General features: G+C 58.3%; 45 protein-coding genes and 1 tRNA gene (2 of these 46 only partly in view). 23 read left to right on the forward strand and 23 right to left on the reverse strand.

The annotated features are described in order from the left end of the window. The 4 genes in view from ACW5W7_RS00485 to ACW5W7_RS00500 are tightly spaced (each overlapping or abutting the next) and all read left to right on the forward strand, a layout consistent with a single transcriptional unit that may run on beyond the window. Positions 1–949: the 3' portion of a TolC family protein gene (locus tag ACW5W7_RS00485; RefSeq protein WP_456500393.1), read on the forward strand. 578 nt of this gene lie to the left of the window's left edge; 949 of the gene's 1,527 nt are visible here — the last part of the coding sequence; the start codon falls outside the window, past its left edge; the stop codon is at positions 947–949. Continuing rightward, positions 933–1,703: an efflux RND transporter periplasmic adaptor subunit gene (locus ACW5W7_RS00490; RefSeq protein WP_456500394.1), complete on the forward strand. Its 771-nt coding sequence runs from the start codon at positions 933–935 to the stop codon at positions 1,701–1,703. The genes ACW5W7_RS00485 and ACW5W7_RS00490 overlap by 17 nt, the downstream gene beginning before the upstream one ends. Beyond that, complete coding sequence (locus ACW5W7_RS00495; protein ID WP_456500395.1) at positions 1,696–3,036, forward strand: efflux RND transporter periplasmic adaptor subunit; 1,341 nt, start codon at positions 1,696–1,698, stop codon at positions 3,034–3,036. Before ACW5W7_RS00490 ends, ACW5W7_RS00495 begins: the two co-directional genes overlap by 8 nt. Further along, complete coding sequence (locus tag ACW5W7_RS00500) at positions 3,036–5,135, forward strand: HlyD family efflux transporter periplasmic adaptor subunit (protein ID WP_456500396.1); 2,100 nt, start codon at positions 3,036–3,038, stop codon at positions 5,133–5,135. The genes ACW5W7_RS00495 and ACW5W7_RS00500 overlap by 1 nt, the downstream gene beginning before the upstream one ends. A 196-nt stretch (positions 5,136–5,331) precedes the next feature. On the opposite strand, the gene glk is transcribed toward ACW5W7_RS00500, so the two are convergent. After that, complete coding sequence (gene glk / locus ACW5W7_RS00505) at positions 5,332–6,300, reverse strand: glucokinase (RefSeq protein WP_456500397.1); 969 nt, start codon at positions 6,298–6,300, stop codon at positions 5,332–5,334. Between the two features lie 348 nt (positions 6,301–6,648). On the opposite strand from glk, the gene ACW5W7_RS00510 reads away from it, so the two are divergent. Together ACW5W7_RS00510 and pyk are read left to right on the forward strand one after the other, a co-directional pair. Beyond that, entirely contained in the window at positions 6,649–7,503 is an 855-nt protein-coding gene (locus ACW5W7_RS00510; RefSeq protein ID WP_349918565.1) for a MurR/RpiR family transcriptional regulator, read from the forward strand. 163 nt (positions 7,504–7,666) lie between these two features. Beyond that, the gene (gene pyk / locus ACW5W7_RS00515) at positions 7,667–9,106 is read left to right on the forward strand and encodes a pyruvate kinase (protein WP_456500398.1); all 1,440 of its coding nucleotides are present in this window, start codon (positions 7,667–7,669) and stop codon (positions 9,104–9,106) included. 65 nt (positions 9,107–9,171) lie between these two features. On the opposite strand, the gene ACW5W7_RS00520 is transcribed toward pyk, so the two are convergent. From ACW5W7_RS00520 to ACW5W7_RS00535, 4 genes are all read right to left on the reverse strand, one after another. Next, positions 9,172–10,206 carry an efflux RND transporter periplasmic adaptor subunit gene (locus ACW5W7_RS00520; RefSeq protein ID WP_456500399.1) on the reverse strand — a complete coding sequence of 345 codons (1,035 nt, stop codon included), beginning with the start codon at positions 10,204–10,206 and terminating at the stop codon, positions 9,172–9,174. 14 nt (positions 10,207–10,220) lie between these two features. Continuing rightward, complete coding sequence (locus ACW5W7_RS00525) at positions 10,221–13,283, reverse strand: efflux RND transporter permease subunit (protein WP_456500400.1); 3,063 nt, start codon at positions 13,281–13,283, stop codon at positions 10,221–10,223. Positions 13,284–13,445: 162 nt separating this feature from the next. Then, positions 13,446–15,770: an acyl-CoA dehydrogenase gene (locus ACW5W7_RS00530; RefSeq protein ID WP_349918569.1), complete on the reverse strand. Its 2,325-nt coding sequence runs from the start codon at positions 15,768–15,770 to the stop codon at positions 13,446–13,448. 47 nt (positions 15,771–15,817) lie between these two features. Then, complete coding sequence (locus ACW5W7_RS00535; RefSeq protein WP_349918571.1) at positions 15,818–16,471, reverse strand: TetR/AcrR family transcriptional regulator; 654 nt, start codon at positions 16,469–16,471, stop codon at positions 15,818–15,820. Positions 16,472–16,939: 468 nt separating this feature from the next. Here ACW5W7_RS00535 and ACW5W7_RS00540 point away from each other — a divergent pair, with 468 nt between their 5' ends. From ACW5W7_RS00540 to ACW5W7_RS00560, 5 genes are all read left to right on the forward strand, one after another. Next, positions 16,940–17,680, forward strand: coding sequence for a PHP domain-containing protein (locus ACW5W7_RS00540; protein ID WP_456500401.1), 741 nt, complete (start codon positions 16,940–16,942; stop codon positions 17,678–17,680). Between the two features lie 82 nt (positions 17,681–17,762). Next, positions 17,763–17,838: transfer RNA gene (locus ACW5W7_RS00545), tRNA-Thr, on the forward strand. Between the two features lie 254 nt (positions 17,839–18,092). Beyond that, a complete protein-coding gene (locus tag ACW5W7_RS00550; RefSeq protein ID WP_456500402.1) occupies positions 18,093–19,043 on the forward strand; it encodes a DUF932 domain-containing protein in 951 nt (316 codons plus the stop codon). Between the two features lie 94 nt (positions 19,044–19,137). After that, positions 19,138–20,127 (forward strand): YqaJ viral recombinase family nuclease, encoded by a 990-nt coding sequence (locus ACW5W7_RS00555; RefSeq protein WP_456500403.1) that lies wholly within the window; start codon positions 19,138–19,140, stop codon positions 20,125–20,127. Next, complete coding sequence (locus ACW5W7_RS00560; RefSeq protein ID WP_456500404.1) at positions 20,124–21,104, forward strand: recombination directionality factor; 981 nt, start codon at positions 20,124–20,126, stop codon at positions 21,102–21,104. Before ACW5W7_RS00555 ends, ACW5W7_RS00560 begins: the two co-directional genes overlap by 4 nt. Before the next feature lie 11 nt (positions 21,105–21,115). Here ACW5W7_RS00560 and ACW5W7_RS00565 read toward each other — a convergent pair whose 3' ends face one another. Continuing rightward, on the reverse strand, positions 21,116–21,466 hold the full coding sequence (locus tag ACW5W7_RS00565; protein ID WP_456500405.1) for a helix-turn-helix domain-containing protein: 351 nt from the start codon (positions 21,464–21,466) through the stop codon (positions 21,116–21,118). Positions 21,467–21,627: 161 nt separating this feature from the next. Here ACW5W7_RS00565 and ACW5W7_RS00570 point away from each other — a divergent pair, with 161 nt between their 5' ends. From ACW5W7_RS00570 to ACW5W7_RS00600, 7 genes are all read left to right on the forward strand, one after another. After that, complete coding sequence (locus tag ACW5W7_RS00570) at positions 21,628–22,461, forward strand: hypothetical protein (RefSeq protein WP_456500406.1); 834 nt, start codon at positions 21,628–21,630, stop codon at positions 22,459–22,461. A gap of 3 nt (positions 22,462–22,464) precedes the next feature. Next, positions 22,465–22,920, forward strand: a complete 456-nt coding sequence (locus tag ACW5W7_RS00575; RefSeq protein ID WP_456500407.1) for an IrmA family protein — start codon at positions 22,465–22,467, stop codon at positions 22,918–22,920. Between the two features lie 87 nt (positions 22,921–23,007). After that, the gene (locus ACW5W7_RS00580) at positions 23,008–23,586 is read left to right on the forward strand and encodes a hypothetical protein (RefSeq protein ID WP_456500408.1); all 579 of its coding nucleotides are present in this window, start codon (positions 23,008–23,010) and stop codon (positions 23,584–23,586) included. Between the two features lie 61 nt (positions 23,587–23,647). Then, the gene (locus ACW5W7_RS00585) at positions 23,648–24,073 is read left to right on the forward strand and encodes a DUF2787 domain-containing protein (protein ID WP_456500409.1); all 426 of its coding nucleotides are present in this window, start codon (positions 23,648–23,650) and stop codon (positions 24,071–24,073) included. 9 nt (positions 24,074–24,082) lie between these two features. Next, positions 24,083–24,493, forward strand: a complete 411-nt coding sequence (locus tag ACW5W7_RS00590; RefSeq protein ID WP_456500410.1) for a hypothetical protein — start codon at positions 24,083–24,085, stop codon at positions 24,491–24,493. A gap of 712 nt (positions 24,494–25,205) precedes the next feature. Next, complete coding sequence (locus ACW5W7_RS00595; protein WP_456500411.1) at positions 25,206–26,990, forward strand: ATP-dependent nuclease; 1,785 nt, start codon at positions 25,206–25,208, stop codon at positions 26,988–26,990. Continuing rightward, on the forward strand, positions 26,977–28,794 hold the full coding sequence (locus ACW5W7_RS00600; protein WP_456500412.1) for an ATP-dependent helicase: 1,818 nt from the start codon (positions 26,977–26,979) through the stop codon (positions 28,792–28,794). The genes ACW5W7_RS00595 and ACW5W7_RS00600 overlap by 14 nt, the downstream gene beginning before the upstream one ends. A gap of 219 nt (positions 28,795–29,013) precedes the next feature. Here ACW5W7_RS00600 and ACW5W7_RS00605 read toward each other — a convergent pair whose 3' ends face one another. The 5 genes from ACW5W7_RS00605 to ACW5W7_RS00625 form a co-directional block, all read right to left on the reverse strand. Next, complete coding sequence (locus ACW5W7_RS00605) at positions 29,014–31,989, reverse strand: AAA family ATPase (protein WP_456500413.1); 2,976 nt, start codon at positions 31,987–31,989, stop codon at positions 29,014–29,016. Next, a complete protein-coding gene (locus ACW5W7_RS00610; RefSeq protein WP_456500414.1) occupies positions 31,986–32,573 on the reverse strand; it encodes an ABC-three component system middle component 1 in 588 nt (195 codons plus the stop codon). Before ACW5W7_RS00610 ends, ACW5W7_RS00605 begins: the two co-directional genes overlap by 4 nt. A gap of 2 nt (positions 32,574–32,575) precedes the next feature. After that, positions 32,576–34,567, reverse strand: coding sequence for an ABC-three component system protein (locus ACW5W7_RS00615; RefSeq protein WP_456500415.1), 1,992 nt, complete (start codon positions 34,565–34,567; stop codon positions 32,576–32,578). 650 nt (positions 34,568–35,217) lie between these two features. Beyond that, positions 35,218–35,886, reverse strand: coding sequence for an inovirus Gp2 family protein (locus ACW5W7_RS00620; protein WP_456500416.1), 669 nt, complete (start codon positions 35,884–35,886; stop codon positions 35,218–35,220). A gap of 427 nt (positions 35,887–36,313) precedes the next feature. Then, positions 36,314–36,490, reverse strand: coding sequence for a helix-turn-helix transcriptional regulator (locus tag ACW5W7_RS00625; RefSeq protein ID WP_456500417.1), 177 nt, complete (start codon positions 36,488–36,490; stop codon positions 36,314–36,316). Positions 36,491–37,095: 605 nt separating this feature from the next. Between ACW5W7_RS00625 and ACW5W7_RS00630 the strand changes: the two genes are divergently transcribed. Beyond that, a complete protein-coding gene (locus tag ACW5W7_RS00630; protein WP_456500418.1) occupies positions 37,096–37,932 on the forward strand; it encodes a hypothetical protein in 837 nt (278 codons plus the stop codon). A 406-nt stretch (positions 37,933–38,338) separates the two neighbouring features. Here the strand turns inward: ACW5W7_RS00630 and ACW5W7_RS00635 are convergent, their stop codons facing one another. The 5 genes from ACW5W7_RS00635 to ACW5W7_RS00655 form a co-directional block, all read right to left on the reverse strand. After that, positions 38,339–39,655 carry a tyrosine-type recombinase/integrase gene (locus ACW5W7_RS00635; RefSeq protein ID WP_456500419.1) on the reverse strand — a complete coding sequence of 439 codons (1,317 nt, stop codon included), beginning with the start codon at positions 39,653–39,655 and terminating at the stop codon, positions 38,339–38,341. 448 nt (positions 39,656–40,103) lie between these two features. Next, entirely contained in the window at positions 40,104–41,099 is a 996-nt protein-coding gene (locus ACW5W7_RS00640; protein ID WP_456500420.1) for a sulfate ABC transporter substrate-binding protein, read from the reverse strand. A gap of 334 nt (positions 41,100–41,433) precedes the next feature. Then, positions 41,434–42,849, reverse strand: coding sequence for an efflux transporter outer membrane subunit (locus ACW5W7_RS00645; protein WP_456500421.1), 1,416 nt, complete (start codon positions 42,847–42,849; stop codon positions 41,434–41,436). Then, entirely contained in the window at positions 42,842–45,991 is a 3,150-nt protein-coding gene (locus ACW5W7_RS00650; RefSeq protein WP_456500422.1) for an efflux RND transporter permease subunit, read from the reverse strand. Before ACW5W7_RS00650 ends, ACW5W7_RS00645 begins: the two co-directional genes overlap by 8 nt. 20 nt (positions 45,992–46,011) lie before the next feature. Next, positions 46,012–47,202, reverse strand: coding sequence for an efflux RND transporter periplasmic adaptor subunit (locus tag ACW5W7_RS00655; RefSeq protein ID WP_349918619.1), 1,191 nt, complete (start codon positions 47,200–47,202; stop codon positions 46,012–46,014). Positions 47,203–47,351: 149 nt separating this feature from the next. Between ACW5W7_RS00655 and ACW5W7_RS00660 the strand changes: the two genes are divergently transcribed. From ACW5W7_RS00660 to ACW5W7_RS00670, 3 genes are all read left to right on the forward strand, one after another. Continuing rightward, the gene (locus tag ACW5W7_RS00660) at positions 47,352–47,993 is read left to right on the forward strand and encodes a TetR family transcriptional regulator (protein WP_456500423.1); all 642 of its coding nucleotides are present in this window, start codon (positions 47,352–47,354) and stop codon (positions 47,991–47,993) included. A 127-nt stretch (positions 47,994–48,120) separates the two neighbouring features. Next, positions 48,121–48,750, forward strand: coding sequence for a class I SAM-dependent methyltransferase (locus tag ACW5W7_RS00665; protein ID WP_456500424.1), 630 nt, complete (start codon positions 48,121–48,123; stop codon positions 48,748–48,750). A 117-nt stretch (positions 48,751–48,867) separates the two neighbouring features. Then, positions 48,868–50,043, forward strand: a complete 1,176-nt coding sequence (locus ACW5W7_RS00670) for a dicarboxylate/amino acid:cation symporter (RefSeq protein ID WP_456500425.1) — start codon at positions 48,868–48,870, stop codon at positions 50,041–50,043. A gap of 49 nt (positions 50,044–50,092) precedes the next feature. Here the strand turns inward: ACW5W7_RS00670 and ACW5W7_RS00675 are convergent, their stop codons facing one another. The 7 genes from ACW5W7_RS00675 to rnm all read right to left on the reverse strand — a co-directional run bounded on the left by ACW5W7_RS00675 (position 50,093) and on the right by rnm (position 55,722). Continuing rightward, positions 50,093–50,464, reverse strand: a complete 372-nt coding sequence (locus ACW5W7_RS00675) for a glyoxalase superfamily protein (protein ID WP_456500426.1) — start codon at positions 50,462–50,464, stop codon at positions 50,093–50,095. A gap of 28 nt (positions 50,465–50,492) precedes the next feature. Beyond that, on the reverse strand, positions 50,493–51,365 hold the full coding sequence (tesB, locus tag ACW5W7_RS00680) for an acyl-CoA thioesterase II (protein ID WP_349918630.1): 873 nt from the start codon (positions 51,363–51,365) through the stop codon (positions 50,493–50,495). Between the two features lie 247 nt (positions 51,366–51,612). Then, the gene (gene rluB / locus ACW5W7_RS00685; protein ID WP_349918632.1) at positions 51,613–52,536 is read right to left on the reverse strand and encodes a 23S rRNA pseudouridine(2605) synthase RluB; all 924 of its coding nucleotides are present in this window, start codon (positions 52,534–52,536) and stop codon (positions 51,613–51,615) included. Between the two features lie 102 nt (positions 52,537–52,638). Then, the gene (scpB, locus tag ACW5W7_RS00690; protein ID WP_456500427.1) at positions 52,639–53,223 is read right to left on the reverse strand and encodes an SMC-Scp complex subunit ScpB; all 585 of its coding nucleotides are present in this window, start codon (positions 53,221–53,223) and stop codon (positions 52,639–52,641) included. Continuing rightward, positions 53,207–54,085 carry a segregation and condensation protein A gene (locus ACW5W7_RS00695; RefSeq protein WP_456500428.1) on the reverse strand — a complete coding sequence of 293 codons (879 nt, stop codon included), beginning with the start codon at positions 54,083–54,085 and terminating at the stop codon, positions 53,207–53,209. Before ACW5W7_RS00695 ends, scpB begins: the two co-directional genes overlap by 17 nt. Next, entirely contained in the window at positions 54,078–54,698 is a 621-nt protein-coding gene (locus ACW5W7_RS00700; RefSeq protein WP_438548834.1) for an L-threonylcarbamoyladenylate synthase, read from the reverse strand. The genes ACW5W7_RS00695 and ACW5W7_RS00700 overlap by 8 nt, the downstream gene beginning before the upstream one ends. A gap of 142 nt (positions 54,699–54,840) precedes the next feature. After that, positions 54,841–55,722 (reverse strand): RNase RNM, encoded by an 882-nt coding sequence (gene rnm, locus ACW5W7_RS00705; protein ID WP_456500429.1) that lies wholly within the window; start codon positions 55,720–55,722, stop codon positions 54,841–54,843. A gap of 425 nt (positions 55,723–56,147) precedes the next feature. Between rnm and ACW5W7_RS00710 the strand changes: the two genes are divergently transcribed. Further along, positions 56,148–57,671 carry the 5' portion of an anthranilate synthase component 1 gene (locus ACW5W7_RS00710; protein ID WP_456500430.1) on the forward strand. The gene runs 138 nt beyond the window's last position, so the window shows 1,524 of its 1,662 coding nt (coding positions 1–1,524); its start codon is at positions 56,148–56,150; its stop codon lies off the right edge, out of view.

The following is a 57,671-nucleotide window of genomic DNA, read 5'->3' on the forward strand; positions in this document are numbered from 1 at the left end:
GCCAGAGGTCAACAAGCTGATGACCAGAACCCAGATGGCCCTGGATTCGGCCCGCCAGGCCGAGACGCAGGGGCTGATGCCTCGCCAGCAGGCCCTCGCCTACCAACGGGCCCTGATAGACGCTGTCTCCCTGCTCAATCAACGGCGACAGGATCTCGAGTTCGCCCGTGCCGAGCTGGCCGCCCTCATGTCGCTCCCCTCCGGCAGCAAGATGGAACTGGCCGATACCCCCGAGCCCAAGCTGCCCATCCTGGCGCAGACCATCGACAACATGGAGTTGATGGCGCTCGAAAATCGCCCCGAGATCATGGAGGAGTGGTATCGCAAGCGTGCCAACCAGCAGGACATCAAGATAGCCAAGGCGGAACTCTGGCCAAACGTCAGCCTGAACTGGGGTTACAACTACGACTCCAACCAGTATCTCTACAACAACCACTGGTCCGAGACCGGGCTGCAAGTCTCGATCAACCTGCTCAAGTTCTTGCGCATCCCCGCCATCCAGAATACCGAGGTCTCCCAGAAGGTCACCGACGATGCCCGCCGGGTCGCCCTCTCCATGGCGGTGCTGACCCAGGTCAGGGTCGGGGCGCTGCGTTATAACCTAGCAGCCCAGGAGGTCGCCTTCGCCGACGAGAGTCTGCGGGTCGACAAGAGTCTGCTGAACTACGCCCAGGCGGCTCGTACCAGCGATCAGGGCTCAGAGCTCGAGGTGATCCGCTCGGAGGGGCGCTACCTGCTCTCCCGCTACCAGCGTGAAGCGGCTTACTCACAGGCGCAGGCGGCCTGGGGGCGGCTCTACAACTCCATCGGCCTGGACGTGCAACCCGAGGCCATTGCCCAGCACGACATCACCACCCTGGCCAACGCCATCGAGCAGACCATCAAGAAACAGGAGAACCAGGCCTTGCTGACCTCCAATAGCGGGGTACCCTATGCCCTCGTCGACTAACCTCTGCCTCCCGTGCCTGCTGCTGTTGCCGCTCAGTCTCCAGGCCGCGCCCGCGCCGCAGAGCGATCAGCAGCACTGGCAGGATGACCCCAATGCCATCCGTATCCTGCTGGCAGCCAATCTGGAGACCACCCTCTCCAGCCAGATGAGCGGTACCTTGGGGGAACTCCAAGCCCGTCTGGGCCAGCGAGTCCCCAAGGGCACGCTGCTGGCCCGTTTCGATTGCCGTGAAGGGGAGGCTCAGGCCAGCGTCGCCCGGGCTGAATTGCAGATGGCGCGCCAGGATCTCGCCGCCAAACGTAATTTGCGCAAACTCGATGCGGTGGGGGATCTCGAGGTCGCCATCGCCGCCACCGGAGTGCAGAAGGCCGAGGGCGCCGATGCCTTGGCTCGGGCCCGCAGCAGCTACTGCGATGTCAGGGCCCCCTTTGCCGGGCGCATCGCCCAGGTGCAGGCCAAACCCTACCAGACCATGAATGCCGGCACCCCGCTGTTCGATCTGGTGAGCGACGGTCCCCTCAAGGTACGGCTCAACGTCCCCTCGCGCCTGCTGTCCGGGCTCAAGGAGGGGCAACCCATCGAGATCAACGTGCTCGAAACCGGCAAGCCCTATCAGGCCAAGATCAGCCAGATCAATGCCAGGGTCGATGCCGTGGCCCAGACCGTCGAACTGGAAGCCCGCTTGGATGCCCCCTACCCCGAGCTGGTGGCCGGCATGAGTGGCGTAGCTCGACTCATGGAGTCCCATGACTGAACGCCTCCCTCCGCCTCAGCTACTGCTTGCACTCCATGCCCTGCGCGACCGGGCCATGGCCGCCCGAAGTCTCAACACCCTCGCCTTCTCCATGGCCAACGACCTGTATCAGCTGCTGCCATTCCATCAGGCGCTGGTGTTCAAAAGCCACGGTCAGGCACAGGAGCTGCTCTGTGTCTCGGGCCTGGCCAAACCCAGCGAAGATTCTCCCTACCTCATCTGGCTCGACGGCATGAGCCGCTGGCTCGATGCACAGGTCAGCGGCAACCAGCCCGTCTGGCTGGCACGAGATGCCCTGGCCCTGCCCGATCACCTGGCCGATGGCTGGGCCGAATGGTGGCCGGAGGGGGTATTCTGCGTTCCCATCCAGCATGAGGAGGGAGAGCGCCTCGGTCTGTTCTGCCTGCTGCGCGAAGCCGAACCTCCCGCCCCCCTGCTCCCCCTGCTGCCAGGCCTCTGGCAGACCTGGGCCTATTGCTGGCACAGCCTGACCCATCAACCCAGGCTATTCAGCTGGCGGCCAAGCCGACGCCAGCTCCTCCTGCTGGCCGCTGCGGCAGGCATCATGCTGCTCATCCCCATTCGCCAGAGTGCCCTGGCGCCGGCAGAAGTGGTCTCACGCACCAATCAGGTGATCAGCAGCCCCTTGGCGGGGGTCATCCAGCATCTGGCAGTGCGCCCCAACCAGATGGTAAAGGCCGGGGATCCACTGTTTCGGCTCGACGAGACCACCTTGCGCAATCGGGCAGAAGTACTGACACAGGAGGTGGCCGTCGCGGATGCCGAACTGCTCGCCGCCAGCCAGCGGGCCTTCGACAATCCCCAGAGCCGACGTGAACTGACCCTGCTCACCGGCCGCGCCCAGCAGAAACGGGCCGAACTCGCGGGGGTCGAGCTGCAGCTATCCCGCAGCGAGGTCACCTCCCCGAGCGATGGCATCGCCGTGTTCAGCGACGTCAACGACTGGATAGGCAAACCGGTGGTGACCGGAGAACGCATCATGCAACTGGCGGATCCCGGTCGTCCCGCCATGCGTATCCAGTTGCCGGTCGCCGACGCCATCGCCCTCGAACCCGGCGCCGAGGTCACCCTGTTCCTCAGCGCCTATCCCTTGCAACCCCTGCGTGGCAAGATCCTGGAGACCAGCTATCAGGCCCAACCCGGGGCCGAAGGGGTCATCGCCTACCGGCTGCTTGCCAGCATCGAGGACGCCCCGCCCCATGCGCGTCTCGGCCTGCACGGTACCGCCAAGCTGTACGGCGATCGCGTCCTGCTCGGCTATTACCTGCTGCGCCGGCCGCTGGCGGCCCTGCGCGCCTGGAGCGGACTCTGATGCTGGATCCGGCCGATCTCCCCCTGCCGAGTCTGCGCGACGATCTGCGCCTCTGCCCGGCCGACAGCACCGCCACCGGGGAGCCCGCCTGGCTCATCCAGGATACCGTCATCAACCGCTTCTATCGCATCGGCTGGTTCGAGTTCGAGTGTCTGGTTCGCTGGGCCGGACAAACGCCCCGCAGCCTGCAACAGCAGCTGCAAAACGAGACTGCCCTGCACCCGGAAGCCGAGCAGATCCTCGCCCTCTGCCAGTTTCTCGAGCGCCATCAGCTGCTGCGCCCAAGCCCCCAGGCCGTGGAGCGGTTGCGCCAGGGCAGTGAAGGCCGGGCATGGCTGACAGGCAACTGGTGGTTGCATCACTACCTCTTCTTTCGCATGCCGCTGCTGCGTCCCCAGGCCCTGCTACAGCGCCTGGCCACACACCTTGGCTGGCTGTTTTCTCCCATCACCGCCTGGCTGGTCATCCTCGCCAGCCTGCTCGGCGTCATGCTGGCACTGCAGCAATGGGATGCCTTTACCCACGCCCTGGTGGAATCTTTCTCCCTGGATGGACTGCTGAGCTTCGCCATCGCCCTGATCCTGGCCAAGACGTTGCACGAGCTTGGCCATGCGCTGGTCGCTACCCGGCTGGGGGTGCGGGTGGCCCACATGGGCATCGCCTTCGTGGTGCTCTGGCCCATGCTCTACACGGATACCAGCGAGAGCTGGAAGCTGACCCGCCCCAGACAGCGGCTCGCCATCGCCAGCGCCGGGATCCTGACCGAGCTATCCCTCGCAGGTCTTGCCACCCTCGGCTGGGCACTGTGCGATGATGGCCCCTTGCGCAACGGCTTGCTCTACCTCGCCACCACCAGCTGGATCCTCTCGCTTGCGCTCAACGCCAGCCCTTTCATGCGTTTCGACGGCTACTTCATCCTCTCGGATCTGCTCAATTTTCCGAACCTGCACGAACGTGCCTCGGCGCTGGCCAGGGTGGCACTGCGCCGTCGCCTGCTCGGACTGCAGGAGCCCTGGCCTGAGCCATTCTCGCCACGGCAGCGGCGGGCGCTCATCGCCTTTGCCATCGCCACCTGGTGCTACCGCTTGGTGCTCTTCCTCGGCATTGCCATCGCCGTCTATTTCCTGTTCTTCAAGCTGCTCGGGATCTTCCTCTTCATGGTCGAAATCACCTGGTTTATCGTGCTGCCAGTCTGGCGTGAGCTCAGACACTGGTGGCAGGCTCGCACTAGCGTGACCCACCCCCGTCGCCTCGGGCTGGGGCTGGTCCTCATCAGCCTGTTTGTCTTGCTGGCCCTACCCTGGCACAGCCAGATCAAAGGCGTCGGGGTTGCCCGGGCCGAGCGTCAGCTGCAGGTGTTTACCCCCTTCCCTGCCCGCCTGGAGAGCCTGCACGCCCCAGGGCCGGTGAAGGTTGGCGATGCCCTGCTGCAACTGGTGGACCCCGATCTCGACTGGAAGGTGCAGGGCAATACCCAGAGCATCCAGACCTATGGCGCCCGCCTTGGGGGCATGCTGGACGATCCTTTCGGTTTGAGCGAGCAGATAGCGACCCAGGAGCGGCTCCGGGTGCAATACCGGGAGGCCAACGCCACCCGGGCCGAGATAGACAGGCTGCGCCTCGCGGCCCCCTTCGACGGACTCTGGCTGGATGTGGATCCCGAGCAGCGCCCGGGCCAGTGGCTCAACAGCCAGCATCCGGTCGGGATCCTGATAGACCCGAGCCAGTGGCAGCTCGATGCCTATGTGGCGGCGGACGACATGGGACGGCTGCGAGTGGGGGATCCGGTACGTTTCTACCCTGATGGCACCGCCAGCCCGCTCACCGGCACCCTCATCAGCCTCGGCACCACCCGGGTGAGTAAACTCAAGCACCCCATGCTCGGCTCCCGCTTCGGCGGCCCCATCCCCACCAGTGCACAGGGAGAGGATCTGCAACCCATACACCCGCTTTTCCTGGTGCAGGTTCGCCTCGACCAGGCTCCCGCCAATCTGCGTGAGACCCGGGGCAAGCTGGTATTGGAGGGGGAGAAACGCAGTCTGTTGGGGGAAGGGCTGACCCAGCTGCTGGCCGTGTTACTGCGCGAGAGCGGCTTCTAGCAGGCAAACGGGCATAAAAAAACCGGCCGCGAGGGCCGGTGAAACAGTTCAGGCTTGTCAGGTGACAAACGCACCCAGCGGATGAAGACCGGTTTCAATTCCTTATGAAGCCCCGTCTTCTTGAGTACGTGTGATCACTCTACGCCCTGGTCACTGAACCAAGACTTAACCGCCATGAAATCGTTTCCTTCGCCCCTCAGAGCCGGATCCCGAGAGACTGGCGCAGATAGGCGCCGGCGCCGAGCAGACCCGGCCCCTCATGAGTGATGAGGAAGACGGGAATATCCTTGAGATAGGGTTTGAAGCGCCCCTTGTCTTCGAACGCCACCCGAAAACCCGAGCCGATGAAGAACTCCTGGAAGCGTGGCACTATGCCACCCGCGATATAGACGCCACCGAAGGTGCCCATGTTGAGGGCCAGGTTGCCGGCAAAGCGCCCCATCAGCACGCAGAACAGACTTAGGGTACGACGACAGTCGAGGCAATCCCCGGCCAGCGCCCGCTCGGTAATGTCCTTGGGAGCGAAGGCCTGAGGCTCGCGGCCGTCAGACTTCACCAGGCCACGGTAGATGTTGACCAGACCGGGACCCGACAGCAGCCGCTCCGCCGACACATGGCCGAGTTCGGCACGCATCACCTGCAGCACGGCGTCCTCTTCTTCGCTGTTGGCGGCGAAATCCACGTGACCGCCCTCTCCCGGCAGGCTGAGCCACTGCGCGCCAGCCTGCACCAGGTGGGCGACCCCGAGGCCGGTGCCAGCGCCGTAAATGGCGACGGGCTTGCCCGCCACGGGAGCGTCACCACCGAGCTGGATCCTGTCCCCTTCACCCAGTACGGGGACGGCCATGGAGACGGCGGTAAAATCGTTGATGACCTGCAATTCGGCCAGACCCAGGTTGACCTGCATCTCGCTAATGGAGAATTCCCAGGTGTGGTTGGTCATGGCGACCCAGTCGCCGTTGATGGGACAGGCGATGGCGATACACGCCTCGCTCACCCTGACCTCATGCTCTTCCAGATAGAGGCGGATCACCGCCTCCAGGCTGGGATGGGCCAGGCCGGAGTATGTCTTGGCCTTGGAAATCGCGCCGGTGGCCAGCTCACAGAGGGCCAACCGAGCATTGGTGCCGCCGACGTCGCCGACCAGCGCATGGGTATGCTGCATAACAAACTCCTTCGTTACCAACTCGGGGCGGCCCTTACCGTCCCGATCTTATTATTTGGCAAGGATTCTACCCGAGCGCACCCCGCGACAGAGGGTTTGTTGAACGCAACTGTGCGCCCGCTCACAGTGTTGTTGCTTTGCAACATCTGTAAGCGTTTTCACCGCCAAAATGGAAGTTTGTAACCTAAATGACGAAATAATTAGACATGAGTCATACTTTACGGGGACGAGGTTAGTTTGGATAAGAGCTTGTCTTGTATAGTCCTCGAGTCAATTAGAAATACGCTCAATTGTGAACTTAGTGCAAAGACACTTGAAGCTAAATTACAAAAATGCCTGGTGGTAATGATGAATACCCTCGATAAAATTACGAACAATCTGGAAAGTTTCAGTAAATCAGAGCGTAAGGTGGCTGAAGTGATCCTGGCGTCCCCCCAGACAGCCATTCACTCCAGCATTGCCACCCTCGCCAAAATGGCCGACGTCAGCGAACCCACCGTCAATCGCTTCTGTCGCCGCCTCGATACCAAGGGCTTCCCGGACTTCAAGCTGCACCTGGCCCAGAGCCTGGCCAACGGCACTCCCTATGTGAACCGCCACGTGGAAGCAGAAGACGGCCCCGATACCTATACCGCCAAGATCTTCGAGTCCACCATGGCCTGCCTCGATGCGGCCAAGAACAGCCTGGATATCTCCGCCATCAATCGCTGCGTCGACATCCTTACCCAGTCCAAGAAGATCAGCTTCTTCGGCTTGGGCGCCTCCTCCGCCGTGGCCCGCGATGCCCAGAACAAGTTCTTCCGCTTCAACATTCCGGTGGTGAGTTTCGACGACATCGTGATGATGCGCATGAGCTGCATCAACAGCAGTGAAGGGGACGTGGTGGTGTTGATTTCCCACACCGGCCGCACCAAGGCGCTGGTGGAAATTGCCGCGCTGGCCCGTGAAAACGATGCCACCGTGATCGGCATGACCGCCAAGGATTCCCCCCTGGCCCGCGAGTGCAACCTGGTGCTCTCCATGGACGTGCCGGAAGATACCGATGTCTACATGCCGATGGCCTCCCGCATTGCCCAGCTGGCACTGGTGGACGTACTGGCAACCGGCTTTACCCTGCGCCGTGGCATGAAATTTCGCGAAAACCTGAAGAAAGTCAAAGAAGGTTTGCGCGAATCCCGCTTTGATACCCCCCATACTTCCTGAAGGCTCGGGGGGCCATCCCCCGGCTGTCTATGCCAACTCGCTTGGTGTAGTATCGTAATTTAATAACATAAGGCCACTCAGAGTGGTCTGCAGGCGGGCGCCAACGCCATTCGCTTGACGGGGCAGTATTTCAAGTCATATCAACTTCACATTGGAGTATTTCATGCCAAGACGTACCAAGATTGTAACCACACTGGGTCCGGCTACCGACCGCGACGGCATCCTCGAGGGGATCATCCGCGCCGGTGCCGACATGGTGCGGATGAACTTCTCTCACGGCACTCCTGAAGATCATATCCAGCGCGCCAACCAGGTGCGTGAAATCGCCGCCAAGCTCGGCCGCCACGTCGCCATCATGGGCGATCTGCAAGGCCCCAAGATCCGCGTATCCACCTTCAAGGATGGCAAGATCTACCTCGCCATCGGTGACAAGTTCGTGCTCGACGCCGCTCTCGGCAAGGGGGAAGGCAGCCAGGAACAGGTCGGTATCGACTACAAGAGCCTGCCAGGGGACGTGGTGCCCGGCGATATCCTGCTGCTGGATGACGGTCGCGTGCAGCTCAAAGTCGAACAGGTGGAAGGCACCCGCATCTATACCAGCGTCACCGTGGCGGGCCCCCTCTCCAACAACAAGGGCATCAACAAGAAAGGCGGCGGCCTCTCCGCACCGGCCCTGACCGAGAAAGACAAGGAAGACATCAAGACCGCCGCCCGCATGGACGTGGACTATCTGGCCGTCTCCTTCCCCCGCAACGGGGATGACCTGCGTTACGCCCGCGAACTGGCCCGCGAGGCTGGCTCCAATGCCAAGATCGTGGCCAAGGTCGAGCGCGCCGAAACCGTCGCCAGCGACGAAGCCATGGAAGACATCATCCTCGGCTCCGACGCCGTCATGGTGGCCCGTGGGGATCTGGGCGTCGAGATCGGCGATCCCGAGCTGGTCGGTGTGCAGAAGAAGCTCATTCGCCACTCCCGTCGCCTCAACCGCGTGGTCATCACCGCGACCCAGATGATGGAGTCCATGATCAACGCGCCGCTGCCGACCCGCGCCGAGGTGATGGACGTGGCCAACGCCGTGCTGGACGGTACCGATGCGGTGATGCTCTCCGCCGAGACCGCCGCCGGTCAGTTCCCCATCGAGACCGTCACCTCCATGGCCAGCGTCTGCGTGGGGGCCGAGAAGCACCCGAGCCTGAACGTCTCCAACCACCGCATGAGCTACACCTTCACCTCGGTGGAAGAAGCGGTAGCCATGTCCACCATGTATGCCGCCAACCACCTGGAAGGGGTCAAGGCGATCGTGGCACTGACCGAGTCCGGCACCACCCCGCTGCTGATGTCCCGCATCAGCTCCGGCCTGCCCATCTTCGCCATGTCTCCCCACAACAAGACTCTCTCCTGGGCCAACCTGTACCGCGGCGTGACCCCGGTGCTGTTCGACGGTGACGAGAGCAAGCCGGTGTACGAGGTGTGCCGCGAGGCACTGGACGTACTCAAGGCAAAGGGCCTGGTCCAGAGTGGCGACATGGTGCTGTTGACCCATGGCGACAAGATGGAAACCGTGGGCAGTACCAATACCTGCAAGGTGATGATGGTCGAGTAATTCCCCATCACAGCTCGTAAAAACGGCTCCCTCGGGAGCCGTTTTTTTATGCCTCACCGCCCATCTCAGCCACGAAACAGCTCCACCTTGTCCCCATCCTGCAGGCTGCCGGCGCCACGCACCACGACCCGGTCTCCCTGCTTGAGGGCCCCGCTCACCGCCACCTGATCGCTGTCACCGAACAATACGGTCACGGGGACTCTGCTGACTGTCAGTGCATCCCCAGTCTGTTTGACCTGATAGACCACGCTCCCCTCGGTATTAAGCACCAGTGCATCTCTTGGCAGCAGCATGGTCTGCTGCTGGCCCAGCGGCAGAGCCACCCGTACCGGCGAGCCGATGATGAAATGACCGGCGTCGGGTTTAAGCCGCAGCTCGATGAGGCGGGACTTGGGATCCGCGCTCGCAGCCCGCTGGTAATAAACACCGTGACCGCTGAGCTGTTCCCCCTCGATCCGCAACTTGGCTCCGTCTCCCAGTTGCTGGGCCCAGACGATGGGCGCCCGCAACCGAATGTCCGGAACATCCGGATTGACCAGCTCCAGCGCCTTCTCCCCCGCGTCCACGTGCTCCCCTGGCTGAATGAAGTGATCGTTCACCACCCCGTCGAAGGGGGCGAAGATATGGGTCCTGCGCAGCTGCTCCTCGATTTGGCGCACCTGTACCCCCGCCAGTCGCTCCGCCAGGGCCGCCTGCTCCACGTCATAGCGCGCCTTGTCGTACTGGCTCTGGGAGGCGCTCTTCTGCTGGTGCAACCGCTCGAGGCGCTGGAACTCCGCCTTGGCGAAGTTCAGGTTGCTCTGCTCCTTGGCTTGCTCGGCCCGGGACTGCTCGAGCGACAGCCGCAGCGCGGCCCCGTCGAGGCGCAGCAGCTCGTCCCCCGCCTTGACCCGACTGCCGAACTCCGCAATCCACTCCACCCGGCCACTCACCTCGGCGCTCAGCGCCGCCTGCTGACGGCTTGCCACCGTGCCGCTGACCCAGATGCTGGCGCCCGCCTCCCCCTGGGTCACGTTGGCCAGGGTCACCATCTTGGCCTGAACCGGCAGGCCGAGGCCGAGGGCCGTGACCAGCATCATCCTTGTCATCATTCGTTTCATCTTGGGCTCCTTCCTCAGGCTCGCTGCCGAATGGGCTGCGGCACGTCGACCCGCTCACCCAGCCGCAAGAAGGCGGGGAGCAGGATCAGGGTAAACAGGGTGCTGCAACTCATGCCGCCGACGATGACGGTAGCCAGCCCCCGATAGATCTCGCTGCCCTCGCTCGGGCTCAGCATCAGGGGCAACATGCCGAAGATGCTGGTCAGACTGGTCATGGCGATGGGACGCATCCGGCTTTGCAGCGCATCGGCCACCGCCGCGGGCCGACTCATGCCCTCTCGCTCGGCCGTACGGGTCTGGTGCACCAGCAGGATGGCGTTGTTGACCACCAGTCCCAGCAGGATGACGAAGCCGATGATGGTCAAGAGATCCATCGGCAGCGGCACCAGCAAGCCACTCAGGCGCAGCGCCAGCACGCCGCCAACCGCCGCCAGAGGCAGGGTCAGCAGCACCAGGATGGCATCTTTCAACGAGGCGAAGACGCCCCACAGCAGGATGAGCAGGATCAGCACAGCAAACAGGAAGATGCTGCCGAGGTTGTCCAGTGCCTGTTGCAGGCTGTCGGCATTGCCAGCCACCTGCAGCTCCCCGCCCGCAGGCAGGATTGGCCGGATAGCGGCGAAGCTCTTGCTCTGCAGGGTCTCCAGCACCTGTTCCATGCTCATGCCGTCCGGCGGGGTGATAAAGAGCTGGATGCTGCGCCGCCCGTCGGCCCGAAAGATACTCTCCGGCCCCAGGCTGTGCTCCACCCGCAGCAATTCGCCGAGTGGCACGATGCGCCCGGAGGGGGTCGCGAGCGGTACGGCTCTGAGCTCATCCGGATTGGCCGAGCTCTGACCCATCAGCAGGATGTCCAGCCTGTCCTCCCCATCGAAATACTCGCCGACCCGCAGGCCATCCCCGAAGGTCTGGATGATGGTAGGCATGGGGGTGCGATCCCAGCCCACTTCCACCAGCCGCCTGTCTTGCGGCACCAGCAGCAGCTCGGGGGCGGTGAAGTCGAGACCGGGATCGGGCCGTATCTGAGCCCCCGGCAGGTCCTTCTGTACGATGGCCATGCTCTCCCTGGCCGCCCGATAGAGCTCGGGCAAGGTGCCGCCCTGGACAAGCAACGAGATGCTGTTCTCGCTGTCAAAGCCGCCAAACAGGGAGCCCTGGCCGCCGAAGGCCCGGGTGTCCGGGATGTTGGCCAGCAGGTTGTCCATCAGCAGGCGCTCCAGCACCTTGATCTGGGCCTCGTCCTTGGGACGCACCCCGATCTGGGCGCCGCCCGGGTAGCGCAAGATGTAATAGTTCTTGAGGGCCGGCTCCTTCTCCCCCTTCATGTAGGGATCCAGCCTGGCAATGAGGGTATCGATCACCTCTTCACGCTGAGCCTGGGGGTTGACCCCAGGGGTGAAGGTCATCCAGACGTCGATGGCGTCGCGCTTCACGTCCGGCAGGTAGTTCATCTTGGGCAGCAGCCACCAGCTCACCAGCATGGGCCCGCTCATCATCAGGAGGATGATGGTCCAGCGCCGGCGGGAGGTGGATGTCCAGCGGATCACGTGGCGGGTGGTACGCTGCCACAGGCTGTCATAAGGGTCAATCAGCCGCTCGCGCCCCATCCAGCGCGCCGCCACCGCAGGCAGAACGGTCACCGCCACCAGCATGGAGACGGTGACGGCGCAGGCGATGGTGAGGGCGAGATCCGCAAACAGCTGTCCCTCCACGTCGTTGAGCAGCAGCACCGGCAGGAAGATGGCCACCGTGGTGAGGGTCGAGGCCACCAGCGCCGTCCACACTCGGCTGGTTCCGTCCAGTGCCGCCTCCGCCTTGCTGATATCTCCCCGCTCGGTGCGGCGATAGATGCTCTCCAGCACGACGATGGCCGCATCCAGCACCATGCCCACCGCGAAGGCGATGCCGGCAAGGGAGATGACGTTGAGGGTTCTGCCCATGATCTTGAGCAGACAGAAAGTGAGCATGATGCTGATGGGAATGGCGATCGCTATCATCAGGGTCGCCTTGAGCTGACGCAGGAAGACCCAGAGGATGGCGCAGGAGAGCAGGACCCCCAGCCCCAGGTTGGCGGTCACCATGCCCACCGCCCGGTTGATGTACAAGGAGGCATCAAACGACTGTTCCATGTGCAGCCCGACCGGCTCCAGCACCTCCCGGTTGAGCTCGCCGACCTTGGCCTTGATCCCCTCCAGCGCCGCCAGCGCATTGGCCCCGCTCTCCTTGAAGATCTGGGCCGCGATGGCGGTGTTGCCGTTCTGGATGCGCAGCACCGGGTTATCCTCCCGGGCCAGCCGTACCTCGGCCACGTCCCGCAGGTAGATGGGCAGGCCATCGCGCCAGTCCACCACCTTGTCCCCCAGGGTCTCCACATCGTAGCGACCGGCGAAGCGCAATTTGTACTCCCAGCGACCGATATCGAGGGTGCCGGCAGAGACGTCCCAATCCGTGCTGGCCCGGCTGGCGAGCACCGGGATCTCCACCCCGAGCTCCGCGGCTCGATAGGGGTCGAACCGCACCTGGATCTGGCGCTCGTTGATCCCCTCCACCTCCACGGTGGACACTCCGGGGATCCGCTCCAGCTCCGGTTTGATCCGCGCCTCGATCAGCGTCTGATGATCGTCGATCAACCCCTTGGCGCCGGGCAACTGCTGGATGAAGAAGAAGGTGAGGGTATCGTTGCTGTTGTAGTTGTTGACGTAGGGGCCGTCGATCCTGTCCGGCAGACCGGAGACCCGGTTCAGCCGCGAGATCACATCGAGCTGGGCCCGCTGCATGTCGGTACCGAGCGCAAATGCCAGGTTGATCTCGGTGAACCCGGGGTAGCTGTTGCTGCCGATGCTTTTCAGCCCCTGCACCCCCTGCATCTCCTGCTCGATGGGGTCGGTGACCTCAGACTCCATCTCCTGGGGCGAGGCGGAGCGCCAGCTCACCGAGATGTTGAGGTGGGGACGATCGATGTCGGGGAACAGCTGGATCGGCAGTCCCCGAATGCTGAGCAGGCCCAGCAGAAAAATAAGCACGACCGAAACCGCCACCCAGATGGGGCGTTCGATCGCCGTTTTGGCGAGATTCATTCACTCTTCCTGAGTTGTTGTTATCGGCCATTCCACTGGCCTGGCTTCCTGCCCAAGGGTGAGGGCCATTGCATTAAACTGGAATTAATCGGCATTGTAAATGCCTGGTTAAACAACAAAAAAACCGGCCACATGGGCCGGTTTGTCACTCTAGCATCAGACTCAGGCGGCATGCACCGCCGGGGCCGGTTGAGACAATCCCTCCAGCTCACCGGGCGCGAAGTTGTCCACCTGGATAGCCTCATAGCGCAGGGCATCGGCGGCCAGCAGCTTGTCCGCCTCATCCTGGCTCAGGATGGACTGGGACAGCGCCGCGGCGACCAGCTCAGGCAGGGCCATCTTGCGTGGCAGTTTGCCCTCTTTCTGGGCCTGCACCAGCTTCTTCTCGATGGGCTGAACCGCGACCATGGCCTGGAAGGCGCGCTCCATCTGGCCGACCGGATCCGCCTCATCCTTGCCCACATAACACAGGGCAGTCAGGCGGTCGCGGAACTCACCCGGCTTCATCATGGCCAGGCAGATGGCGTGGCAGCGATCGTCCGCCGGCATCTTGTAACCGACGCCGAACGGGAACACTACCCGCTTGAGCACGGCCCCTGCGACCTTGTTCGGGAAGTTCTGGAAGAAGCCCTCGAACGCCTTGCCGATGAGGTAGAGGTTACGCTCCACCGCGTACTGCACGAAGGGCAGATCCGAGACCATGCGGCCCTGATCCTCGTAGTGCTTGAGGGTGGCAGAAGCCAGATAGAGATGACTCAGCACGTCACCCAGGCGAGCGGAGATCATCTCCTTGCGCTTGAGATCCCCACCCAGCATCAGCATGGAAACATCGGCGCACAGCGCCAGCCCCTTGCTCATGCGGGACAGCTGCTTGTAGTAGCGTGCGGTCTCGCCACCCACCGGGGAACCGTTGAACTGGCCCAGGGTCAACCCCTGGAACAGGGCGCCGAAGAAGTTGCCGGTGCCAAACGCGATGTGCTTCATCAGCAGGGCGTCGAACTTCTCGAGGCCACGCTCCACGTCGGTGTCGGCGGCCGCTTCCAGCTCGGCGAACACATAGGGGTGACAACGGGTGGCACCCTGGCCGAAGATCATCAGGTTGCGGGTCAGGATGTTGGCCCCTTCCACCGTGATGGCCACCGGAATGCCCATGTAGGCGTAGCCGGTGTAGTTCTTCGGACCGAGCTGGATGGCGCGACCGGCGTGGATGTCCATGGAGTCATCCATGATCTGGCGGGCCATCTCGGTCATGTGGTACTTGGAAATCGCGGTGACGATGGCCGGTGCCTGCCCCAGATCCAGGGAACCTGCGGTCATACGACGCGCCCCTTCCAGCTGATAGGTCAGACCGCCGATGCGAGCCAGAGCCTCCTGCACCCCTTCAAACTTGCCGATGGACATGCCGAACTGCTTGCGCACATAGGAGTAGGCACCCACGGTGCGACTCGCCATGTGACCACAGGCAGTGCCGAGGGCCGGCAACGAGATGCCACGACCGGCGGAGAGGCATTCAACCAGCATGCGCCAGCCGCGACCCGCGTATTCCGGGCCACCGATGATCCAGTCGAGCGGAATGAACACATCCTTGCCGAAGGTAGGGCCGTTCAGGAACGCCAGCCCCATGGGGTAGTGGCGATCGCCGACCCGCACGCCGGGGTGGTTGGTCGGGATCAGGGCACAGGTGATGCCGATCTCTTCCTTGTCTCCCAGCAGCTTGTCCGGGTCATACATCTTGAACGCCAGGCCCAGCACGGTGGCACGCGGGGCCAGGGTGATATAGCGCTTGTTCCAGTTCAGGCGAAGCCCGAGCACTTCCTCACCCTTGTACATGCCCTTGCAGACGATCCCCTTGTCCGGGATGGCGCCGGCATCGGAACCCGCTTCCGGGCCGGTCAGGGCGAAACAGGGCACTTCCTTGCCATTGGCCAGTCCCGGCAGCCAGAAGTCCTTCTGGGCCTGGGTACCATAGTGCATCAGCAATTCGCCGGGGCCGAGGGAGTTCGGCACCATGACGGTGACCGCCACGCTCAGGCTCTTGGTGGCGATGCGGGTGACGATGGTGGAGTTGGCGATGGCCGAAAACTCGCGCCCGCCATAGGATTTCGGAATGATCAGGGCGAAGAAGCCTTCCTTCTTCAGGTAATCCCACACCGGTTCCGGCAGATCCTTGGTCTCGTTGACGATCTTGAAGTCATCCACCATGGCGAGCAGGGTCTCGACCTGATTGTCGATGAAGGCCTGCTCCTCGGCGCTCAGGGTCGCCTTGCCATAGCCGTGCAACTTCTTCCAGTCGGGGTTGCCGCGAAACAGCTCGCCATCCCACCAGACGGAGCCAGCCTCCATGGCCTCACGCTCGGTGGCCGACAAGGGCGGCAGGATTTTCTTGAAGATACCGAACACCGGACGGGTCACCACCTTTTTACGGATGGCTGGGATCCCGAGTACCACGGCTATCGCCAGCACCAGCAGGACAAGCAATGTGATCATACGAAAGTTCCTTTTATTTCACTGTTTCCGTTGATTATTGTTGGGCACTACACGGCCAGGGAGAGCCTGGTCGACTCCACGGGCGCACCGACACCGGACGCCAGATAAGGAATAACGTTGCGCACCAGCCCTTCTACATCGAGCTGCTGACCAAAATCGGCCTGGGCGATATCACGCAGGGCATCGGCGGACGCCATGGTGAACACGACTGTGCCCAGGGTGAAGTGCAGGCGCCAGAACAGATCCGCGGGCGACAAGGCCGGGTTGGCCTTGGAGATGGCCTGGGTGATCCCGTGCAGGGTGGCGCCATAGTGGGTGGTGATGAAGCGGCGCAGGTGACCCTGGCTGTCGATGTAGCCGCGTCCCAGCAGTTGCATGAAGATGGCAGGCCCGTTGGTGCGCACGGCCACCAGCTTCATCAAGGGTTCGACGAAGCTCTCGAACACCTGCAAGAGCGTCAGCTGTTCCTGCGCCATCAGGGTGTGCAGACGCGCATCCAGTTCCGGCATGAAGAGGCTCAGATAGCGGTCAAGCACCGCCTGGATCAGCTCCTTCTTGGAGCCGAAGTGGTAGTTGACCGAGGCCAGGTTCACATCGGCCTCGCTGGTGATCAGACGCAAAGAGGTATCGGCAAACCCCCGCTCGGCAAACAGCACCTCGGCGGCATCGAGAATACGGTTCTTGGTATCGATTTTACTCACTGGACACCTCACTTAAACGAATGTTTAAAAAGTACGTTTCACGTCCAACCATGTCAAGAGAATGTGAACGGGTGTTGAGGAAATGTTTTTAATCAAAAAAGAGGAACAAGGTGGGAACTTCGTCGGGAAACGGAACTCTATATCTATGCCACTGCAATTAAACATTAAGTCTCGCCCAACTAACGCCATGTTAGTTGGGCATTTTTTTATCCGGGATAATGAGCATGTCCAAGGATCTGGGCGAAAAAAAACCGTCGCAGGGGGCGACGGTGGGGAAACGGGTCGGACCATCCAGTGTCGACCCATCGATGGGTGTTCAGGCTTGCATCGATGGGGCCATTTTCCCTGCCAAAAGTGGCCAGACTTTGTCAGTCTTGCCGTAATTTGTGACAGAGTATGGCAAGCCACTGCGTGGCCTCTACCCGCCATTTTTGCTATGCTGGCGCCTCATGCCAGAGGGGAGAGAAGATGAAGTATACGGTCGATACCCACACGCACACCGTCGCCAGCACCCACGCCTACAGCACCATTCACGACTATCTGCCCATCGCCAAAGCCCGGGGCATCAAGCTGTTCGCCACCACGGATCACGGCCCGGAGATGGCCGATGCGCCCCATGTCTGGCACTTCGTCAATCTGCACGTGCTGCCGAGGGTCGTGGATGGGGTCGGCATACTGCGCGGCATCGAGGCCAACATCAAGAACATCGCTGGCGAGATAGACTTCCCCGAACGCTATGAGTCCCGCCTCGACATGATCATGGCGGGCTTCCACGAGCCGGTGTTTCCCCCCTGCGATCAGGCGACGCACACCCAGGCCATGATCAATGCCATCAAGAGCGGTCGGGTCGACATGATAAGCCACCCCGGCAATCCCGCCTTCCCCATCGATATCCCGGCTGTGGTCAGGGCCGCTGCCGAGTACCGAGTGGCGCTCGAACTCAACAACTCCTCCTTCACCCACTCCCGCCCCGGCAGTGAAGGCAACTGCCGTGCCATCGTCGAGGCCGCCCGCGATCTGGGTGCCTACCTCACCTTCGGCTCCGACTCCCACGTCGCCTTCAGCCTGGGAGACTTCGAGCACTGCCAGCGACTGGTGGCAGAGACCGGTTTCCCCGAGGAACGGATCCTGGCCCGCACCCCCCGTGCCCTGCTCGATTTCCTCGAGAGCCGCGGCCGGGCCCATATCCCGGAGTTTGCAGATTTCTAGATAGCCTAACTCCATGAGCGGCCTCATGAAATTTGCCAAGGCGCATTGACTCATGGCTCAGTTTTCGGGAATCTAGCTGCACGCCGGTGTAGCTCAGTTGGTAGAGCAGCGCATTCGTAATGCGAAGGTCAGGAGTTCGATTCCCCTTATCGGCACCATATAAAACAAAGGGTTAGCTTCTATGTTAAGCTAGCCCTTTGTGATTTTTCGATAAATACCCCTCCATATACCCCGCTTTTATTCTTCATTACCCTCCTGCACTTCATTTTCTGATCCAGCCATGTCCCGAATGCACTTACCTTTCCTCAAACAATGAATGCGTCTCATTACATTCATTTGCAGGTATATGTTATCTCCATGAACCTACCCAAGGGACTGCTCTGTGCAGTCCCTTTTTCATTGGAGATTTCTCATGGCTCACCTGATCGATACGATGGCCTACACCGGTCAAACGCCCTGGCATGGCCTTGGCAATGTTTTACCCCCGCAACAATCTCTCGATATCTGGCTACAGGCAGCCGGAATGGATTGGACCATCGAGCAGAGCGACGTGATGTTTAACGTCGCCTCCGATGCGCTACATATCCGCCCCTACAGCGACAGCAAGGTACTTTATCGCTCCGATACTCTCGCCCCCCTGTCGGTGGTCTCAAACCGCTACAACGTGGTACAGCCTCACGAGGTGCTGCACTTCTACCAAGACCTAGTGGAAGCCGGTGGTTTTGAGCTAGAGACCGCTGGCTCGCTTAAAGGCGGCCGCAAGCTGTGGGCACTGGCCAAGACCGGTCATGACCTCAAGTTATCAGGCGGTGACTTGGTTAAATCCTATCTGCTGCTGGCGACCAGCTGCGATGGCACGCTCTGCACCATGGCGCAGTTCACCTCGCTGCGAGTGGTCTGCAACAACACCCTGCAGATGGCACTGCGCGGCGCTACCGGAGCCATCAAGGTGCCCCACTCCACTCAGTTCGATGCGGCGACCGTCAAAGAGTCGCTCGGACTGGGGCTCTCCCATTGGGATGAGTTCAAAGTCCAGACCAAGGCGCTGGCACAACGGCCCGTCGCCCCCGAAGAGGCGCTGCGCTTTTTCAGCGACCTGTTGGCGCAACCGCTGGATGAGGAGAGCATCGTTCTCACCAAGCCGGTACAACGGCTGCATGAGCTCTATCAGGGCGCGGGTATGGGCTCAGAGCTTGCCAGCTCCCGTAATACCGCCTGGGGGTTGGTTAATGCGGTCACCGAATACGTTGATCACCACCGCCGCGCTCGTAGTCAGGACCACCGGCTCGATTCCGCCTGGTTCGGTCAGGGTGCCCAACTCAAATCCCAAGCCCTGAATCAGGCACTCACTCTGCTGCAGTAATTCCTCTTCCCCATTCAAACCGCATAACGACCTCACCCGGACTGGCACAAGCCAATCCGGGCGTCGCCATTTATGCCGTCAACAAGGACTCGTCATGAAAGCAAAAGCCAAGTATGGCCAAGCCCTGCGGCTGGCCTCTACTACCCAGTTAACCCGCGAGCAGTGGCTCGCTATCCGTAAACTCGGCATTGGCTCCTCCGATGCCGCCGTGGCAGTGGGGCTATCCCCCTACAAATGCCCGCTCAGCCTGTGGCTGGAGAAGACCGGTCGCAAGGAGCCGGAGGATATCTCCCACAAGGCAGCGGTGCTGTGGGGCATCGAGCTGGAGCCCGTGTTGGCACAGGTCTATGCCAAACGCACAGGCTACAAGGTGCGCCGGGTGAATGCGGTACTGCAACACCCCGAGCAACCCTTCATGCTCGCCAACCTCGATCGGGAGGTAATCGGCCATCCCGATGGGCCGGGCATTCTGGAGATCAAGACCGCCAGCTATCACAGCGCCCCCCAGTGGGAGGAAGGTGTGCCTGTCGCCTACCAGTGCCAGGTACTCCATCAGCTGGCTGTTACCGGCCATGCCTGGGCTGAAGTGGCAGTGCTGATCGGCGGCCAGGATTTTCGGATTTACCGCATCGAGCGTGACGAAGAGAAGATCCAGGATCTCACCGAGCGGGAAGCGCAGTTCTGGCAAATGGTGCAACAAGACCAGCAGCCCGAGCCTGACGGCTCCAGTGATGCTGCCAATGCTCTGAGCTGGCTGTTTCCGCGTGACGATGGCCAGACGGTGGATCTCTCCGATTCTCCCGAGTTCAACCAGCTGTTTGGCGAACTGCTGCGCTTGCGTCAGCAAAAGGAAGTCGTCGAGCTGCAAGAGTCGCAGCTCAAGCAGCGGCTGCAAGCCACCTTGGGTGAAGCGACAGCCGGGCTGTTTGCCGATGGCAAGATCACCTGGAAGCGCAGCAAAGACCGGCTGGCACCGGATCTCGAAAAGCTCGGGCAAGATCATCCCGCCCTGCTCACCCGTTACGTCAAACCGGTGCCCGGCGTGCGCCGTTTCACCATTCAACCCTTGAGGCAAACACCATGATCAAAGGACTGGCGATCACCCCGCCCGTGATCGGGCGGATCTGCATCGGCAAGCTGGTGCAAAAACAGGATAAATGGGTACCGGAGAAGGACGACAGTTTCACCCTCACCACCCAGATACAGCAAAAGGGGGGATGGTTGCTCCATCCCCTGCATCAACACTACTCATCGCAGAAAAGTGGCCAGGGGCAGGAGCAAACCAAGATCCGCGCCATTCCAGTGAGGGTGCTGTTCAACGACAGCGACTTGAATCTGCGGGCGGAATACAGTGCCTTTGACCGGCAAACCGGCAGGCCGCTGTGTGTCGGGAATGGGGAGGTGGCAAGACGCGTGGGGGCACAAGGCATGGAGGAGGTCAGCTGCCCTGGGCCAGAGCGCTGCGCCTTTGCTGGCCAACAGGGCTGCAAGCTGTACGGGCGACTGAATCTGTTTGTGGAGGGGCAAGGGGATGAGCTGGGCAGCTTTATCTTCCGCACCACCGGCTACAACTCGGTACGCACCCTGGCGGCACGGCTCAAGTATCTGGAGGCTGTGAGCGGTGGCCATACCCGTTATCTGCCGCTCACCCTGCGGTTGCGAGCCAAGAGCACCACCCAGTCGTACCGCACACCGGTCTACTACGTGGATTTGACCTTGCGGGAAGAAACCAACCTGACTGAGGCAGTCAGGCAAGCACAAGAGGCGGCACAGCGTGACCAGGAGGCGGGTCTCGCCATCGACCAGATGGAGCAGGCCGCGCGTGAATTGCTGCGTAACGGCCAGTTTGAAGATATCGATGAAGAGGTGCCGATGCTGCTGGAGGAGTTTTATCCCGAAGCCTGCAGCGACGAGACGGCGAATGGAAACACAGGGACAGTGGCGACTGCATCGCTTAACCCACCACAAAGCCAAGCAACCAGAACGCCACAGAGACCACAACCAAGAAGGAGTCCACTCACCAACAAATTGGGGAAAGAGAACCCATCCCCTCCCCAGTGAATGGTGGATGATCAGCCGGGACGCGCCAACCGCTCCACCAACCGTTCTACTGTTTCCAGCAACAGAGTTCGGTCAGCATCATCGAGCCGGGCCAGTTGCTGGCTCAGCACAATGCCCTGCTCGGTCGGGCGGTTACTGGTCTCGCGCAGGAAATCCGCCAGCTCACAGCCGAACAGTTGAGCGAGCTCCGCCAGCCGCACCACGGTCGGCACCACAATCCCCCGCTCCATTCGAGAGACGGCTTCCATCCCGATATTGAGGTGTTCAGCCACCTGCTCTTGGGTAAACCCGGCCTGGTTACGTTGACGCCCAATGGCCTTGCCCACGTTCTTGGCTAACTGCTCAAAGTTGATATCTGTCATAAGTCCTCCAATCAACCCCTATGGTTGGGGGTGGACTCGTTGACATGAAGAACCGCAAAAGGTGAGGATCAACCTAAAAGGTTGTTATTGGGCATTGTCTGCCTATTTAATCGGACTAGGGTTATCCCCTTCTCTACGACTTACTACCAATAGGAGTTCTCATGAAACAGCTCGTTCCATTGTTCACCCTGGCAGTCACCGCACCGAGTGTCATGGCCAGCAACATCAAGGACATCTGGTCCTATCAAGACAGTACCGGCACCAGCTTGGCTCAAACGTGCAATAACAAAAGTACCTGTGAGCTGCTCTACAAAAACAGCTACTACCTTGCCTTAGTCAACAACCGCTCCCAAACAGGCTGTGCCATCGGTGACCTGCTGGTTGCCGAACACGCCAGTCGCAGCTTTAAGAAACTAGATACCGGCACCTGCAGCGCCTCGGCCAGTATCGAGGTCAATACCTACAATCGACTGAACAACGTCGATGTCATGCTCGGTGATCGGCTTATCAAGCGTTATCCGTTAGATGCCTGGATGTGGGGAGAAATACGCAAGGCGGGTAAAGGGGCGTCTTGGAGCAAGGCAGAGGAGAATGCCAAGAAGCCTCAGATGCTGGATACACCGAAAGGCCCCCCTGCACAGTGGGTGGCCGAAGAGGGGCGTTATGGCCCTCGCTATACCCTGACACAGGGCCAGGGTTACTCACGATACGTACTGGAAATCAAATGCGCCTATCAGATGCCGGGGGCAACTTGGCCCCTGCACTCTGAACTCAGATACACCAGAGCCTACGATGCCTCAAGCAGCGTTGAGGAGATCGAGGTCGATGGTCAACGCCTGTCTGGTAAAGCCAAAAGCCAGGCCGAATGGACTGAGCTCGTCAACGCGATCCTCTCCGCCTCAACCCTGAACATCTACAGTGAGCAGGATCAAAAAGCCACATGGACGGTCAAGCCCACGAAGTTGGCCTCTACTTGCGACTATTACAACGGGTGAACCATGAACATCGTTAAAACTAAATGCTCTATAGCTGCCTTGATAACTTGTGGATTGCTGTGGGCAAATACCAGTCATGCAGAAGAACAGCGATACCTCGCGATCCAACACACCGACACCGTCTACGCCAATCAAGGCGTCTGTGCGTACCACTTCTCCCTTGATAGTGGGGGAGCCGATGAGTTTGGGCGGTTGTATATCACGCTGCAGTTTAATGACAAAAAGGGCAAATCGCTGGCCGAGTCAACGCTGGAGGTTGAGCCATTCGGCGGGAGCGACGCTACCCGCTATGGTAGTGGCTTTACAGAAGTGGATTGCGCCCAGGTAGAGCAGGCCAAGTCCATCGCCATTATTCAGGCAACCGAGGTGCTCGCTCACAACCGAGTCACTCGCCTACCAGTATCCACCTTCACCCCTGAGTTTCATCAACCACTGAAGATCACCTTAGGCGGCAAGTAGCCCACTTAAGAAAAACAAAGCCAAAGGGCGTCACCATCACGGTGACGCCCTTTTTCATTTCCAACCCTTGATGAGGATCATCACCCCATGTCACGACATTTCATTATCGGCGATCACTTAGTAACACCACAGCCTGAAGGCCATCATCATGGCCTCTTTGTTGGCCATGACCAGGTCATTCAGTGTCTACCACCCGCTCCAGGAAAGCATTCAGGCCAACTGGCGCTGACCTCGTTGGTTCAATTCAGTCAGCACTGCTCTATTGAGGTCAAACCCCATGCTCAACGCCTGTTCAGTCGAGAGGAAAGCCTGACACGGGCTTACGCCCGACTCAGTGAAGGAGAGCAGGGTCAGCCGTTTGCCAACAGTGAGCTGTTTGTCACTTGGTGTATTGAAGGGATTCAGCATCCCCCCAAGCTGCTGCAGACCGCTGTAGCAACGGTGGTGGCTGCCGAAGTCGCTCGTCACACGTTAAGCAAGGCGGCCACCAGTGCAACGGCAGGACTTGCTGCCAGCACCCTAGCCACAGCAGCTGGAGGTAGTGGCGCTGCTGCAACGGTAGTATCGGTGACCGGTGTTGCCACAGCCCCGTTGTTAGCTCCTCTTGCCGTGGGCGCCGTCGCAGCCTATGGCATAAGCAAACTGTGGGATTGGTTAAACGACTAACCCATCACTTCAAAGCAAAACGCAGGGGGGCTCTCCTGCTGGAACTCAATGAGGAAACACCATGACCATTCCCTTTTTCCGGGACGGCTTTGCCCTGCCAGTTGACCAAGCATTGCTGGTTCTGCTCGACCAGGAAGTCGCTAAAACCGAGCTCAATCTTGAGCGCTTAACCCAACTGACTTTCAACTTTCGCAATCCCGGCTACAGCGCCGAGCAAGGCGGCGTGCACCCAGTCGAGATCCGCCTGATCCGTGGGCTCGATGGCTGGCTGTTCGATTACGTCACCGACTTCAGCTACCAGGGGCAAGGCCAATATGCTGAGCTCTGCAAGGAGCTCGATTTCAACTTCCTCGATGGGGAACACACCATGTTGGGCTGGGGACCGCTGCGGCTGGCCGAAGCGCGAGAGTTGTTCGATATCTGGCAGAGCAACTTCATTGCCTATTGCCGGTTGGAGTGTTTCAGCGTCACGGTCACAGGGGATTAGGAGGTCACGATGATCCATGAATTAGCGCTCTCCCACTACTCACGCCAGTGGTTGGGACGAGTCGCCACCAGCGCCAAGCTAACCCCCACTCGCAGTGGTCAGCGTTGGCTGCTGCACCTGACCCCAGGAAGTCCACAAGCCAGTACCGTCACCTTACAAGTGCGTTGGTCTGGGGTTCAGTGGCAACTACTCTCCCTCAGCAATGCCGAGGACTGGCACACAATGAGCCAGCCGAGAGATGAAATCTGTATCGACCCCAAACGTCGCTGTTTCTGGCGTTGCCAAGCTGGGCCCGTGCCGCTCACCGAGCAACCTCGCATACTGGCAAGCTTTCTGGCTGACCTGCAGCGTACCTGCATCAATCGTGGCTATCGCGTGGAGAGTGATCCTATCCCCGACAAGGAGAGCGAAGATTATTAACGCCGTGATCGCCATCGAGCTGGAGGCTTACCATTGAGCACAATGGTCAGATTGAAGCAGTGCATGACCGAGGTCAGCCGTTGGACGGTTGTGCCCTCTACCTGCGCTATGAAAACGAACGGGGTGATACATTGGCACAATGGGGGGGGATCATCAGAATTGTTGCTGACCAATACAGCTAGTAAATTTGCTAGTCACCAGTAACCATATTCCATTGTACGACGTCACCCCGTCCGCACTGGTTGCCTCCACACCACCAGCCAATTTAATTACATTCTCACGTCAGCCTGAGCTACCGACTCCAAATGGGTTGCCTTCAATCCGTGAACAACTAGGTGGGTATGCTCAATCTCGTCGTCCTGCTCCTGGTGCATACTGACCCTCAATCAAATTAGGAATTTATAGCCAAACGTTGCAGGCGTCGCTAGTTGTATTCCTAAAGTGGTTGAGGGTTTGCCCACTTGATAGAGCCCCATCCTTACAAAAACACAGCATTCAGCCACTTCAAAAACCTATGAGTGGGATTCTTTTGAGGTCAATTTAATGGCTTGCAATTGCATCATCTGAAATATGAACACTTTGAGTACATAGCCTAGCCTGCAATGTTTGATGACATTAAGCTCCTCTACTTCCCCGATGCTAATTGACACCATTAGTGCCCAGCTGGAACACTACTGTTTAGACATTGACATACTCTCCAAAGGGGTAATATGTGAGAATTTCAAGAATCCGGTTCAAGAATTTTGCAAATTTTTCAGACGTGGACATTGAGACAGGGCACAGCATTGTCATCGTCGGGGAAAACAAGGTTGGTAAGACCAACTTCATACGTGGCCTGCAACTGATTCTTGATCCGGGACTCTCTGAACGTGATCGGCAATTGGGCTTTGAACATTTCTGGGATGGCTTGGATGACGAAAAGCTTGGGCATACAGTTGAAGTGTCTGTCGATTTGACGGACTTCACCGATGATCCCCGTCTGATGGCACACCTCAACGATTGTGTCACAGATCCTGGCCCACCTATGGTTGCACGACTCACCTATCGTTTCCGGCCAAAGCCAGGACTAGGACGTGTGCCCGAATCGCTGAGAGATTACGAGTATATAATCTTTGGTGGAGATGACCCCGAAAGGTTAATCGGCGGCTCACTTCGACGCATGTTACCTCTTGATGTTCAAGCTGCACTCCGAGATGCCGAGAAGGATCTAGCTAGTTGGCGCAATTCCCCATTACGACCGTTAATAGAAGATCTTGCCTCCTCCTTGGACGAAGATACACGTGAAGAAATACAGATACAGGTTGATGAAGCCCAGAGAGAGTTGGTCAGCCACGAGGAGGTTGTAGCCACGGCAGAAAGGCTCAGTAGGAGATTACTCGACATCACAGGTGCACAACATGCCGTCCCGTTATCGCTCGGGTTGGCACCCACTAGAGTTGATGCACTATTACGTAGCTTGCGTTTGTTAATTGACAATGGTGTCCGTGGTGTCAACGATGCCAGTTTGGGGACAGCAAACCTTATCTTCTTGGCACTTAAAAGTCTGGAGCTCGACCGATTGGTTTCTGACGGTGATCGTGACCATACTTTTTTTGTGGTCGAAGAGCCCGAAGCACACCTACATCCACACGTACAACGCTTGGTCTACCGGTATTTCCTCGGCTCCGGGGAAAAAAACGACGCAAATGAGCCACCACTAACAACTATTCTGACAACACACTCTCCTCATATCGCCAGCGTGGCACCGCTCCGGTCCATCGTGCTACTGCGTCATAATGCAGTAGAAGGCAAAAGCGTCGCGGTATCGACGGCTAGCGCACCTTTCACAGATAGAGATGAAGCAGACCTGCAGCGCTACATCGATGTCACTCGCGGAGAAATTTTCTTTGCCCGCGGAGTGATCTTAGTCGAAGGAGATGCCGAGCAGTTCCTTGTACCTGCGTTCGCTGACGCCCTCAATATACCGCTCGATATGCTGGGGATCACCGTGTGCTCAGTTGGAGGTACAAACTTTACACCCTACGTAAAGCTACTGGGCCCGCAAGGCCTTAACATCCCACATGTAATTCTGACGGATCTTGATCCTAATGGTAGGAGGGCACCTCGGGCTCGTCGGCGACTGATTAACGTACTTAACCTGGTCGAAACTGAGGTCAATCATGATGAAATGAATACTGATGAGGTGATCGAGCGAGGAGAGGAGTTTGGCTACTTTGTCAACGCCAATACCTTAGAGCCCGAGTTGTTTACCGGTGGGTTAGCTGAGGCTATGCAGGAAGTGATCGAACAGGAACTGAGACTCGGCGCCGAGCTCCGAGCCAGAGTTCAGGAATGGGTCGATGACCCCAACCAACTGGACGAAGACAGGCTCATCACAATAATTGAACGAGTCGGCAAAGGCCGGTTCGCTCAAGCACTAGCACCTTCAGTCTCCGACGAAAACTGTCCTGGTTACATCCGTTCCGCACTGGAGTACATCCGCGATGCCATTGCGTAGCTCTAGTTCGGCCTACTTAACCCAAGCTGAAGCCCTAGCGCGAAATCCAGGCCAGTTAGCTGCCTATAACTCACAGGGACATTGCGTTGTACTCGCAGGGCCTGGCAGCGGCAAAACCAAGACTCTCGTTCTGAAGTTAGCACGAATCCTAGCGGAAGATGTTATCGCACCTCGCGGCGCAGCATGCATCACTTACAGCCAGGAGTGTGCACGAGAACTAACGAGGCGACTCGAATTGCTGGGCCTTCGTGAAGCGCCAAATCTGTTCGTCGGCACGGTGCATAGCTTTTGCCTGCGCCATCTTCTCATGCCCTACGGACAACTAGCTGACCTGCCAATTGAATTTCCACTCTCAGTGGCGACCCAATCCCGCAGTAATCAGTTGCTGCTAAATGTGGGAAACGAGCTCTTTGGCGCTAAACACCCTTACAAGGCTGTCGATCTCGGGCGCCATCGCCGCTCAGTGTTGGATCGCGCGAGCGCAGCATGGAGAAATGAAGAAGAGCTTGCAGCATGGGCTGAAGGTTACGAGGCGGCGCTTCGTCGCGAGGGGGTCATCGACTATGACGACATGGTGATATTTGGTCAGCGCCTTATCACCGAGAATGACTGGGTTTTGCCACTGGTACAGGCAAAGTTTCCCATTTTAGCAGTAGATGAATATCAGGACCTCGGCGTAGCGCTACATCACATAGTCAAACGTCTCGCGTTTGTCGGTGGCGTCAGACTATTTGCAGTCGGGGACAGGGATCAATCAATCTATGGCTTCACAGGGGCGGATGGAACACTACTTGCGGAGTTAGCCGAACGTGAAGATGTCGAGCTTGTGAAGCTTCAAGTCAACTACCGCTCCGGTACTCGTATCGTCAATGCCTCGGAGATGGCACTTGGTGAAGTGCGAGGGTATCAAGCTAATAATCTCGAACGGCAGGCAACAGTCGAGTTTGTACACTGTCCTGATGGGCTTGCAAGCCAAGCCTCACATGCTGTCACACGGATCATTCCGGCAGCTTTAGCGGCAAAGCCGGGGCGGAATCTTGGCGATATTGCTATCCTCTACAAAGATTACCGCATCGGCAATATTGTGGCCGAAGCGGTCAGAGCTGGTGGTTACGGATACATCCGAGTTGATACTGCTGCCCCCTATCGCAAGGTCGCACTGACAAGTTGGGTTGAGGACTGTGCAGCCTGGTGTGCCGGCGGATGGCGTGTCGGGCAACCACAGTTGCGTGGGCTAATCGATCGCTGGTTAACAATTCGACGGACTCGTTTAGACGATGCTCAAGCTAGGCTAGAAGCACAAACACTCACCTCATTGCTTTGGTCATTACGTGCTAACGGACGCCCCGCTAGAGACTTTGTCGGCGAGCTGCGCTCCGGCATAATCGATCAACTTTTGGCCACCGAAACATCTCTCGCTGACCAACAAGAACAGTTAAACCGCATGTCAGTTGCCCTTGCAGAAGGGGGGGCGTTGGCTGCACTAGACATTGACTCTCTTGGCGGCCAAGACGGCTCCCCAAACCATCTTAAACTCCAGACCTTACACTCAGCAAAGGGGTGCGAGTACGACGTAGTAATAATGGTCGGACTAGATCTTGGAAGTTTTCCCTGGCTCAACGAGAGTCCTGAAAGACTTCGCGAAAGCCGGCGTCTTTTCTATGTCGGGCTTACTAGGGCTCGAGATGAAGTGCACATGCTGTATTCAGGCTTCGTGGAGGGACGTTATGGTCCAATGCGACATGGGCGGTCACCATTTTTAGAAGAGCTGGAGACAAGAATGCGCGACGCAGGTATTGACTGATAGGACCACTATATCCAAAAGCAACTCTGATTTCTGGCAGAGAAATGCTCTGCCAACATTCAACGCGACACGTATGCAATACTTCAGTTTCAATAATAACAAATGGCAGTTTTCATAAAGAAAACTGCCATTAAAGCTCCAACTGTAGCAGTGACGATTCACTTTACTCGTACTTTCCCTTTGTAACTAGTTGGTGGCCCTATCTCATATATATTGTTTTCACGGTCCATCTTTTGCTGTAACGCCTTGTGACGTTGGCACGAGTGTCCAGATCTTTGCCTCGATCCCATCGTTCTGGAGTTTGCGCAGGAAGTAGCGAGCCTGCAGCGCATCATGGGTTGCAATGATGACTTGGAAACCGTGATCGACAATATAATCACGTAGTACGTCGAAAACGGCGGACGCGTGTACTAGGTCATGATGTTGGGTCGGGTCATCGAGCAGCAGGGCTTTCCACGGTGACCATTGATGACTCATAGCCATTGAAAGCAGGAAAGTTAGCTGCAGGTCGGTGAGCTGAGCCTCACTCGCAACGTCCGGTACCGGGGCGGATTTCTTGCCCAGCGGCACCGAGACCTCCGCACGTTCCTTATTGTAGGAAGTGAAAAACTTAAGGCTTGCCTCATGGAATCTCGTCTCGCGCACAACCCGTTTGAGCAGAGCCTGCCAGCGGGGGACAACTTTGCTGACGTGCTTTTGAACGTTTCCGATTTCCTTCTTCAAGAACCCATCCAGGGCATCTATGGCATCAGACAGCTTTGTCAGATCGGCCAGTTGCCCGGTCGCCACTGTGATTCTATCGTTGAGATGTGCAAAGAAACTCTCTTCCGTGCGGTCCAAGCGCTTTGCGTCGATGAGCCGTTGCACCATCTGCGTTTCATTCAGCTTGGCCCAAGCCGAGATCTCAACCCCTAGTTTTTCAAGCATTTCGAGATTGCCCTCAAGGCTAACCAACATCGAATGCAACGTGTCGGTTTGCGCTTGAGCAACTTCTGCCAAAGGATCCCCTATCAAGCCAAGCCCTTTCCAGCTGGCGCGCAGCGAAGCGAGCTGTGATTGTGCATGCCTGATTGCCTCTTCGGTAGTTCTCACAGCACTGCTTAATTCCAGTAGCTTGCTTTGCTCTGCATCCAACATCGACTGGACAGTATTCACTTTCCCATTGAGATCGCGAATTCGATCGTCGAGTTGGCTCATGTGTAACGTCAGCTCTTCGATCGTTCGTCCGTCGGAGGTTCCCGTAGTAACTGCAGACAATGCAGCGACGGCTTGATCACGTCGCGTCAGCGCATTACTGTACTGAGCACGCGCGTCATCGAGTGCACCAACCGCCATTTCATAGCCATGAAGATCCAAGTCGAAAGCGTCCTGAGCTATCAGCGGCTCAAGACTGGCGCGCAGCTCTGTCAGGCTTTTACGACTCGTCGAGATCCCATCCAATTGTCCCCTGAGCGACACTTTAGCCAAGGAAATGGAGTCGCTTGCCAAGATTGGGTTAGTGCGGAACCGAACAATCTCCCGCTCCAAGTCTTGGCATTGCTCATTCAAAGTCGCAAGCTTTGCTTGGCAATCCGCCACGCCTTCGAGTGCATGCTGCACCTCGGCATCGCTCATAGCCACAGCATTCACAGCAGCTTTTAATTGCTGATCGGCAGCGGTCAGGCTGGGGTTAATCACCTGCAACGCGCTGGCTACACGCGTTTGCAATTCCTCTGCGCCATGAGGGTATAAACACAACGGACAACTTCCTTGTTCTGGAGGAAGGTGTTCGGCAATTGTGGCCACAGCTTGGCGAATAGCATCTGCAGAAGCACTCAACGCTTGAAAGTGAACTCTGGCTGTGCCCTCGGCGGTTTTACACACGCCCTGTGTGGCTCGTTTTTCGGCCAACGTGGCGCCCAGCTGTCCGAGAAGGTCTTCAAGGTGACCTAATTCTTTCCGGTTCGCCATTAACCGCGCTTCGGTAGCTTCCCATTCGATGATCAATCGCTGGCCTTCATTGAGCCGCTTCTCGGACTGAGCGAGCGATTGAAATTGAGTGTCTAGCTGAGCGTGCTGATTTCGGATAAGCAGGTTGCGCTCATGCTTTTCTCGCAACGCTACACAATGTTGTTCAGCATTCGTGACAGCCTTTGTGGCCTCGATTAATGCTTGGTTACGGTGGTCGACCTGTTTTTTTGCACCTACTTCATTGACCTGCCTGTCCAGAGCTTGCCCAATGCTCACACGCTCCTGCTGAGCAAGCAGTATATGCGCTTGGTGTTCCTGCAAAAGCGCCACGCCTTCCGTTCGGCTCTTCGACTGACTGTCGAGCGTCTCCCTCTCTATGGCTAATTTGGAGCGGAGGGTATCAAGCCGAGACTGCGCCTCACCAAAGCTCCTGACTAGGCCGTCAGCCTCCGCTAGGCCTACGATAAGAGTCTGCACGCGTTCCACTTTGATACGTAAAATATCGAGCAGCGCGGAATGGGCGAGGGTGAGGATGTCCTGATTCACTGGCTCCGAGAGGAGTCCTGGTGGAATCTGTTCAAGACTATCCGTCTGGACAGCGGCTTCAGAAATTGCCTTGGCAAGGAGCTCTCGTGGATGCAGGACCCCAATTGCACCGGCTGAAGCGATGTTGCGTTCTTGAATGAGCCTATTCCAATCCGCTAGATCTTTCTCAAGGTCAATCAGGTCCTTCTGTTTACGGCCTTTCTCGTCAGTCAATGACCGACGAACAGAAGGAAGCATTGCGCCCGCCTGGGAACCCTCACGTCCGATTGGAAGTTTCGCCAGCTGGGAGCCGGCGTCTTTTCCGTCAGCCTTGACAATCCATTCATTTTCTCTTTGATCGAGCAGGTGTGTCAGTCGGAGCAGAAATGGGAGGTCATTCTTAGGAATCCCGGGGAATAGAACGCCAAGATCTCCTTCCTGGCTAACCTTGCCCGCCATAGTGACTTTGGATGTTGCGGTAAAATCAGTGAAGTTCAAAGTGACTTGGGCGAATGCCTCGTCATCCCGAATGACATGGCTTATGTCGTTGTGAAGGCGAGCAATGTTTCCGGTAAGGCCAAATTCAATAGCCTCGAACAAGGTCGTCTTACCCGTGCCATTAGGAGCGAGGACGATGGTTGCGCCAGGGCTCAGCTCAAGCTCAACACCAGGGCCGAATTTGCGCAGGTTTGACACCGTTATGGAACTCAACTTGCTCATTGCTTATCCTCGCTACCAGCCATTGATTCGCGCAATGATCGCGCAACATCGGCGCCGTTCGTGGTTGACAGCAGCTCCGTCTTCCAGAAGTCGATATGGTCTTTTGTCCACGCTTGAGCGGAGGAGAGCGCTTGTAACGCTGCAACCAGTGGGTCGCTTAGCGTTTCGACATCGCCTGGAGGGTCAAGCTCAGCCAGGAATGTGCGGTCGAGAAACTCCAATGGCGTTTCTTGCTGGCGCGCTACGACTTTCCGGCAGAACCGATCATCTGTTTCAATTCGTGTGGCCTCATCAGGAGTTGTACCTAGAAGGATGATGAACATGTACAGATCGGACGTTTCTGGTTCCGGCAAGACATCGCGAATACTCGCAGCCCATTGGTGAGCAGCTTGTACCGCGTGAGACGGAAGCTCGATTAACAAAACAGTTCGCCAACCGGCCTTTTCTAGTCCTACACGCTTGAGTCGCAGGATCTGTGATGTGTGCTCAACCTCCGGAAACTCTATCGCATCCGCCAGTTGTATCTCATACCGGTCCTCGGCACGCTGGCTTATCGCCGCAGTCAATTGTTGGAGCATCATCATGATCAGTGTCCTTTTCCACAGGCTTCGATTGCCGCTTCACGTGCCTGAAGCCAGGCGTTCCAATGCTTTTGAAAATGCGCTTGCAGCTTGACCAACGTCCCGTTTCGTAGATGCTTATAAACTTGGAATCGGGTGATCAGGAGGCGCGGTTGTCGCTCGGCTGCCATGCTATGACCGGCTTCCAAATCCTCAGCCATACCTGCCTCAAGCAACTCAGTCGCAGACTCATCTACACCCGAGAGGATGACTACAGGCGGTGGAGCCTGGCCCAATAGCTTGCGCAAATTATCATCCCCCAAGCGCCGGGGCCCGTCATGGTCGGTAGGCTCGCCAGACCAGTGGCGCAAGGCGATGCTCAACACTTCGCCAATAGGCTCAATCGAACGCCAATGATTACCGCCAAGCCCCACGCACACCAAAAGCAGCATTAAGGTTGCAGTTTCCATCAGTTCTATCGTGCGAGGCCCAATACGCAGAGCGTGCTTGGCATTGATGCCCTCAGTCTGGGGATACATCATCTGCTCGAAAAGAAGCAGGCGGGCTCCGGGATCTTTGTCTAGCTCGGCTCGCCAGATCTGCCACTTCTGGGCCATGGCAACCGACAGGTCATGGTCGTTGATACCGTTAAGCTTATTTCCGACGCAAGCCTGAAGCTGATGCCACACAACGTCATTCATCGCGCTGTGAAGATCATCCGACTCGACTTTGGTGCCGGTAGGCGAGGAGAGCTGGCGCGCCGTTGCGCACAAAAGTGCCTCGGAATTATCAAACCAGTGGAGCTCGTCAAGATCCCGGTCAGTGTCCCCAAGCGTGCCCCTCAATTCATTGTGTGCACCTTGGCGCCAAGCGGCCTCCCCAAGGAGCATGGATTCACTGCCCTTTTTCAGATGCAACGCCAAACGAAGGATGGCGGAGGGCAGAGTGAGCGCCTTGTTGGGGCGAGTATATTCAGCATGCAGTCGAAGCCGTCGGTTCGGGATGTTCTCCGCCCAATGATGGTTTACGATTTGCTCAGCAGGACTGCGAGGAAGAGCGTACAGTGTGCTGCCGAGGTCGTGCGTGCCGGCGACTGTCCAACCTTGCCCGGGTATTGGGTTCATTAGGTACTGCGTCCAGGACTGACAGCCTGGTCGAAGCAGCTTCTGAAGGTGCGTGGCCGTGGTATGACAAGTCACCGCGTTAGTGTCAGTTGTGCTATCTCCGATATAGTCCATCAGCACACTCAATGTCATGGCTGAGTCGCTGAAATGCCTGTCGAGCGACTCAAGCGCTCTTGCCTCCAATGCACCTTCATCGCCGATACAATGAATTTCCAGCATCCGCATCTTTTCGACGATATGGGCCCAGTCTTTGAATCCGCACCACGTTGTGAGCCACGTATAGACATTCTGCGTAGTCTTATCATCGCGTTTGGCAAGCCCGGCAAGATTTACGCCATCCTTGCGACAAAGATCACAGACCTCGCGCAGATGGGTGATCCTGATAATTTCCTGATTCTTTTCCTTGCCCTTGATCACAACCTCAGGCCCGGGCAGGGTCAACGAAAAGGTACGCTTGGACGGTTTTACGCCGACCTCTGGCGGTTGCCAGGTCGCCAGGCTCTTCAAGACCTTTTCCAGCTCAGAGTCGAATTTCTTGTCTGATGGAGCCTCGGGATCCTCTTCGGCGGTTGCGGTTTCGGCTGTTTTGGTGGCGCTAGTGATCTCGGTGGCTTGAGTCTTTTTGCGGGGTTGGTAGGAGGCGAGATAGTCAGCTTTGTCGAAGTGTTTATCACTGAACTCGCTGGTTTGACGCTTGATTTGCAGGTGCTCCCAGTGGTCATCACTGTGGTAGATCACCACGTCGTCCCATTCAGCAATACCGCCCTGCTCAGCACCAATGCCTAACGGGACAGGGCGCCCATCCAGGAATTTATCCACCATGTCCGACAAACGCTGAGCAATCACCAGCTTTTCGTAGCGGCCTTTTTGCTCAAGCCGAAACCGTCTGATCATTCAAATCTCTCCAATTGCGGATTGACCCAAGCGCCGCTGGCAATCCAGGCCTGTGATTTTATCATGTGAGCACACAATGTTTCCCCCTGAATTAAAAAGAAAATTGTCAAATGGCTCACAGAGTGAGCCATCTCTGTGGCGGGGCTTTCGTTCGACTTGGGGTTTCCATTCGCAGCATGAGTCTGCTCAGATTGCGCTGTCTGTGTTGCCTGACCAAGAACTCACCAGATAGCAACACTTCCGTTAGTGGCCTCGCCAAAATGAACGACAGATTAAGAAGACGATTGCAGTCGGAATTTGTACCAGTCATCCAACTTTTCAGAATCAATCTGCCCGATACTCGATTTACAATATGAAAGCAGCAACGTTCCTTCAGATATGTGAAGGTCCTTTTTGGCTGAGAAGCATCAAGCCGCGAAGTATTCAGCTTGTGCTGATTTGGTCGTCGGGATGTAGTGGATGTATCTGGGCTGCACTGGAAAATAGGGGTTACCGTTCGACCGAATCAGTGCTTGCCAGAAGACTAATTTTGGACGGTAAATGCTTTCCAAACGATGAACTGATTACAACAGAGGCTATCAATCGCTGCAGTCACCGGCTATCTCGACTCAACATGGCGGGGTTCAGGGTGAAGGGAGGGGAATAGGCTGTCATAGATTACTCCCCCCGAAACAGCGGTACCCTTCTCCGCGCCGCTTTGTCTGGTGTTTGGCCAGATAGGCTGCCCGTACAAGCATCTTCTTGAGTGACTCGGTATCATTCCGCTCAATGAGATACTCAGCATTCTCGGGGAAATGCACCAGTCCCATTTTTTTACAATCTTGCGGAGTGATATTTTCATCATACACAGCGCTGTGCCACGCCACTCTTATTTTATTGGCAAGGTTCATTCTTTCCGATTCATAACTCCCTAATTTGTAGTAAGCATCCCTATTCAAAAAAATCATCATGTGATAATGAGGACTGGGAGCATCGGCAGTTTGCTCCCTAGCCCAAACGTATCTAATCTCAGTCGAATGAACCCTCTTGCCTTCATAACGTCGTTCTGACTCATCGCGATCCATGAGCCATCTAAGCCTTGAAAAGAACTCCTTAAGTATCCTTGAGCCCGATTCAGGCTTTAAGGCTAAATACATTCCAAAAGCAGGGTCTTGTTGAAAATGGAGATCAACTCGAAAGGCAAATACTCTGGAGTAATGCTTAAGAGCGCACTCCGACACAGAGAGGATTTTCTCTAAGTTATCCACATTAAAGTTATAATTCTGCCCTTCGTAGAACTGCTGAGCAAGCAGGGCATACTCTTCTATAGAAATAGACATTTGAACTCTCCCAATAGATTGTTGATAGGCATTGAAGGTTTAAATAGTGATGGGTGTGTTTTTCGAATAGAGCGATAGTTTTTTAAAACACGGTCTATTAACTGGTGTAATCACCAGGATAGTTTGTGTATAGATGCGATTAACACTTTCTTTGAATGCGGAATAGAGCAATTAAGCTATTATGATAAGCGATGGCTATTGCTTAGTATGGCTCAAGCAGGCAGATTCATAGGCTGTCAATATACTTACAATGAAGGTGCAATTGAATTTAAGCATACACATCCATTCAACTTAAAACATATATTACTATTACCTACACAAATGTATTGAGTATCAAACCGACCTAAAAACTCTTATCCCAGATAGGACAAGACTTGTAGCCTGAGCAACGAGCTAATTTGTTCAAATTATTATTCAGAAATTAGCCCTAGCGAAGATTTATTTTCTCTTCAATCCACGACTCTATTTCAGAGCTAACCCAAGCAACAGATCTTGGGCCGATCTTGACTGATGCGGGAAATTTCCCGTCCTTCATCTGACGATAAACTGATGCCTTAGAGAGTGATGTTATTGCGATGACATCTTTCAGCTTTAGTAGTTTCATTATGAGCTCCTTTGTCGTCCATAAGACGTGGTGCTCACGTAAAAAATAGGTGTGAGGGGATAAACCATAGCCATCTGTTAGGTGGATTCTGGGCTACCTGCTAGTAGTGTGTTGAACGATAGCTAGCTGGTGTGCTCTCATTGTTTTTCTTAGGGACTCTATCCTGTAATCACTGATATCTCGATGGAGTCATAACATTCAGCCACTTCCAATAGGTAACAGCGCCAAAAAATCAAGGGCGCCCTTCAACTCACATATGGGTTCGATTGGCACCCAGCCCTGCGGGTATAAATGTGTCGACCCCGCCCTACAAAGATTCCAACCCAACCTGACTGATGTGTTGGTTTTTTTGATAAATATCAATATGTTGAGATTTTTATTGTTCATTTTTTTATTTTTGCACAAGTAAGGTAAGGTGTAGATACGCTGGGATTGCTTGTACTGAAGTGTTAGATTACTGTCGTGAACAATACCCAGTATAACTATCTCATCGAGGTAATATTAATCCAGTCTGATGACTCATGTGGTGTTGCAGTTCTAATTAGTAGCCAGATCTAGCTGGTAATAGATTTTTTTTAAAGCTGACTTTATAGGTAGATTTAAATATGGCTAAACGCCCGGATGATTATAATCGAATAAATATAAATCTAGATAAACTAGAGACATTGCATGCACTAGATAATTACAAGCGTGTAAAAGGGATTTCCCGTTCAAGGGCTGTAAGTCAAATACTAGATGCCTGCGTACCTATTCTTAAAAGTATTACTGATCACTATAACAGTGCAAATGAATTAGAAAATCGACTCTTAAATAAAATTTATCAGCGTGACATTCCATTCCAGCGAGCTGAAGTTGCCGCAGAAAAACATTGCCTCAGTGTCTGGCATGACAAGCTTCAGTCAGCTAAAGGATTTGATTTTGACAGTCAACATGGTTTAGATAGTATTAAAGAATATAAACGTCACACACGTAGAGACAATGGTATCGGGAAAGTTGAACGTCGGCATATTGAGAGCATTTGCCAAAAGATGATGATGTACAGCGATGCAAAATACGCTATCTTTATCTACTTTGAACGAGATGTTTTTGAGCACAAAGAACCGATAGTTACTAACGGTTCTCCATCAATAAAAAAAGGAAAGGTAGCTGCTGGTAATGGTATTATATTACTGGCAAAGGATTGTTTCTATGATGAATATTATTTCAATTTTGAAGAGGCCATTTTAATCAATGTGCTTGACCTTATGCCTTTAGGTGTTAGAGGCATTGAACGTGCGAGTAAAAAGCTCGGTGTTTTTTGTTGGGTACCTATCATAACTCATGAAAATAAAACTGTGATTGTGCCAGTATATAAAATAAACCCATATACAAGACCGACACACAAAAAACCTAATAGTATTACCATAATTAATAGTGATATTGTTAGTCAATTTTTGTACTGAATGGCATTTAGAAAAAAGTTTAACTGTCCGGTTTAATAGATTGCTCCTTTCACAATTAAATGCCTCACTTCTTCGCTTATAAAAGTTATATCTCTCCAATAATGGTTTCTTATGCTGCAAGGATCTATCTTATTGGCAATAAGCTCTGTTTTATATGTTAAATTTGGAGTAATTATCTTTTTTTGGGTGATAAATCGGATTGCCTCAGCCGTTCACCGAGAAAGTCTTGAAAACGGCGAACAACGTAGAGCCGCCTTAGTAAAAAAGTCTGAAATCAGAGATTAAGCGATGTCTAGATAGACTATTGTGCTAATTTTTTATTAATCTAAACTTAGTTCTAATTGTCCATTTATTGTAATTGAGTGATGAAACATAAAAGGAAAATGTAACTTTTAAAAGTCGCCAATTATTTTTTTCGAAATTCAACGGTAACCACATTCCTTGAATTCCCCTCTCCTGTTTTACCTGTAATCTCTGACTCTAAAAATCGCCCCCAGGATAAGAATAATCCCCGCAACTTATCTGCCATACCTCCAACCTGGTATGTTCTAATCAGGCGATCTTTTGGCACGTGATTGAGTAGCAATTCAATAAGGCGTTCCGGGGCATCTAAATACTCAGCAACCCCAGTCGCAACACTTCGACGTAGGTCATGTGGACTGAATGGTTCTAATTCGGCGAGATATTTTAGCCGAACGCGCTCTAATGCTCTGGTAACAGCATCACCAGTTACTGGGTTGCCCGTTTTACTAGTAGATTCGAATACAAATGGACCTTGTGATAGTTCCTTTTGTCGTTCAATGATCTCTAACGCCAATGGGTGAAGCGTCACCACATGTGCACGTCCGTTTTTAGTCACTGGTATTGTCCAGCGATCTCCTGTGACTTGATCAAAACGCATTGCTACAGCCTCAGAACGCCGTACACCAGTCAAACATATCAGTCGTAAACAATCAGCAACGGCAAACGATAAAACCACGTTAGAGGCGATTCCACGCCCACCAGCGGCAATAGCACCAGCCCCCTGGGTTGCTTTCTCCAATGCCACCCACAACAGCCTTAACTCATCCTTTGTCAGCCATCGTTCACGGGGGGGCGGCATGGACGCACCAAACATCGCTGGTTTGAGTAACCGAGCTGGGTTGATTTCTATATGTCCCTGAAGAACAGCGTGGTCTAAGCACTGGTTCAACACGATCAATCCTTTGCGCGCACCTTCTTTGGTCTCTATATTGCGAAAATGTTCATACAAGATGGCACGAGACAAATCACAGACTCGAAGGCTACCTAAAGATTTTTCAATATGACGTGAAAAAGTTCCCTCGTAGTCAGTTAGTGTTCGAGCCCCTATAGGCTTTGATTGGGCCCGCATAACCAACCAATCACTGTACACGTCTCGCAATGTTGGCATCTCAGTGTTCTTGAGCTTGGCCTTTTTCGCAGCTTGGCGCGGATCAATACCCTGTTTCACCAAAGCAACAGCATCGGCATGAGCGAGTCTAGCGGAGGCTAGGCTCATAGCGGGATGACTCCCCAGTAACAACTCTCCTTCCTTTGCTGCCAATTTGTAACGATAGATATATCGCTTTAAGCCATTTGCTCTAATCTCCAACTTCAAGCCACCGCCATGTTTGGACTGAACAGCAAACCGCTGCACTATTGCCCCCTCTTTCAATTTCGCTGCAGAGACTTCTGTAGCTGTATTGAGTAGCTTGATCACCATGTTTCATACCCCTCTACATACCCCGCTTTTGTGATGATATGGCGTGGAACTGAATGAGACAATCTGAAGCTTTAGCTTTAATGTACTAAATTGATTTTAAATGATTTTTTGTTTCACCCTGGATTTTCGTGAGACGTAATGACTCTCTAAAGATCTGGATTCGTAATGCGAAGGTCGCAGGTTCGACTCCTGTTTCCGGCACCAGATACAACAAAGGGTTAGCCTCTCATGTGGCTAACCCTTTGTACTTTCTATTCTTTGTTCTCTGCCATGGCCCAGGATTGACGACGCAAGCCCTCACCCACTCCTTCTACGTGCCTGTCAGCCCTTTGCTTCCTTTCGCGCCCTGAGACACCGACTAGCACCTTTTATCTTCGAGACACAGGATCTGGATAGTTCAATCACCCATGAATTGTCAATTTGTCGACATATAAAACCATTAAAACACTTATTTGACGGCATAAATATGGTCAAATACCCCGCCCTCCTTGAAGTGGGTGCTCTGGATCACCGGCCACTCGCCGAAGGTCTTCACCACGTCGAGGAAGGTGACCTGCGGGAAGCGGTCGGCAAACTCGGCAAGGATCGCTGGGTTGCGCGGGCGCAGGTAGTTGTTGGCGGCGATGCGCTGCCCTTCGTCAGACCACAGGTACTTCAGATAGGCTTCCGCCTCCTTGCGCGTGCCCCGCTTGTCGACCACCTTGTCCACCACCGCCACCGGCAGCTCGGCCACGGCGGTGACGCTGGGGTAGATCACCTCGAAGCTGCCACGGCCAAACTCGCGGGCGATCATCTCGGCTTCATTCTCGAAGGTGATCAGCACGTCCCCTATCCGGTTCTGGATGAAGGTGGTGGTGGCGGCGCGGCCACCGGTATCGAGCACAGGGACCTGCTTGAACAACTTGCCGACAAACGCCTTGGCGGCGTTTTCATCCCCCCCTTTGTCCAGTACATAGCCCCAGGCCGACAGGTAGGTGTAGCGGCCATTACCCGAGGTCTTGGGGTTGGGCACGATCACCTTCACGCCCTCTTTGAGCAGATCAGGCCAGTCCTTGAGCCCCTTGGGATTGCCCTTGCGCACGATGAACACGGTGGCCGAGGTGAAGGGAGCGCTGTTGTCCGGCAAGAGGGTCGCCCACTCCTTCGGAACCAGACCGCCATGTTCGGCGAGGGCGTTGATGTCGGTGGCCATGTTCATGGTGATCACGTCGGCGGGCAGGCCGTCGATGACGGCGCGCGCCTGCTTGCTCGAACCGCCGTGGGACATGTGGATCTGCAGCGGCTCACCCCCTTGGGCCTGCCAGTGCTGCTGGAAGACCGGGTTGTAGTCCTTGTAGAAGTCGCGCATCACATCGTAGGAGGCGTTGAGCAGGGTGGCCGCCTGGGTCAGCGGGGCGAGAACCAAACCTGCACCGAGCAGGATGGCGGGCAGTCTTCGTTTCATTGCACGTCCTTGGAATGAGAGTCGAGTGACCAACTATATGATTCGCCCATTTATTCTTTGAAAGAATAATTAGTTCGCAGCTTATGCAATCCATTGCACAGCCTTGGCAGGGCCCAGCAGACGACGTGGAGACAGTCGCATGCAGTGGTCGATTTGTGCCGACCGACGATGGGGAGCGGGGCTGAAAGCGGCCGACCCCTGGTGCGAGGTGGCGCTTCTCGTGGGCGATGCCCGCGCCCACACCATCTCTCTGTCAACGACCAGCCGCCATCCCATATAAAAACAGGGCGAACCAAATGGTTCGCCCTGTGGCTATATGATGTGACCTTCGTCATCAACCCTGGCTGTCGGTCGCCTGAGTCGCCTCTTCCGGCGCCTGCCAGCCACCGCCGATCGCCTTGTAGAGGGCGACCTGGTTGCTCAGCTGGGCCAGGCGGGTGCTGATGAGCCCCTGCCGTGCGCTGAACAGGGAGCGCTGGGCATCGAGGCGGGTCAGATAGCTGTCCACCCCTTGCTCATAGCGGAACTCCGCCAGCTTGAAGTAGGTCTGGTTGGCATTCACCAGATCCTGCTGGGCCTGCAGTTGCTGCTCATAGTCCGCCTGGGCGCCCAGGGTGTCGGCCACCTCCTTGAAGGCGGTCTGGATGCTCTTCTCATAGCTCGCCACCGCCTGCTTGGCGCCGACCTCGGCCACGTCGAGATCCGCCACGCGCTTGCCACCGTCGAAGATGGGCAGGTTGATCTGGGGCATGAAGGTCCAGGTGCCGGTGCCGCCGTCAAACAAGCCGCTCAGCTGGTTGCTGGCGGTGCCCGCCGTCGCGGTGAGCGAGATGGTCGGGAAGAAGGCGGCGCGGGCTGCGCCAATGTTGGCGTTCGCCCCCTTCAGGCTGTGCTCCGCCGCCAGGATGTCCGGGCGTTGTTGCAGCAGCGTGGAAGACGCGCCCACCGGGATGGCAGCCAGTTGCACCTCGTCCAAGGTCTTGGGTTGTCCTTCCAGCACCGGCACATCGGTGCCGAGCAGCAGGGCCAGACCGTTCTTGTCCTGCTTCACCTGACGCTGATACTGCGCCTGGCTGACACGAGCGTTCTCCAGCGCCGTGCGCCCCTGTGCCAGCTCCATCTCGGAGGCGGCGCCCAGCCGGTATTTATGCTGGGTCAGGGCGTAGCTCTCCTGCTCGGTGGCCAGGGTCGCCTGGCTCAGCGCCAGCAGCTCCTGATCCGCGAGCAGGGTGAAGTAGGCATTGGCCACCGAGGCGACCAGGGCGATCTGGGTGCTGCGCTGGGTCTCAATCTGTGCCAGGTAGTTCTCCAGCGCCTGATCTTTCAGGCTCTGGATCCGGCCAAACAAGTCCAGCTCATAGGCGGTGATGCCGATGTTGGCGCCATATTGGCTGCTGATGGTGCCCTGCCCCGTGCTGCTGAGATCGTCCGATCCCTGCTGGCGGGAGCCGCTGCCATCTGCGGCCAGAGTCGGCAACTGGGCCGCCCGCTGGATCCGGTATCTGGCTTCATAGGCCTCGACGTTCAAGGCCGCGAGGCGCAGATCCCGGTTGTTTTCAAGGGCAGTGCCGATGAGCTTCTGCAACTCGGGATCGAGGAACTGCTGACGCCAGGGCGCCGCTTCCCCCTTGGCGGCCAGATCGGCCTGCCAGGAGGCGCCTTGGGGCTGCGCGGGACGTTGGTAGTCGGGGGCCATGGAACAGGCCCCCAGCAGCAGGGTCACACTCAGGGCGATCAGGGTCTTAGTCATGTTTGATCTCCTTGGCGTGGGCAATACGCTCCTCGGCGCTGTGGTGCTCGGTGAAATAACGCATCACCAGCACGAAGAACAGGGGCACGAAGAAGATGGCCAGCACGGTCGCGGTGATCATCCCCCCCATGACGCCGGTACCGATGGCGTTACGGCTGCTGGCGCCGGCGCCGGTACTGATCACCAGCGGCAGTACGCCGAGGATGAAGGCGAGGGACGTCATCAGGATCGGGCGCAGGCGCTGACGGGAGGCTTCCACCACGGCTTCGCCGAGTTTCATCCCCTTGTCGTGCAGCTCCTTGGCAAACTCGACGATGAGGATGGCGTTCTTCGCCGACAACCCGATCGTGGTGAGCAGGCCCACCTGGAAGTAGACGTCGTTCTCGAGCCCGCGCATGGTCGCCGCCAAAATGGCGCCCAGCACCCCGAGCGGTACCACCAGCATGACGGAGAACGGAATGCTCCAGCTCTCATAGAGCGCCGCCAGACAGAGGAAGACCACCAGCAAGGAGATGGCATAGAGCGCAGGCGCCTGAGAGCCGGCCTGACGCTCCTGGAAGGAGAGACCGGTCCACTCGATGCCTACCCCTTCGGGCAGTTTTTCCACCATGGCCTCGATGGCTGCCATGGCATCCCCCGTACTCTTGCCCGGCGCCGCTTCACCGACGATCTCCATGGCGGAGACGCCGTTGTAACGTTCAAGACGCGGCGAACCGAAGCTCCACTCCGTGGTGGCGAAAGCAGAGAAGGGCACCATCTGGCCGGAGCTGTTGCGCACGTACCACAGCTTCAGATCTTCCGGGTTCATCCGGAACGGCGCATCCGCCTGCAGATAGACCTTCTTGACCCGGCCGCGATCCACGAAGTCGTTCACGTAGGACGAACCCCAGGCTGCCGACAGGGTGTTGTTGATGTCCGCGATGGAGAGACCCTGGGCCAGCGCCTTCTCGTAGTCGATCTTGATGTCGAGCTGGGGCGTGTCTTCCATCCCGTTCGGGCGTACCCGTACCAGGTTGGGATCCTGCGCCGCCATGCCGAGCAGCTGGTTACGGGCTTCCATCAGCTTCTCGTGCCCCAGACCACCGCGGTCTTGCAGGAAGAAGTCGAAACCGGTGGCGGTCCCGAGCTCGGGGATGGGAGGCAGGTTGAAGGCGAAGACCTGGGCTTCCTTGATGCTGAACAGGTAACCCATGGCGCGGCCGATGATGGCATTGGCGCTGCGCTCCTCACCCTGACGCTCGCTCCAGTCCTTCAGCTTGATGAAGGCCATGCCCGCATTCTGACCGCTACCGGCGAAGCTGAAGCCCGCCACCGTCAGCACGGAGTCCACGTTCTCCTTCTCGTTCTCGAGGAAGTAGTCGCGCATCTCGGCCAGTACCACTTCGGTACGCTCCTTGGTGGCGCCGACCGGCAGCTGCACCATGGACATGATGACCCCCTGATCCTCTTCCGGCAGGAAGGAGGTGGGCAGGCGCATGAACAGCACCGCCAGCACCGCCAACATGGCCAGATAGATGATGCTGTAGCGGGTACCCTGCTTGATCACCTTGCGCACGCCGTTCTGATAGCGGTTGGCATTGGTGTCGAAGAAGCGGTTGAACCAGCCGAAGAAGCCACGCTGGGTACCGTGTTCCCCCTGCTTGATGGGTTTGAGCAAGGTGGCGCACAGGGCCGGCGTCAGGATCAGGGCCACCAGCACGGAGAGCACCATGGCCGAGACGATGGTCAGGGAGAACTGACGATAGATGGCACCGGTGGAACCGCCGAAGAAGGCCATGGGCACGAACACGGCGGAGAGCACCAGGGCGATCCCCACCAGGGCGCCGGTGATCTGGGTCATGGACTTGCGGGTCGCTTCCAGCGGGGAGAGTCCCTCCTCGCTCATCAGACGCTCCACGTTCTCCACCACCACGATGGCATCATCCACCAGGAGGCCGATGGCCAGCACCAGACCGAACATGGTCAGGGTGTTGATGGAGAAACCGAACGCCGCCATGACGCCGAAGGTCCCGAGCAGTACCACGGGAACGGCGATGGTCGGGATCAGGGTGGCCCGGAAGTTCTGCAAGAACAGATACATGACGCAGAACACCAGGAAGATCGCTTCCACCAGGGTCTGCACCACCTCCTCGATGGAGATCTTCACAAACGGCGTGGTGTCGTAGGGATAGACGATCTCCATGTTGTTCGGGAAGTACTCATAGAGTTCCCCCAGCTTGGCACGGACATGCTCGGCCGTGTCCAGGGCGTTGGCGCCGGTGGCCAGCTTGATGGCGAGTGCCGCGGTGGCCTGACCGTTGTAGAGCGCGGAGGCGTCATAGCTTTCGCCGGCGAGTTCGACCCGGGCCACGTCTTTGAGCAGCACCTTGGAGCCATCCTGGTTCACCCGCAGCAAGATATTGCTGAACTGCTCCGGGGTGGAGAGGCGAGTCTGGCCCATGATGGTGGCGGTGAATTGCTGATCGCTCACCGACGGGGTGCCACCGAGTTTGCCGAACGCCACCTGGGCGTTCTGGGACTTGATGGCGGCCTGGACGTCAGCGGGGGTCATCTGTACCCGATTGAGTTTGTGCGGATCCAGCCAGATGCGCATGGAGTACTGGCTGCCGAACAGGGTGATGTCACCCACACCGTCCAGACGGCTCAGGGGTTCCTTGATGTTGGACACCACGTAGTCGGCGAGATCGTCGTTGGTCATGCTGCCATCGGTGGAGATGAAGGCGGCCACCATCAGGAAGCTGCTGGAGGTCTTCTGAACCCGGATCCCCTGCTGCTGTACTTCCTGCGGCAGGAGCGACATCGCCTGTTGCAACTTGTTCTGCACCTGCACCTGGGCAATATCGGGATCCGTACCCGGCTTGAAGGTGAGGGTTACGCTCACGTTGCCCGAGGAGTCGGATTGTGCCGACATGTAGAGCAGGTGATCCAGACCCGTCATGTTCTGTTCGATGATCTGGGTCACCGAGTCTTCCACCGTCTTGGCGGAGGCACCCGGGTAGCTGGCGGAGATGCCTACTGCCGGCGGGGCTATGGTCGGGTATTGTGCGACCGGCAAGCCGATGATGGCCATGACCCCGGCCAGCATGATCACCAGGGCGATCACCCAGGCGAAGATCGGTCTATCTATAAAAAATCGTGCCATTTGGCGACTACTCCATCCTACTACTTGGTTACCGGGGTCTGCTCAGCCTGTGCGGTGGCCGTGGTGGCAGCGCGCTCAGTGGGGGCAACCTCGGCGCCAGGTTTGACCTTCTGCAGACCGGCCACGATCACCTTCTCACCGGACTGGAGACCTGACTCCACGACCCAGCTATCGCCGACCATGCGACTGACTTGCACATCCCGCAGCGCCACCTTGTTGTCCGGGGTCACCACCATGACGGTGGCACCACCGTTGGGGGTACGGGTCACGGCAGTCTGCGGCACCAGCAAGCCTTCGGGGCGCTCGCCCTCTTGCAGAGTGGCGCGCATGAACATGCCGGGCAGCAGCAGATCCTTCGGATTGGGGACGATGACCCGCAGGGTCACCATGCCGGTGGTCTCATCCACGGTCACGTCGGAGAACTGCAGTGAGCCCTGCTCGGCATAGGTGCTGCCATCTTCCAGCTGGAAGCTGACCTTGGCGCCATCCTGCTGACCCTGGGTCAGCTTGCCGGCAGCCACTTCACGCTTGAGGCGCAGCAGGTCGGCGGTGGATTGGCGCACGTCCACATACATGGGGTCGAGCTGGGAGATGGTGGTCAGGCTGGTGGCCTGCTGGGCGGTCACCAGGGCACCCTCGGTCACCGCAGACTTGCCGATGCGGCCGCTGATGGGGGCGGTGATCCGGGTATAGGCCAGATTGATGTTGGCGCTCTGCAGGGCGGCCTTGGCGGCACCGATCTCGGCAACCTGCTGCTTCCAGGCGGCGTCTGCATCATCATATTCCTGACGGCTGATGGCCTTGACCTTCACCAACTCGGCATAACGCTGGGCCTTGAGACGGGCACTGCGCTCGTTGGCCTCGGCCTTGGCAAGGTTCGCCTTGGCGCTGGCGACGGCGGCCTGATAAACGGCGGGATCGATCTGGTACAGCAACTGGCCGGCCTTGACGTCGCTGCCTTCGGTGAACAGGCGCTTGAGGATGATGCCGTTCACCTGGGGACGCACCTCGGCGACCCGCAGGGGTGCGGTACGACCGGTCAGCTCGGACAGCAGTTGCAGCGGAGCCGTGTGCAGCGTCACCACATCCACCGCGGCGGGGGGCATTTCTCCCATGGCCTGCTGAGCCTCGCCCTTGTCACCACAACCAATCAGCAGGCCACTTGCCAGCATGGCAAGGCCGACCGAACGTGCGAGAATATGTTTGTGCATGAAATTCCTAGCCTCTGTTTCAATCAAAAAGAGAACAAAACCATAGGGTTTATAAGGGCCCTATTGGTAAAACTGCGAAGATGGTGCAATATACATACATTCGAGAATGTATGTAAGTAACTTTTAATCATTTCAACGGGTACAGCACCATGGCCAGACGGACTAAAGAAGAAGCGCAGCAGACCCGCTGCCACATCATGAGCACCGCCCTGACTCTGTTCTGTCAACAGGGGCTGGCCAGAACCAGTCTGACCGATATCGCCAAGGCAGCCGACCTGACCCGGGGCGCCATCTACTGGCACTTCAAAAACAAAGAAGAACTGTTCGTCTCCCTGTGGGAGGAGCTCTGTGCCCCCCTCTCCCATCAACTCGACGCCTGTCTCGATGAGCGAGAACCCGATCCCCTCGGCAAGCTGCGCATCTTCCTCAAGGAGGTGATGATCAAGATAAGCACCGAGCCCGCCCAGCAGCAGATGTTCACCATCATGTACAACCTGGAATCCCTGGAAGGGGAGGCCAGCTCATTGCGTGAGCACATGCGCCAGCAGTCGCTCAACTTCTTCCGGGATCTGGAGCTCACCCTGGCCAACGCGGTACGCCTCGGCCACCTGCCGGCGGACCTGGATCTGCACCGGGCCGCCACCCTGATGCACTGCACCCTGGATGGCTATGTCATCAACTGGCTGCACTTCCCGGAGCGCCTGAACCTCATCAAAGACGCCGACTTCCTGCTCGACGGCCTGTTCTCCCTGATCGCCCAGCCCCGGGGCCCGGCAGTGCGCCCCGCCTGACCGAGACAGGCCTTATCACCAGAAGCCCGGTCGGGAGGGATGAGGACGGCCCTCCCCCGACCAGACCAGCCACCAGAGCCGAAAATCTGCTAGAGTAGCCGCCCCGCATCCAAGAGATCCCCTGATCATGCCCGCGTCATCCTCTCTTCCCCCCCTTCCCGCCCAGGCCCACCCCCGCTTCCTGGCGCTGCTGCCAGAAGGCGCCCACCTGCTGGAGGCGGGCTGCGGCACGGGGGAGGATCTCCACTATTTTCGCGAGCAGGGGTATGTGGTCACCGCCTTCGATGCGAGTCTGACCCAGGCCAAGGCCGCCTCACGCCGGTGCGGCCAGCCGGTGCGGGTGTGCCGCTTCGAGCAGATGCACAACGTGCTGCCCTTTGACGGCATCTGGGCCAGCGCCTCCCTGCCCTGCCTCACCGAGGCCGAGCTCACCCCCGTGCTGACTCACCTCGCCAGCCTGCTCAGGCCAAAGGGACCGCTCTACTGCTCCTTCCCCCACCCGGATGGCGGGCTGCCGCGCGAAGACGCCGCCGCGCCTCTCGACTATCCGCTGCGCACGGCCCTGGACGAAGCTGCTCTTGCCGCTCTCATCGCCCCCTTGCCCTTTGCGCTGCAACAGTGCTGGCAAAGCGACGATGAGAGGCAGGGACGCTGGCTGCACGCCCTGCTGATCCGCGACGCCAATCCCGCCACAATTAATCAATATCGCGGCCGCCGCTCCAGACAGGGAGCCCGACGCGACGTCGCATCTAGATAACAATATTTAACTCTGCATTAACCAGGTGAAGACAGACAAGATGCGGCTTTTGTGTTAAAAAGCAGCATCAAAATCAAGATTAAATAACAAAACAGACACCAACACCTGGATTAATGCATGAAACTTGTCCTTAAACTGATTGCCGGCATCCTCGCCGGTCTCCTGCTCGGTCTCTACGCCCCGGAATGGGTCGCACGCGTGCTGTTTACGGCCAAGACGGTCATCGGTCAGCTGATCACCTTCACCATCCCCCTGATCATCCTGTTCTTCATCATGAGCGGCATCGCCAGCCTGCCGAAGAACTCCGGCAAGCTGCTGGGCAAGACGGTGGCCCTCTCCTACTGCTCCACCATACTGGCGGGCCTGTTCGCCTTCACGGTGGCGAGCCACCTGATCCCGCACCTGACCACGGCCGCCGAGGCCAGCACGGAGACGGCCATCAAGCTCAGCTCCTACATCAACCTGGAGATACCGCCGCTGTTCGGGGTCATGTCGGCCCTCGCCGCCGCCTTCGTGTTCGGCATCGGCATCAGCGCCACCCAGGCCACCGATCTGCGCCGGGTCGCGGATCAGGGCCGTGACATCATCGACCGCCTGCTGGCCCGGGTGATCATTCCGCTGCTGCCCTTCTACATCGCCGGCGTCTTCGTCGAGATGACGGTGGAAGGCACCGTCTTCGCCACCCTGAAGACCTTCGGCGTGGTGCTGGTGATGGCCATCGCCATGCACTGGACCTGGCTCTCCGTGCTGTTCGTCGCCACCGGTCTGGCGCTGGGCCGCTCCCCGGCCATGCTCATCAAGAACATGCTGCCCGCCTACTTCACCGCCCTTGGCACCATGTCCAGCGCCGCCACCATCCCGGTCGCCCTGAAAGCCAGCAAGAACAACGGGGTGAGCGAGGGGATCGCCAATTTCACCGTTCCCCTGTGCGCCACCATCCACCTGTGCGGCTCCACCATCACCCTGGTGACCTGCGCCACCGCCGTCATGTTCCTCTCCGAGCACCTGGCCATCCCGGGGATCGGCACCATGCTGCCCTTCATCATGATGCTGGGCGTCATCATGATTGCGGCCCCCGGTGCCCCGGGCGGCGGCGTCATGTCGGCGCTCGGCCTGCTCACCTCCATGCTCGGTTTCGGTGAGGCCTCCATCGCCCTGATGATCGCCCTCTACCTGGCCCAGGACAGCTTCGGCACCGCCTGCAACGTCACCGGAGACGGCGTCATCGCCCTCTGGGCCGACCGCTTCGCCGAAGGGGAAAGCCTGCCGGTCGCCGAGCAGGAAGCGGCCTGACAGGCCACATCAGCCAATGAAAAAACGGGAGCCAGTGGCTCCCGTTTTTTTATGAGGCGCTTTCTGCCGGCGGCAACGGCTCGGTAAACACCAGCCGGTTACCGAAGGGATCCTGCACCGTGAGCTCCCGGCAACCCCAGGGCATGGTCTCGATGGCGGGGCGAGCATTGGGATAGCCCTTGGCACGCCACTCGGCGAACAGGGCATCGAGCTGGCCGGTGGAGAGGCGCAGGGCCGCCCCCGGGCAGGCATCCCCGTGGTGCTCGGAGAGGTGGATGACCCACTCCCCCCGGGAGATCTGCAGATAGAGCGGCATGTCCGGGCCGAATCGGTGCTCCCAGTCGATGACGAACCCCAGGTAATCGAGGTAGAAGGCGCGCAACTTGCCCTCATCGAAGCTGCGCAGAATGGGCACGATCACAGGCTCATCCCCCGGCCGTTTGAGTAATTCATGGGTTGCTGCCCCGGCGGCGGATCACCCCTTCCTGCATGGTGCTGGCCACCAGCACCCCGTCACGGGTGAAGAACTGGCCGCGCACCAGGCCGCGACCGCCGCTGGCGCTCGGGCTGTCCACCACGTAGAGCAGCCAGTCATCCAGCCGGAACTCCCGGTGGAACCACATGGAGTGATCGATGGTCGCCACCTGCATGTCCGGCTCCCAGTAGGAGACGCCGTGAGGTTGCAGGGCGGCGAACAGGAAGTGGAAGTCGGAGGCATAGGCCAGCAGGTAATTGTGCACCCGCTGATCGTCCGGCACCGGGCCGTTGGCCTTGAACCAGGTGTAGCGCAGGGGCTCGTGCACATCGGGCCGGATCGGATCGACCAGGGTCACCGGGCGGATCTCGATGGGCTTCTCGCACAGGATCTTGTCCCGCAGGGCCGGCGGGATCACCTGCTCATAGGGGCGCACCAGCTCCAGCTCGCTCTTGAGCTGCTCGGGAGGGGTGATCCCCTCTGGCATCCGGGCCTGGTGCTCGAAGCCCTCGGCCACCACCTGGAAGGAGGCGTTGAGGTAGAAGATGGGCTTGCCCCCCTGGATGGCCTTGACCCGGCGGGTGGAGACGCTCTGGCCGTCGCGGATGTTCTCCACGTCGTAGACGATGGGCTTGTTGGCATCCCCCGGGCGCAGGAAGTAGGAGTGGCAACTGTGCACCTGGCGATCGCTCGCCACCGTCTGCTTGGCGGCTGACAAGGCCTGCCCCATCACCTGTCCGCCAAACACGGCCCGCAGACCGAGATCCTGGCTCTGGCCCCGAAACAGGCCCTCCTCGATTTTCTCCAGCGCCAGCAGTGCCAGCAGCTCATCCAATACCTTGCTCATTCATCTCTCCTGTATCAGTGCGGGAAAGGCTAACAAGCCAGCCCAGGCAGAGCAACCGCTCCCGCTGCCTGACACGCAGTGATAGAAAAATTTATCAAAATAAAAATCCATTAGCGCCATGAATGAAAATGCTCCCATTCATCGGCTGAGCGACCCTGCCCCGCCGCGCCTTCCCCCAGAAATGAAAAAGCCCGCACCAGGTGGTGCGGGCTTTCAAGGCGTGGCGACGAGCTCACCCCCGGCAGGCTTACTTGCTGCCGGTCCCCGAGTTGCGGGTGGAGGAGGTCGGCTTGCGACGGGCGGTGGTGCTGCGGGCACGCGGCTCCTTGCCCTGCATCTCCTTGTGGCGCTTGACCGCGCGGCGGATCTGGGCGGCCTGCTTGTGGCGACCGGCCTTGCCGTCCTGTTGCAAGTCCACCTTGGACTCGGTTTCGTTGGGCAGATTGACCAGGCCGCGCAGGTAGTTCACCTCGGGCAGCTTGAGCTCCTGCCAGCCGCCGCGGGGGATGCCGCGATCCAGGGTGACGTCGCCGTAGCGGATGCGCATCAGGCGGCTCACCTGCACTTCCTGGGATTCCCACAGGCGGCGCACTTCGCGGTTGCGACCCTCGGTCAGGGTGACGTTGAACCACTGGTTCAGCCCTTCACCGCCGGCCGGCTTGATCTTGTTGAACTTGGCCATGCCGTCTTCCAGCTGCACGCCCTTGCGCAGGCGCTGCAACATGGCTTCGGTGATCTCGCCAAAGACACGCACCGCGTATTCCCGCTCCACTTCGTGGCTCGGGTGCATCAGCCGGTTGGCCAGCTCGCCGTCGGTGGTGAACAGCAAGAGACCGGAAGTGTTGACGTCCAGACGACCCACAGCTATCCAGCGGGCCCCGTCCATCTTGGGCAGACGATCAAACACGGTGGGACGCCCTTCCGGATCGTGACGGGTACACATCTCCCCTTCGGGCTTGTGGTACGCCAGTACGCGGCAGATCTGCTCTTCCGCCGCACGGGTCTTGACCTGGTGACCATCCACCCGGATCACGGCGTTCACTTCGACGCGATCCCCCAGCGTGGCGACCTTGCCATCCACGCTGACCCGACCTGCGGTGATCAGGGCCTCCATCTCACGACGGGAGCCTTGACCCGCGCGGGCCAATACTTTTTGCAGTTTTTCACTCATCGGGTTTACCTGATTGTTGATCGCTGCCCGCATGATGAAGGGCAACGGTGGCTTTCGTGATGACGCCACGTGTGGCGCCCTCACCGCTTGATACTTGTCGACTCATGACGGCACGCTCTGGCCGCCCTGCCCTTCCCCGGACAAACCGGCGAGGGGGGTCTGCAGCTCGGGGTCCAGCTCGGGGAGCTGCTCCAGGCTGCGCAAATTGAAATAATCCAGAAACTCCCGGGTGGTGGCGAGCAGCTCGGGGCGCCCCACCACCTCCTTGTGACCGATGCTGCGCACCCAGCCACGATCCTTGAGGGTATTGACGATCTGGCTCGACACCGCCACCCCGCGGATGGCTTCAATCTCGGCCCGGGTAATGGGCTGGCGATAGGCGATCAGGGTCAGCGTCTCCATCACGGCCCGCGAATAGCGCGGTGCCCGCTCGCTCCAGAGCCTCGAGAGCTCCTCTGCATACTCCTGGCGGGCCTGGAAGCGCCAGCCGGAGGCGACCTCCTTGAGCTCCACCCCCCGCGTCTCGTACTCTTTCCTGAGCTCGGCCAGCAGCAGTTGCACGTAGCGACCGGTGACCGGGTAGTCCGAGAGCACGCCCCCCTTGAGTTCACTCACCGAGAGCGGGCGGCCGGCGACGAAGAGCGCCGCCTCGATCAAGGTCTTCAGCCGCTCAGTGGGCAGCGCCATGGTTGCCCTCCTCGGGCGCACTGGCCAATGCAAAGTGGATGGGACCGAGCGGCTCGGCCTGCAAAATCCAGATAAGCGACTCCTTGCACAGCTCCAGCAACGCCAGGAAGGTCACCAGCACCCCCATGCGCCCATCGCTGGCCTTGATCACCTGATCGAGGCGCAGGGTCTGGCCCAGGGACAGCATGGCCAGGATCTCCGCCATGCGCACCCGGGTCGGGATCTGTTCCCGGCGGATCTGGTGATGCTCAAAATGAGTCGCGCGTTTTACCACACTTTGCATGTAAAGGGCGAGCTCAACCAGTGAAACATCGGGCGTGAGCGGCTTCAGGGCGCCGAAATCCGGCGGCAAGGCGCTCGCCACATAGATCTCCCGCTCCAGCCGAGGCTGGGCGTCCAGCCGTTCGGCCCCCAGCTTGTAGCGCTCGTACTCCTGCAGTCGGCGAATGAGGGTCACGCGGGGATCTTCCCCTTCCTCGTCATCCTCCAGCTCCGGAGCCTTGGGCAGCAGCAGGCGAGATTTGATCTCCGCGAGCCAGGCCGCCATCAGCAGGTATTCCGCGGCCAGCTCCAGATTCAGCCCCTGCATCAGCTCCACGTACTCCATGTACTGGGCGGTGATCTGCAGGATCGGCAGGTTCAGGATGTCCAGCTGCTGGCGGCGGATAAGGTAGAGCAGCAGATCCAGCGGCCCCTCGAAGGTGTCGAGGAAGACTTCCAGCGCATCCGGCGGAATAAACAGATCCTGGGGCAGCTCATGATAGGGCTGCCCCAGGACGGTGGCGATGGGCGGTGCCGGGACGGGTGGGGGCTGGTTGCCCTCACTCGGGTCCCGGGTCGCCGTGTCGGCGGCCTTATTCAAACGGCGTGGGATCCCCGGCTCCGCGACGGCGCAGCACGGGCTCGTCGTCGGAGAAGTCCACCACAGTGGTGGGCTGCTCGCCGAGATAGCCGCCGTTGACCACCAGATCCAGCTGCTTGCCGAGCTTGTCGGCGATCTCTTCCGGATCAAACTCCGCCATCTCGGAGCCCGGCAGGATCAGGGTGGTGGAGAGCAGGGGCTCGCCGAGCTCCTCCAGCAACGCGAGGGCGATGTTGTTGGCGGGCACCCGGATGCCGATGGTCTTCTTCTTCTCGTTCATCAGGCGGCGCGGCACTTCCTTGGTCGCCTTGAAGATGAAGGTGTAGGGGCCAGGGGTGTTGTTCTTGATCAGGCGAAACGCGCTGTTGTCCACCTTGGCGTAGGTGGCGATTTCGGAGAGATCCCGGCACACCAGGGTGAAGTCGTGGTTCGGCTCGATGCGGCGAATGCGGCAGATGCGCTCCAGGGCATCCTTGTTGCCCATCTGGCAGCCAAGTGCATAACCGGAGTCGGTGGGATAGACGATGACGCCGCCGTTTTGCAGGATCTGCACCGCCTGGCCGATGAGACGGGCCTGGGGATTGTCGGGATGTACGTAAAAATGCTGACTCATATGCTGTTCTCGCGATGGGGGCACACGGCGTGCCCGCTTCATGGTCGAGGGCCTGCGCCCATGACACTACCTTAACGCCTTTGGCGCAGACTCGCTCGCGCCAAAAGTTGAAATTGACCCCATTGGCCTGCGGATCCGCGTTTCAGCGGGCGGCCAGCAGGCTGGCATGCTCCTCGGGGCTGAGGCCGAAGTGGCCGGGATAGCCCAGCCAGAGCGGCATGCCCTCCTTGGGCAGCCAGAGGTGGCGGCCAAGCTCGGTCCAGTTGGAGGGGAAGTGGAAGTCCGACCCCACCGAGATGTAGAGATCGTGCTCCTTGGCCCACTGACCGAGATTCGCCCGCTCCTGGGGGCTCTGCTGGGGCAGGGAGACCTCCATGGCATCCCCCCCGGCAGCCTTGAAGGCCACCAGCAGCCGCTTGATCCACTTGGCGGTGAGATCGTAGCGGCTGGGATGGGCCAGCACCGCCAGACCACCTGCGCCGTGAATGGCCTCGATGGCCACCGCCATCTCGGGCCACTCGGCGGGCACATAGCCCTTGTTGCCCCGGCTCAGGTACTTCTTGAACACCTTCTGCATGTTGTCCGCCACCCCGCGGGCCATCAACACCCGGGCGAAGTGGGCTCGGGTCACGGCGGCCTCGCCGGCCAGGGCCTTGGCCTCTTCATAGGTGCCGGGCAGCTGGCACTTCTCCAGACGGCGCCCTATCTCCTCGGCGCGGGCTTCCCGGCGGGCCAGCTGGGCGGCCAGGAAGGCGTTGAGCCCCGGGTTTTGTTCATCCACTCCGAGCGCCACGATGTGGATCTCGTGATGCTCCCAACCGGTGGAGATCTCGACCCCGCTCACCAGTCGCAGGGGCAGCTGCTCGGCGCTGATGGTATGGCGCACCTCATCAAGCCCGGCGAGGGTGTCGTGGTCAGTGACCGCTAACACCTCGACCCCTTTTTCGGCGGCTCGGCGCACCAGCTCGGAGGGTGAGAGCACCCCATCCGAGGCCGTGGTATGACAGTGAAGATCGAATCTCATCGGCTTGTTTCGCTCTCGTTGACTGATCCGCTTGGCAAAAAGCGGCAAAAAAGCGACTTGACTTGGCCGCGGCTTTAGCGTTTTCTGTAGACACTTCAAGTGCAAACAGATCGATACAGGATTTTATCATGCAAACGACATTCACCCTGACCCATAGCTGGTGGTGGCACATTCCCTGACATGCGGGCGTGTGGTCGTTGCTGTACCTGAAATCTGACAGCAAATTAAGAACCCAGAGAAAAAGCCCGCTGACCCCAGCGGGCTTTTTTATTATCCGGCAAATGGACATCTGATGAAACCGAGAATTCTGATAAGCACACAAGCAGGGCGATGGCGGGCCCACTGAGGCAACCCCATCCATCCATTTTCAAGAGACTCAACATCATGAACATCGGTTACACAGAACAACTGCAAGGGAACGCATGATGACAGCCAACAAGACCCGGTTACCCCTGGGCGAATTCGATACCATCCGGCTCAACGCCCCCTATGTGACAGACCCGCTGGCGCTTTACAGCCAGCTCTGCGAGGGCCGCCCCAACAACCTGCTGCTGGAATCCGTGGAGATCGACTCCAAGGCCGGCACCCAGAGCCTGCTGCTGGTGGATGCTTGCCTGCGCATCGAGTGCCGCGGTCGCACCGTGCGGGTACGCGCCCTCAACGACAACGGCGAGCGCCTGCAGACCCTGCTCGATGAGCGTCTGCCCGCCCTCATCACCCGCACCCTGGACGATGGCGAGCTCTGCCTCGCCTTCCCGGCCTCCGATCGGGAGCTTGACGAAGACAGCCGTCTCAAGGGGATCAGCGTGCTGGACGTGCTGCGCACCCTGCAACGGGAGCTGCAATGCCAGCTTGGTAAAGAGGCCCTCTTCATGGGAGGCAGCTTCGCCTACGACCTCATCGCCTCCTTCGAGGATCTGCCCGCCGTGCCGGAGGGCAGCAACGACTGCCCCGACTACTGCTTCTACGTAGCCGAGACCCTGATCACCATCGATCACATCAAGCAGAGCACCCAACTGCTGGCCTGCCTGTTTGGTGGCAATAGTAGCGGCGGCGAAGAAGACGACAGCCAGCTCGATGAGCGCTACGCCCGCCTGACCGCCCGCCTCGAAGCCTTCAAGCAAGCCTGCCAGCAGCCACAATCCAGAGCGCAAGCCACCCAGCCGCTGACCGGTGCGCTCAATGTCGACAAGGGCGACAAACAGTTCTGCGCCGAAGTCGAAAAGCTCAAAGGCTTCATTCGTCGTGGCGACATCTTCCAGGTGGTGCCATCCCGCAGCTTCTCCCTGCCCTGCCCCGAGCCCGTCGCCGCCTATCGTCGCCTCAAGCAGACCAACCCCAGCCCCTACATGTTCTACGTGCAGGACGAGGGCTTCACCCTGTTTGGCGCCTCTCCCGAGAGCGCGGTCAAGTTCGAGGCGAGCAGCCGCCAGGTGGAGATGTACCCCATCGCCGGTACCCGCCGCCGTGGCCTCAATCCGGATGGCAGCATCAATCTGGATCTGGATGGCCGCATCGAGCTGGAGCTGCGCCAGGACGAGAAAGAGGTGGCCGAACACCTGATGCTGGTGGATCTGGGTCGCAACGACATCGCCCGCATATCGGAGCCCGGCACCCGCTACGTGAAGGATCTGCTGAAAGTGGATCGCTACAGCCACGTGATGCACCTGGTCTCCCGGGTGGTCGGCACCCTGCGTGCCGATCTCGATGCCCTGCACGCCTATCAGGCCTGCATGAACATGGGCACCCTGACCGGCGCCCCCAAGCTGCGCGCCAGCGAGCTCATCCGCATGGTGGAAGGCAAGCGCCGTGGCAGCTACGGCGGCGCCGTGGGCTACCTCAACGGTGAGGGGGAGATGGACACCTGCATCGTCATCCGTTCCGCCTTCGTGAAAGACGGCCTTGCCCATGTCCAGGCCGGGGCCGGCGTGGTCTATGACTCCAAGCCC

The sequence above is a fragment of the Aeromonas intestinalis genome (genome assembly GCF_054052485.1).

Coding starts and splice junctions, on each gene's coding strand:
- ACW5W7_RS00565 (WP_456500405.1), bottom strand. CDS start 21,466: ATGACAGATATCAACTTTGAGCAGTTAGCCAAGAACGTGGGCAAGGCC.
- ACW5W7_RS00700 (WP_438548834.1), bottom strand. CDS start 54,698: ATGAGTCAGCATTTTTACGTACATCCCGACAATCCCCAGGCCCGTCTC.
- rluB (WP_349918632.1), bottom strand. CDS start 52,536: ATGAGTGAAAAACTGCAAAAAGTATTGGCCCGCGCGGGTCAAGGCTCC.
- ACW5W7_RS00575 (WP_456500407.1), top strand. CDS start 22,465: ATGAACATCGTTAAAACTAAATGCTCTATAGCTGCCTTGATAACTTGT.
- ACW5W7_RS00585 (WP_456500409.1), top strand. CDS start 23,648: ATGACCATTCCCTTTTTCCGGGACGGCTTTGCCCTGCCAGTTGACCAA.
- ACW5W7_RS00520 (WP_456500399.1), bottom strand. CDS start 10,206: ATGAAACGAATGATGACAAGGATGATGCTGGTCACGGCCCTCGGCCTC.
- ACW5W7_RS00610 (WP_456500414.1), bottom strand. CDS start 32,573: ATGATGATGCTCCAACAATTGACTGCGGCGATAAGCCAGCGTGCCGAG.
- ACW5W7_RS00660 (WP_456500423.1), top strand. CDS start 47,352: ATGGCCAGACGGACTAAAGAAGAAGCGCAGCAGACCCGCTGCCACATC.
- ACW5W7_RS00625 (WP_456500417.1), bottom strand. CDS start 36,490: ATGAAACTACTAAAGCTGAAAGATGTCATCGCAATAACATCACTCTCT.
- ACW5W7_RS00605 (WP_456500413.1), bottom strand. CDS start 31,989: ATGAGCAAGTTGAGTTCCATAACGGTGTCAAACCTGCGCAAATTCGGC.
- ACW5W7_RS00560 (WP_456500404.1), top strand. CDS start 20,124: ATGATCAAAGGACTGGCGATCACCCCGCCCGTGATCGGGCGGATCTGC.
- rnm (WP_456500429.1), bottom strand. CDS start 55,722: ATGAGATTCGATCTTCACTGTCATACCACGGCCTCGGATGGGGTGCTC.
- ACW5W7_RS00650 (WP_456500422.1), bottom strand. CDS start 45,991: ATGGCACGATTTTTTATAGATAGACCGATCTTCGCCTGGGTGATCGCC.
- pyk (WP_456500398.1), top strand. CDS start 7,667: ATGCCAAGACGTACCAAGATTGTAACCACACTGGGTCCGGCTACCGAC.
- scpB (WP_456500427.1), bottom strand. CDS start 53,223: ATGGCGCTGCCCACTGAGCGGCTGAAGACCTTGATCGAGGCGGCGCTC.
- ACW5W7_RS00490 (WP_456500394.1), top strand. CDS start 933: ATGCCCTCGTCGACTAACCTCTGCCTCCCGTGCCTGCTGCTGTTGCCG.
- ACW5W7_RS00550 (WP_456500402.1), top strand. CDS start 18,093: ATGGCTCACCTGATCGATACGATGGCCTACACCGGTCAAACGCCCTGG.
- glk (WP_456500397.1), bottom strand. CDS start 6,300: ATGCAGCATACCCATGCGCTGGTCGGCGACGTCGGCGGCACCAATGCT.
- ACW5W7_RS00665 (WP_456500424.1), top strand. CDS start 48,121: ATGCCCGCGTCATCCTCTCTTCCCCCCCTTCCCGCCCAGGCCCACCCC.
- ACW5W7_RS00540 (WP_456500401.1), top strand. CDS start 16,940: ATGAAGTATACGGTCGATACCCACACGCACACCGTCGCCAGCACCCAC.
- ACW5W7_RS00635 (WP_456500419.1), bottom strand. CDS start 39,655: ATGGTGATCAAGCTACTCAATACAGCTACAGAAGTCTCTGCAGCGAAA.
- ACW5W7_RS00590 (WP_456500410.1), top strand. CDS start 24,083: ATGATCCATGAATTAGCGCTCTCCCACTACTCACGCCAGTGGTTGGGA.
- ACW5W7_RS00640 (WP_456500420.1), bottom strand. CDS start 41,099: ATGAAACGAAGACTGCCCGCCATCCTGCTCGGTGCAGGTTTGGTTCTC.
- ACW5W7_RS00655 (WP_349918619.1), bottom strand. CDS start 47,202: ATGCACAAACATATTCTCGCACGTTCGGTCGGCCTTGCCATGCTGGCA.
- ACW5W7_RS00620 (WP_456500416.1), bottom strand. CDS start 35,886: ATGTCTATTTCTATAGAAGAGTATGCCCTGCTTGCTCAGCAGTTCTAC.
- ACW5W7_RS00615 (WP_456500415.1), bottom strand. CDS start 34,567: ATGATCAGACGGTTTCGGCTTGAGCAAAAAGGCCGCTACGAAAAGCTG.
- ACW5W7_RS00495 (WP_456500395.1), top strand. CDS start 1,696: ATGACTGAACGCCTCCCTCCGCCTCAGCTACTGCTTGCACTCCATGCC.
- ACW5W7_RS00510 (WP_349918565.1), top strand. CDS start 6,649: ATGAATACCCTCGATAAAATTACGAACAATCTGGAAAGTTTCAGTAAA.
- ACW5W7_RS00555 (WP_456500403.1), top strand. CDS start 19,138: ATGAAAGCAAAAGCCAAGTATGGCCAAGCCCTGCGGCTGGCCTCTACT.
- ACW5W7_RS00670 (WP_456500425.1), top strand. CDS start 48,868: ATGAAACTTGTCCTTAAACTGATTGCCGGCATCCTCGCCGGTCTCCTG.
- ACW5W7_RS00580 (WP_456500408.1), top strand. CDS start 23,008: ATGTCACGACATTTCATTATCGGCGATCACTTAGTAACACCACAGCCT.
- ACW5W7_RS00500 (WP_456500396.1), top strand. CDS start 3,036: ATGCTGGATCCGGCCGATCTCCCCCTGCCGAGTCTGCGCGACGATCTG.
- ACW5W7_RS00530 (WP_349918569.1), bottom strand. CDS start 15,770: ATGATCACATTGCTTGTCCTGCTGGTGCTGGCGATAGCCGTGGTACTC.
- ACW5W7_RS00630 (WP_456500418.1), top strand. CDS start 37,096: ATGGCTAAACGCCCGGATGATTATAATCGAATAAATATAAATCTAGAT.
- tesB (WP_349918630.1), bottom strand. CDS start 51,365: ATGAGCAAGGTATTGGATGAGCTGCTGGCACTGCTGGCGCTGGAGAAA.
- ACW5W7_RS00600 (WP_456500412.1), top strand. CDS start 26,977: ATGCCATTGCGTAGCTCTAGTTCGGCCTACTTAACCCAAGCTGAAGCC.
- ACW5W7_RS00645 (WP_456500421.1), bottom strand. CDS start 42,849: ATGACTAAGACCCTGATCGCCCTGAGTGTGACCCTGCTGCTGGGGGCC.
- ACW5W7_RS00525 (WP_456500400.1), bottom strand. CDS start 13,283: ATGAATCTCGCCAAAACGGCGATCGAACGCCCCATCTGGGTGGCGGTT.
- ACW5W7_RS00570 (WP_456500406.1), top strand. CDS start 21,628: ATGAAACAGCTCGTTCCATTGTTCACCCTGGCAGTCACCGCACCGAGT.